Annotated in this window: 51 protein-coding genes and 4 tRNA genes; 6 read left to right on the forward strand and 49 right to left on the reverse strand. The window is 70.2% G+C overall.

The genetic code is table 11. The annotated features are described in order from the left end of the window. Positions 1-6: 6 nt before the first annotated feature. The 12 genes from AIIKEEIJ_RS14460 to AIIKEEIJ_RS14515 are packed head-to-tail and all read right to left on the reverse strand — an operon-like array spanning position 7 to position 12,868. A complete protein-coding gene (locus AIIKEEIJ_RS14460; RefSeq protein ID WP_006936213.1) occupies positions 7-558 on the reverse strand; it encodes a DUF3558 domain-containing protein in 552 nt (183 codons plus the stop codon). Continuing rightward, on the reverse strand, positions 555-1,094 hold the full coding sequence (locus tag AIIKEEIJ_RS14465; protein WP_050035583.1) for a DUF3558 domain-containing protein: 540 nt from the start codon (positions 1,092-1,094) through the stop codon (positions 555-557). The genes AIIKEEIJ_RS14460 and AIIKEEIJ_RS14465 overlap by 4 nt, the downstream gene beginning before the upstream one ends. A gap of 9 nt (positions 1,095-1,103) precedes the next feature. Then, positions 1,104-1,733, reverse strand: coding sequence for a TetR/AcrR family transcriptional regulator (locus AIIKEEIJ_RS14470; protein WP_006936211.1), 630 nt, complete (start codon positions 1,731-1,733; stop codon positions 1,104-1,106). Further along, entirely contained in the window at positions 1,730-2,386 is a 657-nt protein-coding gene (locus AIIKEEIJ_RS14475) for a TetR/AcrR family transcriptional regulator (RefSeq protein WP_006936210.1), read from the reverse strand. The genes AIIKEEIJ_RS14470 and AIIKEEIJ_RS14475 overlap by 4 nt, the downstream gene beginning before the upstream one ends. A 10-nt stretch (positions 2,387-2,396) precedes the next feature. Further along, positions 2,397-3,446, reverse strand: coding sequence for an LLM class F420-dependent oxidoreductase (locus AIIKEEIJ_RS14480; protein ID WP_161995942.1), 1,050 nt, complete (start codon positions 3,444-3,446; stop codon positions 2,397-2,399). 60 nt (positions 3,447-3,506) lie between these two features. Continuing rightward, positions 3,507-4,286 carry an enoyl-CoA hydratase family protein gene (locus AIIKEEIJ_RS14485; RefSeq protein ID WP_029545024.1) on the reverse strand — a complete coding sequence of 260 codons (780 nt, stop codon included), beginning with the start codon at positions 4,284-4,286 and terminating at the stop codon, positions 3,507-3,509. Positions 4,287-4,297: 11 nt separating this feature from the next. Next, entirely contained in the window at positions 4,298-5,458 is a 1,161-nt protein-coding gene (locus tag AIIKEEIJ_RS14490) for an acyl-CoA dehydrogenase family protein (protein ID WP_161995943.1), read from the reverse strand. A 2-nt stretch (positions 5,459-5,460) separates the two neighbouring features. Beyond that, complete coding sequence (locus AIIKEEIJ_RS14495) at positions 5,461-7,563, reverse strand: acetyl/propionyl/methylcrotonyl-CoA carboxylase subunit alpha (RefSeq protein ID WP_161995944.1); 2,103 nt, start codon at positions 7,561-7,563, stop codon at positions 5,461-5,463. Positions 7,564-7,570: 7 nt separating this feature from the next. Beyond that, positions 7,571-9,169: an acyl-CoA carboxylase subunit beta gene (locus AIIKEEIJ_RS14500; protein WP_006931255.1), complete on the reverse strand. Its 1,599-nt coding sequence runs from the start codon at positions 9,167-9,169 to the stop codon at positions 7,571-7,573. Continuing rightward, positions 9,166-10,323, reverse strand: a complete 1,158-nt coding sequence (locus AIIKEEIJ_RS14505) for an acyl-CoA dehydrogenase family protein (RefSeq protein ID WP_161995945.1) — start codon at positions 10,321-10,323, stop codon at positions 9,166-9,168. Before AIIKEEIJ_RS14505 ends, AIIKEEIJ_RS14500 begins: the two co-directional genes overlap by 4 nt. Further along, complete coding sequence (locus AIIKEEIJ_RS14510) at positions 10,320-12,080, reverse strand: acyclic terpene utilization AtuA family protein (RefSeq protein ID WP_161995946.1); 1,761 nt, start codon at positions 12,078-12,080, stop codon at positions 10,320-10,322. The genes AIIKEEIJ_RS14505 and AIIKEEIJ_RS14510 overlap by 4 nt, the downstream gene beginning before the upstream one ends. Beyond that, the gene (locus AIIKEEIJ_RS14515; protein WP_029545033.1) at positions 12,077-12,868 is read right to left on the reverse strand and encodes a TIGR03084 family metal-binding protein; all 792 of its coding nucleotides are present in this window, start codon (positions 12,866-12,868) and stop codon (positions 12,077-12,079) included. Before AIIKEEIJ_RS14515 ends, AIIKEEIJ_RS14510 begins: the two co-directional genes overlap by 4 nt. 145 nt (positions 12,869-13,013) lie before the next feature. Here AIIKEEIJ_RS14515 and AIIKEEIJ_RS14520 point away from each other — a divergent pair, with 145 nt between their 5' ends. Next, positions 13,014-13,895 carry an EamA family transporter gene (locus AIIKEEIJ_RS14520; protein WP_050035590.1) on the forward strand — a complete coding sequence of 294 codons (882 nt, stop codon included), beginning with the start codon at positions 13,014-13,016 and terminating at the stop codon, positions 13,893-13,895. Here the strand turns inward: AIIKEEIJ_RS14520 and AIIKEEIJ_RS14525 are convergent. Beyond that, the gene (locus AIIKEEIJ_RS14525; RefSeq protein ID WP_161995947.1) at positions 13,892-15,514 is read right to left on the reverse strand and encodes an MFS transporter; all 1,623 of its coding nucleotides are present in this window, start codon (positions 15,512-15,514) and stop codon (positions 13,892-13,894) included. The two genes, AIIKEEIJ_RS14520 and AIIKEEIJ_RS14525, sit on opposite strands and share 4 nt — an antisense overlap. A gap of 159 nt (positions 15,515-15,673) precedes the next feature. Beyond that, positions 15,674-16,591, reverse strand: a complete 918-nt coding sequence (locus AIIKEEIJ_RS14530; RefSeq protein WP_006931266.1) for a LysR family transcriptional regulator — start codon at positions 16,589-16,591, stop codon at positions 15,674-15,676. Positions 16,592-16,659: 68 nt separating this feature from the next. Here AIIKEEIJ_RS14530 and AIIKEEIJ_RS14535 point away from each other — a divergent pair, with 68 nt between their 5' ends. After that, a complete protein-coding gene (locus AIIKEEIJ_RS14535; RefSeq protein ID WP_043800645.1) occupies positions 16,660-17,097 on the forward strand; it encodes a PaaI family thioesterase in 438 nt (145 codons plus the stop codon). A 58-nt stretch (positions 17,098-17,155) separates the two neighbouring features. Then, entirely contained in the window at positions 17,156-17,962 is an 807-nt protein-coding gene (locus AIIKEEIJ_RS14540; protein ID WP_102799315.1) for a class I SAM-dependent methyltransferase, read from the forward strand. 48 nt (positions 17,963-18,010) lie between these two features. Here AIIKEEIJ_RS14540 and AIIKEEIJ_RS14545 read toward each other — a convergent pair whose 3' ends face one another. The 8 genes from AIIKEEIJ_RS14545 to AIIKEEIJ_RS14580 form a co-directional block, all read right to left on the reverse strand. Further along, a complete protein-coding gene (locus tag AIIKEEIJ_RS14545; RefSeq protein ID WP_006931270.1) occupies positions 18,011-18,331 on the reverse strand; it encodes a DUF202 domain-containing protein in 321 nt (106 codons plus the stop codon). Positions 18,332-18,356: 25 nt separating this feature from the next. Continuing rightward, positions 18,357-18,725 (reverse strand): YidH family protein, encoded by a 369-nt coding sequence (locus AIIKEEIJ_RS14550; RefSeq protein WP_006931271.1) that lies wholly within the window; start codon positions 18,723-18,725, stop codon positions 18,357-18,359. Positions 18,726-18,785: 60 nt separating this feature from the next. Continuing rightward, positions 18,786-19,226, reverse strand: a complete 441-nt coding sequence (locus AIIKEEIJ_RS14555; protein WP_050035592.1) for a QcrA and Rieske domain-containing protein — start codon at positions 19,224-19,226, stop codon at positions 18,786-18,788. A 59-nt stretch (positions 19,227-19,285) separates the two neighbouring features. Beyond that, a complete protein-coding gene (locus tag AIIKEEIJ_RS14560) occupies positions 19,286-19,849 on the reverse strand; it encodes a DUF6529 family protein (protein ID WP_161995948.1) in 564 nt (187 codons plus the stop codon). Positions 19,850-19,885: 36 nt separating this feature from the next. After that, the gene (locus AIIKEEIJ_RS14565) at positions 19,886-20,527 is read right to left on the reverse strand and encodes a hypothetical protein (RefSeq protein ID WP_050035593.1); all 642 of its coding nucleotides are present in this window, start codon (positions 20,525-20,527) and stop codon (positions 19,886-19,888) included. Positions 20,528-20,615: 88 nt separating this feature from the next. Next, positions 20,616-21,104 (reverse strand): QcrA and Rieske domain-containing protein, encoded by a 489-nt coding sequence (locus AIIKEEIJ_RS14570; protein ID WP_029545047.1) that lies wholly within the window; start codon positions 21,102-21,104, stop codon positions 20,616-20,618. A 102-nt stretch (positions 21,105-21,206) separates the two neighbouring features. After that, positions 21,207-22,736, reverse strand: coding sequence for a DHA2 family efflux MFS transporter permease subunit (locus AIIKEEIJ_RS14575; protein ID WP_161995949.1), 1,530 nt, complete (start codon positions 22,734-22,736; stop codon positions 21,207-21,209). Between the two features lie 260 nt (positions 22,737-22,996). Then, a complete protein-coding gene (locus AIIKEEIJ_RS14580) occupies positions 22,997-24,691 on the reverse strand; it encodes an FAD-dependent oxidoreductase (protein WP_029545051.1) in 1,695 nt (564 codons plus the stop codon). A gap of 155 nt (positions 24,692-24,846) precedes the next feature. Here AIIKEEIJ_RS14580 and AIIKEEIJ_RS14585 point away from each other — a divergent pair, with 155 nt between their 5' ends. Together AIIKEEIJ_RS14585 and AIIKEEIJ_RS14590 are read left to right on the forward strand one after the other, a co-directional pair. After that, positions 24,847-25,647, forward strand: a complete 801-nt coding sequence (locus AIIKEEIJ_RS14585) for an acyl-[acyl-carrier-protein] thioesterase (RefSeq protein ID WP_006931283.1) — start codon at positions 24,847-24,849, stop codon at positions 25,645-25,647. A gap of 23 nt (positions 25,648-25,670) precedes the next feature. After that, entirely contained in the window at positions 25,671-26,162 is a 492-nt protein-coding gene (locus AIIKEEIJ_RS14590) for a SixA phosphatase family protein (protein ID WP_006931286.1), read from the forward strand. Between the two features lie 24 nt (positions 26,163-26,186). Here AIIKEEIJ_RS14590 and AIIKEEIJ_RS14595 read toward each other — a convergent pair whose 3' ends face one another. From AIIKEEIJ_RS14595 to AIIKEEIJ_RS14725, 27 genes are all read right to left on the reverse strand, one after another. Further along, on the reverse strand, positions 26,187-27,200 hold the full coding sequence (locus tag AIIKEEIJ_RS14595; protein WP_029545055.1) for an iron-siderophore ABC transporter substrate-binding protein: 1,014 nt from the start codon (positions 27,198-27,200) through the stop codon (positions 26,187-26,189). A 175-nt stretch (positions 27,201-27,375) separates the two neighbouring features. Next, a complete protein-coding gene (locus tag AIIKEEIJ_RS14600) occupies positions 27,376-31,347 on the reverse strand; it encodes a DNA-directed RNA polymerase subunit beta' (protein ID WP_161995950.1) in 3,972 nt (1,323 codons plus the stop codon). Between the two features lie 111 nt (positions 31,348-31,458). Then, a complete protein-coding gene (rpoB, locus tag AIIKEEIJ_RS14605; protein ID WP_029545057.1) occupies positions 31,459-34,965 on the reverse strand; it encodes a DNA-directed RNA polymerase subunit beta in 3,507 nt (1,168 codons plus the stop codon). Between the two features lie 341 nt (positions 34,966-35,306). Then, entirely contained in the window at positions 35,307-36,179 is an 873-nt protein-coding gene (locus AIIKEEIJ_RS14610) for a hypothetical protein (RefSeq protein WP_161995951.1), read from the reverse strand. Positions 36,180-36,199: 20 nt separating this feature from the next. After that, positions 36,200-36,793, reverse strand: a complete 594-nt coding sequence (locus AIIKEEIJ_RS14615) for a hypothetical protein (RefSeq protein WP_006931296.1) — start codon at positions 36,791-36,793, stop codon at positions 36,200-36,202. A gap of 95 nt (positions 36,794-36,888) precedes the next feature. After that, complete coding sequence (locus tag AIIKEEIJ_RS14620) at positions 36,889-38,136, reverse strand: MCE family protein (RefSeq protein ID WP_029545063.1); 1,248 nt, start codon at positions 38,134-38,136, stop codon at positions 36,889-36,891. Continuing rightward, on the reverse strand, positions 38,136-39,416 hold the full coding sequence (locus AIIKEEIJ_RS14625; protein ID WP_006931303.1) for an MCE family protein: 1,281 nt from the start codon (positions 39,414-39,416) through the stop codon (positions 38,136-38,138). Before AIIKEEIJ_RS14625 ends, AIIKEEIJ_RS14620 begins: the two co-directional genes overlap by 1 nt. Continuing rightward, positions 39,413-40,663 (reverse strand): MCE family protein, encoded by a 1,251-nt coding sequence (locus AIIKEEIJ_RS14630; RefSeq protein ID WP_006931305.1) that lies wholly within the window; start codon positions 40,661-40,663, stop codon positions 39,413-39,415. Before AIIKEEIJ_RS14630 ends, AIIKEEIJ_RS14625 begins: the two co-directional genes overlap by 4 nt. Next, positions 40,663-41,658 carry an MCE family protein gene (locus tag AIIKEEIJ_RS14635; protein ID WP_003937627.1) on the reverse strand — a complete coding sequence of 332 codons (996 nt, stop codon included), beginning with the start codon at positions 41,656-41,658 and terminating at the stop codon, positions 40,663-40,665. Before AIIKEEIJ_RS14635 ends, AIIKEEIJ_RS14630 begins: the two co-directional genes overlap by 1 nt. Next, positions 41,655-42,734, reverse strand: coding sequence for an MCE family protein (locus AIIKEEIJ_RS14640; protein WP_006931307.1), 1,080 nt, complete (start codon positions 42,732-42,734; stop codon positions 41,655-41,657). The genes AIIKEEIJ_RS14635 and AIIKEEIJ_RS14640 overlap by 4 nt, the downstream gene beginning before the upstream one ends. Then, on the reverse strand, positions 42,731-44,098 hold the full coding sequence (locus AIIKEEIJ_RS14645; protein WP_006931309.1) for an MCE family protein: 1,368 nt from the start codon (positions 44,096-44,098) through the stop codon (positions 42,731-42,733). The genes AIIKEEIJ_RS14640 and AIIKEEIJ_RS14645 overlap by 4 nt, the downstream gene beginning before the upstream one ends. Continuing rightward, positions 44,095-44,955: an MlaE family ABC transporter permease gene (locus AIIKEEIJ_RS14650; RefSeq protein ID WP_029545068.1), complete on the reverse strand. Its 861-nt coding sequence runs from the start codon at positions 44,953-44,955 to the stop codon at positions 44,095-44,097. The genes AIIKEEIJ_RS14645 and AIIKEEIJ_RS14650 overlap by 4 nt, the downstream gene beginning before the upstream one ends. A gap of 4 nt (positions 44,956-44,959) precedes the next feature. Continuing rightward, entirely contained in the window at positions 44,960-45,760 is an 801-nt protein-coding gene (locus tag AIIKEEIJ_RS14655) for an MlaE family ABC transporter permease (RefSeq protein WP_006931311.1), read from the reverse strand. 8 nt (positions 45,761-45,768) lie between these two features. Continuing rightward, the gene (locus AIIKEEIJ_RS14660) at positions 45,769-46,866 is read right to left on the reverse strand and encodes an ABC transporter ATP-binding protein (RefSeq protein ID WP_029545069.1); all 1,098 of its coding nucleotides are present in this window, start codon (positions 46,864-46,866) and stop codon (positions 45,769-45,771) included. A 318-nt stretch (positions 46,867-47,184) separates the two neighbouring features. Further along, positions 47,185-47,571: a 50S ribosomal protein L7/L12 gene (gene rplL, locus AIIKEEIJ_RS14665; RefSeq protein ID WP_006940888.1), complete on the reverse strand. Its 387-nt coding sequence runs from the start codon at positions 47,569-47,571 to the stop codon at positions 47,185-47,187. 105 nt (positions 47,572-47,676) lie between these two features. Continuing rightward, entirely contained in the window at positions 47,677-48,210 is a 534-nt protein-coding gene (gene rplJ, locus AIIKEEIJ_RS14670; RefSeq protein WP_006940886.1) for a 50S ribosomal protein L10, read from the reverse strand. A 372-nt stretch (positions 48,211-48,582) separates the two neighbouring features. After that, the gene (rplA, locus tag AIIKEEIJ_RS14675; protein ID WP_006940876.1) at positions 48,583-49,296 is read right to left on the reverse strand and encodes a 50S ribosomal protein L1; all 714 of its coding nucleotides are present in this window, start codon (positions 49,294-49,296) and stop codon (positions 48,583-48,585) included. A 127-nt stretch (positions 49,297-49,423) separates the two neighbouring features. Continuing rightward, entirely contained in the window at positions 49,424-49,858 is a 435-nt protein-coding gene (gene rplK / locus AIIKEEIJ_RS14680) for a 50S ribosomal protein L11 (RefSeq protein WP_003937618.1), read from the reverse strand. A gap of 70 nt (positions 49,859-49,928) precedes the next feature. Beyond that, positions 49,929-50,771: a transcription termination/antitermination protein NusG gene (nusG, locus tag AIIKEEIJ_RS14685; protein WP_161995952.1), complete on the reverse strand. Its 843-nt coding sequence runs from the start codon at positions 50,769-50,771 to the stop codon at positions 49,929-49,931. Between the two features lie 46 nt (positions 50,772-50,817). Continuing rightward, positions 50,818-51,243, reverse strand: coding sequence for a preprotein translocase subunit SecE (gene secE / locus AIIKEEIJ_RS34035; RefSeq protein WP_161995953.1), 426 nt, complete (start codon positions 51,241-51,243; stop codon positions 50,818-50,820). A gap of 32 nt (positions 51,244-51,275) precedes the next feature. Next, a tRNA-Trp gene (locus AIIKEEIJ_RS14695) sits at positions 51,276-51,348 on the reverse strand. 174 nt (positions 51,349-51,522) lie between these two features. Beyond that, positions 51,523-51,948, reverse strand: coding sequence for a (3R)-hydroxyacyl-ACP dehydratase subunit HadB (gene hadB / locus AIIKEEIJ_RS14700; RefSeq protein ID WP_006940870.1), 426 nt, complete (start codon positions 51,946-51,948; stop codon positions 51,523-51,525). Then, positions 51,935-52,510 (reverse strand): (3R)-hydroxyacyl-ACP dehydratase subunit HadA, encoded by a 576-nt coding sequence (hadA, locus tag AIIKEEIJ_RS14705; protein WP_006940869.1) that lies wholly within the window; start codon positions 52,508-52,510, stop codon positions 51,935-51,937. The genes hadB and hadA overlap by 14 nt, the downstream gene beginning before the upstream one ends. A gap of 87 nt (positions 52,511-52,597) precedes the next feature. Next, positions 52,598-52,765, reverse strand: a complete 168-nt coding sequence (gene rpmG / locus AIIKEEIJ_RS14710) for a 50S ribosomal protein L33 (protein WP_003937613.1) — start codon at positions 52,763-52,765, stop codon at positions 52,598-52,600. Between the two features lie 58 nt (positions 52,766-52,823). Then, a tRNA-Met gene (locus tag AIIKEEIJ_RS14715) sits at positions 52,824-52,899 on the reverse strand. 44 nt (positions 52,900-52,943) lie between these two features. Next, positions 52,944-53,016, reverse strand: a tRNA-Thr gene (locus AIIKEEIJ_RS14720). Between the two features lie 258 nt (positions 53,017-53,274). Further along, a tRNA-Tyr gene (locus AIIKEEIJ_RS14725) sits at positions 53,275-53,360 on the reverse strand. Positions 53,361-53,507: 147 nt separating this feature from the next. On the opposite strand from AIIKEEIJ_RS14725, the gene AIIKEEIJ_RS14730 reads away from it, so the two are divergent. After that, positions 53,508-53,981 (forward strand): YajQ family cyclic di-GMP-binding protein (locus tag AIIKEEIJ_RS14730; RefSeq protein WP_161995954.1); only part of this gene is annotated, 474 nt, incomplete at its 3' end.

A 53,981-nucleotide genomic window follows, 5' to 3' on the forward strand; every position in this document is an offset into this window, starting at 1 on the left:
CGTGGCTCAACTGCTGAGGTCGAGGGTCAGTCGGGCCAGCGTGACGGCCGCCGCACACGGATCGGGAGGCGCCGAACCGGGCGCGTACTGCACCCACCAGCCGAAGATCCCCGTCGTGGACGCTCCGGCGGAGATCCCGCAGGACGCCGGGTCGTCGGGCGGGCGCATCAGCACGGCCCGCCGGCCCTCCACGGTCGTGTTCTCCACCGCGTATCCCAGCCGTTGCGCCGTCCCCCGCTCGGTGTCGAGGGACCCGGTCTCGAACCAGTTGAAGGTGACCTTCGCCGTCGCCCCCGCACCTGCGGTGTCCCACCGGCAGATCGCCCCGAAGAACCCGCGCTCGATCGCCTCGACGCCGACCGCCTCCGCGATCTGCTCGTCGGTGACGGCATCGCACTCGGTGAGCAGGCGCGTGAACTCGGCGGAGGCGCCGCCCGCTCCGGCCCCCTCCGGCACGGCCTGCCCCTCGATCGTGCTGCCGCACCCGGCGAGCACCGCGGCCAGGGCCAGCAGCGACGGCAGCGTCGCCACCCGCGTCGTCCGCGTCGTCCGCTTCACCGCTGTGCCCTTTCCGCGCTGAGCTCGGCCAGGTCGCGGGCCACCACGCACGCGTCCGCGGCCGGCGTGAAGAGCCCGTACGTGACGGACCAGTGCACGAAGTCGCCCCCGAACTGCACGCCGATCTCGCACAGCACGGTCTGCCCGAAGTCGTTCTGCGCCGAGCCCTGGAAGCCCGGGTTGCCGTCGATCTCCACGTCGATCGCGGGCCGGCCGATCAGGTCGGAACCGGCGCGTTCGCGGCCGATCGGGCTGCCGCGGTACCAGGAGAACGTCACGCTCGGGCCGCCCGCCCCGACGAGTTCCCACTCGCATCCCACCGAGTTGCGGGTGACCTGCACGAACGACCCCAGCCCGAAGGCCCGGGCCACCTCGTCGTCGGTGACCGACCCGCACGCGCCGAAGAACGGGCCCGGCTCGGTCACCTGCAGGGTGGGCGACGCGCCGGCCGGGCCCTCGGCCGGGTCCGAGCCGCACCCGGCGACGACGGCACCGACGAGTCCGAAGACCGCGACCGTGGCCAGCTTGGGAGGCATGCCACAAACCTAACCGGCCGGGTGCTGCGCCGCCGAACGCTGCCGGGCCGCGTCGAGCACCGTGTCGAGCTGCGCGGCCCAGTGCCGGACGATCTCGGCCCGGCGCCGCGAATCGTCGGTGAGGACGTCGGCGAGGCCGAGGCCACGTGCGAGGTCGAGGGTGGCCTGCACCATGCGGTGCACCGTCGCGTCGGACTCGTCCACGCCGAGCTGCTCGACGGCGACGCGGTGGGCGACGCGGCCGAAGTGTTCCTCGAGGGGGACGATGCGGGCCCGCAGTTCCGGATCGGCCGCCGCGGCCGTCCACACCTGCAGCGCCGCCTTGAACAGGGTGCCGGTGTAGTAGTCGACGAGCCGGCGCACCACGGCCTCGGTACGGGCGGCCCCCAGGGGCAGGTCCACGGTGTCGCGGCGGGCGAGATCCATACGGCTGTCGAACATGAACTCGAGCGCCGCGGTGATGAGGTCCTCCCGGGTCGGGAAGTGGTGCTGGGCCGCGCCGCGGGACACGCCCGCCCGCTCGGCGACCACCCCCACCGTGGTCGCGCCCCACCCCAGCTCCGCGAGGCAGTCGATGCTCGCCTCGAGCAGCCGGCGGCGCGTGACCCGGCTCCGATCCTGCTTGGGCTGCCGGGTCATCGCAGCGCGCCCCCGGCGGCGGAATCCCCGGGTTCGTCGTCCACCAGGACCCGTTCCATCTGGCGACGCCACACCGCCAGCTGGGGTTCGGTCAGCGGGTCGCGGGGGTCGATGGCGTAACCGAGGGCCGCCCCGCGCATCGCCTGATAGATCAGGTCGCGCACCTCGGCGAACCGGGGGCGGTTCGCGATCTCCGGACCGAAGTTCGCGGTCGTCTGCTCCTTGATCATCCGGCCCAGGAGGCGTTCGAGCGGCAGCAGCTCGGCCCGAAGTTCCTCGTGGCCGCGCGCGGCGAGCCACAGCTCCATCGACGCCCAGAAGTACGGCTGCCGGAAGTTCCACCACATCCGGTCGACCGCGGCGGCGATACGTTCGACCGGGTCGGCGGGCCAGGGATGGTCGCCGTCGAGGCCCTGGACCCCCTGGGCGGCGAGGTGGTGCACGGCGGCGACGAGCAGGGCGTCCCGCGACGGGTAGTGGTGCAGCAGCCGCCCGCGGGACACGCCGGCCGCCTCCTGGATGCGCACGGTGGTGGCGTTGGAGTAACCGTGCTCGACGAGCACGGCCACCGCCGCGTCGAGGATCCGCTTGCGGGTGGCACGGCTGCGCTCCTGCTCGCCGCGACGGCGGACATCCGGGGACGGGCTGCTCATGGCGATCAGACTAGGCAGGCCGGCGCGTCAGCTCGCGGAGGGTGACCGTCGAGGCGAGGCGCCCGGCCCGGGTGTCCTCGAGGGCCATGATGTTGATCGTGGTGACTCCGCCGGCCTCGAACGCGGCGAGGCGCTCGGCGACGTGACTGCGCGGGCCAACGAGGCACACGCCGTCGATCAACTCGTCGGGGATCGCCGCCTCGGCCTCCTTCTTCCGCCCGGCCAGGTAGAGGTCCTGAACGGTCTCGGCCTCGCGCTCGAAGCCGTAGGTGCGGGCGAGCTGGTTGTAGAAGTTCTTGCCCTTGGCGCCCATTCCGCCCAGGTACAGCGCCAGGTGGGGCCGGGCGCGGTCGCGCAGCTCGGCGACGTTGTCCCCGATCCCGACCTGGACGTTGACCACCACCTCGAGCTCCCCGAGCGCCGGGTCCCGCTTCGCCTTGCCCTCGGCGAGCGCGTCGCCCCATACCCGGTGCGCGTGCTCGGGGAAGAAGAACACCGGCTCCCAGGCCTCGGCGATCTCGGCGGCGAGGGCGACGTTCTTCGGGCCGAGCGCGGCGATCATGATCGGAATGCGTTCGCGAACCGGCTGATTGATGAGCTTGAGGGGCTTGCCGAGCCCGGTGCCGCGGTCGGTCGGCAGCGGGATCGTGTACTTGCGGCCGGCGTATTCGAGCTTCTCGCGCCGCCACACGGCCCGGCAGATGTCGACGACCTCGCGGGTCCGCTGCAGGGGCGCGTCGTACGGCACGCCGTGGAAGCCCTCCATCACCTGCGGGCCGGACGCCCCGAGGCCGAGCACGAAGCGGCCGCCGGAGACGTAGTCCATGCCGGCGGCCGTCATCGCGAGCAGCGACGGCGTGCGGGTGTAGATCGGCACGACGCCCGTGCCGAGCTGCACCGTCGAGGTGCGCGCGGCCAGGTAGCCGAGCTGGCTGAAGGCGTCGAAGCTGTACGCCTCGGCGACGAACGCGATGTCGAGCCCCACCGATTCGAGTTCGACGATCTCGTCGACGACCTGCCGGAAGTCACCCGCGTAGTCGGGCTGGATGCCGAGTTTCATGACAGCCACTGTCGTACACCCACCACTATCCAGTCAACCCTGACCGTTTTACGGACCGTGTCACGACCGGCTCCACGACGGCGGCCGCTTCTGCAGGAACGCGGTCATCCCCTCGACCGCCTCCGCGGAGCCGAACAGCCGCGCCGACTGCTCCGCCAGCTCGTCGCCGTACCGGTCGAAGTCGGCGAGCATCCGCATCGTGGTGAGCCGCTTGGATTCGCCGAGCCCCTGCGGCGAGCATTCCCGCAGCTGGGCGAGGATCTCCCCCACCGACGCCTGCGGATCGTCGGTCTCGACGGTGACCAGGCCGATCGCCGCTGCCACCTCCGGCCCGAACCGCTCACCGGTGAGGAAGTAGCGGCTCGCGGCACGGGAGGTGAGCCGCGGCAGCACCGTCAGCGAGATGATCGACGCCGCCAGCCCCAGCCGGGCCTCGGTCAACGCGAACGTCGACCGGGGCCCGGCGACGGCGAGGTCGCATGCGCCGACCAACCCCATGCCGCCGGCGCGCACGTGCCCGTCGATCCGCCCGATCACCGGCTTGGGCAGCTCCAGGATCGACCGCAGCACCGCCGTCATCTCCCGCGTCCGGGCGGCAGCCGCCGCCGCGGCGCCGCCCTCCGCGGTGCTCGCCTCGCTCAGATCGGCGCCGGCACAGAAGGTGCCGCCCTCATGGGTGAGCACGACCGCGCGGACCCCGTCGTCGGCGGCCGCGTCGGCGAGGCCCTGCCGGAGCTGCGCCACGAGCCTGGCGGAGATCGCGTTGCGGTTGTGCGGCGAGTCGAGAGTCAGGGTGGCGAATCCCTCGCTCACGTCGTACCGGACGAACGTCTCGGACACCGGCGCTCCCCTCAGTACGACCGGGGCAGGCCCAGCGAGTGCTGGGACACGAAGTTGAGGATCATCTCCCGGCTCACCGGCGCCACCCGCGCGATCCGCGCCGCGCCGAGCATCGCGGCAAGCCCGTACTCGCGGGTGAGCCCACCGCCGCCGTGCGTCTGGATCGCCTGGTCGAGCGACTTGATGCTGGCCTCGGCCGCGGCGTACTTGGCCATGTTCGCGGCCTCGGCGGCGCCGAAGTCGTCGCCGCTGTCGTACAGCACCGCAGCCTTCTGCATCATCAGCTTGGCCAGTTCGAGCTCGATCTTGCACTGCGCGAGCGGATGCGCGATGCCCTGGTGCGCCCCGATCGGCGACTTCCACACGGTCCGTTCGTTGGCGTACCGCACCGCCGCGTCCAGCGCGTAGCGGCCCATGCCCACGGCCATCGCCGCGCCGAGGATCCGCTCGGGGTTCAGGCCGGCGAACAGCTGCATCAGCGCGGCGTCCGGCTCCCCCACCAGCGCGTCCGCCGGCAGGCGCACGTCGTCGAGGAACAGGATGAACTGGCGGTCCGGTTCGACGATGTCCATCTCCATCGGCGTCTTGACGAAGTTGTCCGCGTCGGTGGGGACGATGAACAGCGCCGGCCGCAGCTTGCCGCTCTTCGCGTCCTCGGTGCGGGCCACGATGAGCACCGCGTCGGCCTGGTCCACACCGGAGATGTAGATCTTGCTGCCGCGCAGGATCCAGTCCTCCCCGTCGCGCCGCGCGACGGTGGTGATCTCGTGCGAGTTCGAGCCGGCGTCGGGCTCGGTGATGCCGAACGCCATGATCTTCGAGCCGTCGGCGAGCGCGGGCAGCCAGCGTTGCTTCTGCTCGTCGGTGCCGAACTTGGCGATGATGGTGCCGCAGATGGCCGGCGAGACCACCACCAGCAGCAGCCCGCAGCCCTGCGCGGCGAGTTCCTCCTGGACCAGGGCGAGTTCGTAGATGCCGGCCCCGCCGCCGCCGTACTCCTCGGGCAGGTTCACGCCCAGGAAGCCGAGCTGGGCGGCCTCGCGCCACAGCTCGGTCAGCGGTTCGCCCTTGCGGGCCTTCGGCAGCACGTAGTCGACGTAGTTGTAGCGCTTGGCCAGGCCCGCGACCGCGGCGCGCAGCTGCTTCTGCTCGTCGGTTTCGATGACGCTCATGGTTACTCCTCGATGTCGGCCGGGGCGGACGGTTCGCCGGACTCGGCGGGGGTGACGACGGCCAGCACGGCGCCCAGTTCGACCTGGGTGCCGACGGCGACGGGCAGCTCGGTGAGCACGCCCGCGGTGGGGGCCTTGACGATGTGTTCCATCTTCATCGCCTCGAGCCAGAGGACCGGTTGCCCGGCGGTGACCGCATCGCCGACCGCGGCCCCGATCCGGATCACCGAGCCGGGCATCGGGGCGAGCAGCGAACCCGCGGCGACGTGGGCGGAGGGTTCGACGAACCGGGGGATCGCGCGCAGCCGTACCGGGCCGAGCGACGAGTCCACATGCACCGCGTCGCCGTAGCGCGCGACGTGGAACTGCCGTTGCACGCCGTCGATCGCGAGCACCACCCGGCGCTCGGTGTGCGCGACGAGGACGACGCCGGGATGGTCGTCGGCAATCAGCCCGGACCGGGTGAGCCGGTACCGCACCTCGTGTGCACCGCGGTCGCCCTCGTACCGTTTGACCTGCGGCTGCGACGGCAGGTTGCGCCAGCCGCTCGGCAGGCCGCGGGCGACCGTCGCGGCCGCGCGGTGGGCGGCGGCGTCCGCCAGGGCCGCGGCGAGCGCGGACAGCGATTCGGCCCCGGCGTCGGCGAGCGGCGCGGCGAGCGTGTCGAGCCCGTGGGTGTCGAAGAAGGCGGTGTCGGTGTTGCCGGCGAGGAATTCGGGATGCCGCAGCACGTTCACCAGCAGGTCCCGGTTGGTGCGCAGGCCGTGCACCTCGGCGCGGGCCAGCGACGTCGCGAGCATCCGCGCCGCGCGGCCCCGGGTCGGGGCGTACGAGATCACCTTGGCGAGCATCGGGTCGTAGTGCACGCCCACCGCCGAACCGTCCTCGACGCCGGAGTCCAGGCGCAGCCCGGGCTCGCGCAGCACCTCGAACGCGGCGACGCGGCCGGGCAGCGCGAGACGGTGCACCGTGCCGGACTGCGGCCGCCAGTCCTGTGCCGGGTCCTCCGCGTAGAGCCGCACCTCGATCGAATGTCCGCTCGCCGGCGGGGGTTCGGGCTCGAGGCGGGCGCCGGCGGCGACCTGCAACTGCAGATCGACGAGGTCGAGGCCGGTGGTGCACTCGGTGACCGGGTGCTCGACCTGCAGGCGGGTGTTCATCTCGAGGAAGAAGAACTCGCCGTCCGCCGAGCTCCCCGTCGCTTCGCTCGCCCCGGTGACATTCCCCGTCGCTTCGCTCGCCCCGGTGACATTCCCCGTCGCTTCGCTCGCCCCGGTCGCGAGGAACTCGACGGTGCCCGCGCCCTCGTAGTCGATGGCCTGCGCGGCGCGCCGGGCCGCCGCGAACAGCCGCTCCCGCATCCCGGGCGTGGCCTCGACGAGCGGCGACGGCGCCTCCTCGACCACCTTCTGGTGGCGGCGCTGGATCGAGCACTCCCGCTCCCCCACCGCCCACACGGTCCCGTGCCGGTCCGCGAGGACCTGCACCTCGATGTGCCGGCCCGTTTCGAGGAAGCGCTCGCAGAACACCGTCGGATCGCCGAACGCGGACTGCGCCTCGCGCCGGGCCGCGGCGAGCTGGTCGGGCAGCTCGGCCAGGTCGCGGACCACCCGCATGCCGCGGCCGCCGCCCCCGGCGGACGCCTTGATCAGCACGGGCAGGTCGGCCTCGGTCACCGCGGCAGGGTCCAGCTCGGCCAGCACCGGCACACCGGCGTCGGCCATGATCTTCTTGGCCTCGACCTTCGAACCCATCCGGGCAATCGAGTCCGGGCCCGGCCCGATCCAGGTCAACCCCGCGTCGAGGACCGCCCGCGCGAATTCGGCGTTCTCCGAGAGGAACCCGTAACCCGGGTGGATCGCGTCGGCCCCCGCCGCGCGGGCGGCGGCGATGATCGCCTCGCCGCGCAGGTAGGTATCGGCGGGGGCGGTGCCGGGCAGGCGCACCGCGGCGTCGGCCTCGGCGATGTGGGGGCTGCCGGCGTCCGCGTCGGAGAACACCGCGACGGTGCCGAGGCCGGCGCGCCGGCAGGAGGCGAACACCCGGCGGGCGATCTCGCCGCGGTTGGCGACGAGCACGGTGGTGACGGTATCGGTGTGGTTCACTGCTGCCTCACATCCGGAAGACACCGAAGCTGTCGGTGCCCTCGATCGGCGCGTTGGCGATGGCCGACAGGCACATCCCCACCACGGTGCGGGTGTCGCGCGGGTCGATGACCCCGTCGTCGTAGAGCCGGCCGGACAGGAACATCGGCAGCGACTCCGCCTCGATCTGGTTCTCGATCGCCGCACGCATCGCCTCGTCGGCGGCCTCGTCGAAGGCCTGGCCGCGCGCCTGGGCGGCGGCGCGTCCGACGATGGAGATGACACCGGCGAGCTGGGCGCCGCCCATCACCGCGGATTTGGCGCTGGGCCAGGCGAACAGGAACCGCGGGTCGAACGCCCGGCCGCACATGCCGTAGTGGCCGGCCCCGTAGGAGGCGCCGAGCAGGATCGAGATGTGGGGCACCGTCGAGTTGGAGACGGCATTGATCATCATCGAGCCGTGCTTGATCATGCCGCGTTCCTCGTACTCGCGGCCGACCATGTAGCCGGTGGTGTTGTGCAGGAACAGCAGTGGCGTATTCGCGCGGTTGGCGAGCTGGATGAACTGGGTGGCCTTCTGGGATTCCTCGCTGAACAGCACGCCGCGGGCGTTGGCGAGGATGCCCACCGGGTAGCCGTGCAGACGGGCCCAGCCGGTGACGAGCGACGACCCGTAGAGCGGCTTGAACTCGTCGAAGTCGGAATCGTCGACGATGCGGGCGATCACCTCGCGGGGGTCGAACGGCACCTTGAGGTCGGCGGGCACGATTCCGAGCAGTTCCTCGGGGTCGTAACGCGGTTCGCGCACGTCGGGGTGGGGTTCGGGGCCCTGCTTGCGCCAGTTCAGGCGACGGACGATGCCCCGGCCGATCCGGATCGCATCGGGCTCGTCGACCGCGTAGTAGTCGGCCAGCCCGGAGGTGCGGGCGTGCATCTCCGCGCCGCCGAGGGATTCGTCGTCGGATTCCTCGCCCGTGGCCATCTTCACCAGCGGCGGTCCGGCGAGGAACACCTTCGAGCGCTTCTCGATCATCACCACGTGATCCGACATGCCGGGAATGTAGGCGCCGCCCGCGGTGGAGTTGCCGAACACCAGCGCGATGGTGGGGATGCCGGCGGCGGACAGCTGCGTCAGGTCGCGGAACATGCGTCCGCCGGGGATGAACACCTCCTTCTGGGTGGGCAGGTCGGCGCCGCCCGACTCGACGAGGGAGATCACCGGCAGCCGGTTCTGCATCGCGATGTCGTTGGCGCGGAACCCCTTCCGCAGGGTCCACGGGTTGCTGGTGCCGCCGCGGACGGTGGGGTCGTTGGCGACGATCAGGCATTCGACGCCCTCGACGACGCCGATCCCGGTGACGGTGCTGCCGCCGACCGGGAACTCGGTGCCCCACGCCGCGAGCGGGGACAGCTCGAGGAACGGGGAATCCGGGTCGAGCAGCAGTTCGATGCGTTCGCGCGGGAGCAGCTTGCCGCGTTCGTGGTGGCGCCGGACGTACTTCTCCCCGCCGCCGGCGAGGGCCTTGGCGTGCTCGGTCTCGAGTGCGGCCAGTTCGGCGGTCATCGCCGAGGCCGCGGCGGCGTACTCTGCCGAGGCCGGGTCGAGGGTCGTCTGCAGGATGCTCACGAGGTGTACCCCAATCGTTTCGCCGCGAGCTCGGTGAGAATCTCGGTGGTGCCGCCGCCGATGCCGAGGATGCGCATGTCGCGGTACTGCCGTTCGACCTCGGACTCGGCCATGTAGCCGAGTCCGCCGAACAGCTGCACGGCCTGGTTCGCGACCCATTCGCCGGCCTCGACGGCGGTGTTCTTGGCGAAGCACACCTCGGCGACGAGGTCGCCGTCGCCGACGAGGGCTCGCTCGACGACCCGCCGGCCGTACACGCGCGCGACGTCGACGCGCCGGGCCATCTCGGCGAGGGTGCGCTGCACCGACTGCCGGGAGATCAGCGGCCGGCCGAACGTCTCGCGGTCGCGGCACCACGCCACGGTGAGGTCCAGACACCGCTGTGCGCTCGAATAGGCTTGGGCCGCAAGGGCAATCCGCTCCGAGACGAAGGCCTGGGCGATCTGCGCGAAGCCGCTGTTCTCGGTGCCGACGAGATTCTCGACGGGCACGCGCACGTCGACGAACGACAGTTCGGCGGTGTCGGAGGCACGCCAGCCCATCTTGTCGAGCTTGCGCGAGACGGTGAATCCTTCGGCGCCCTTCTCGATCACCAGCAGCGAGATCCCGGCAGCGCCGGGACGTTCGCTGCCGCCGGTGCGCACGGCGGTCACCACGAAGTCCGCGCGGCAGCCGGAGGTGATGTAGGTCTTGGCGCCGTTGACGACGTAGTGGTCGCCGTCGCGGACGGCGGTGGTGGTCAGGTGCCCCACGTCGGAGCCGCCGCCGGGTTCGGTGATCGCGAGGGAGCCGATGAGCTCGCCCGCGAGGGTCGGCTCGACCCACTTCGCGATCTGCACCTCGTCGCCGGCGGCGACGAGGTGCGGCAGGGCGATGCCGCAGGTGAACAGGGAGGCGAAGGCGCCACCGGAGGCGCCGGCCTCGTGGAATGCCTCGCACACGGTGAGAGTGTCCGCCGCGTCGCCGCCGGACCCCCCGACGACCTCGGGGAATCCGGCGCCGAGAAGTCCGAGGGCGGCGGCCTTCTTGTGCAGGTCGCGGGGCAGTTCGCCGTCGCGCTCCCACGCGGCGAGGTGCGGCAGGACCTCGCGCTGGACGAAGGAGTGGACGGTCGAGCGCAGGTCGCGGCGTTCGGGGGTGTCCCAGATGCTCACTCGGGGTTCTCCATCTCGGGGTTCTCCATCTCGGGGTCCTCCAGGAGGGTCTCGGGGATGTAGAGGTATCTGCTGCGCAGCCACTCGCCGAGGCCCTTGGCCTGCGGGTCGAAGCGGGCCTGTGAGGCGACGCCGCGGCCGAGGATGCCCTCGATCACAAAGTTCACCGCCCGCAGGTTCGGCAGCACGTGACGGGTCACGATGAGGTTCTTCGACTCGGGCAGAAGGGTTTTCAGCGCGTCGACGGTGAGGGTGTGCACCAGCCAGCGCCACTGGTCGTCGGTGCGCACCCACACCCCCACGTTCGCGTCGCCGCCCTTGTCGCCGCTGCGGGCGCCGGCGACGAGCCCGAGCGGCGCGTGCCGGGTGGGCCCCGCGGGGAGCGGCGCGGGCAGCTCGGGCTCGGCGACGGGTTCGAGTGGGCGCGTCGGGGTGACGGGCGGGATCGGGACGCGGCTGCCGTCGGGCAGGACCGCCGTGTGCGGCACCTCGGCGGCGTCGACGTAGCCGGGCGTGAACACGGCGTACGGCTGGCCGTTGCCGGGCGGAGCGGTCAGCGAGAAGCCGGGGTAGCTGGCAAGCGCGTACTCGACGGCGACCGCGGAGAAGGCGCGGCCGACGACCTGCGGGTCGCGGTCGCGGACGGTGCAGCGCAGCAGGGCGCTGGCCGCCTCCTCCGTGTCGGCGTCCGGATGGTCGGTGCGGGCGAGGGTCCACTCGAGCTCGGCCGGACGCGCGGGCAGGCTCGCCTCCATCTGCCGGCGCACCAGCGCCGCCTTGGCCTCGATGTCGAGTCCGGTGAGGACGAACACCGCTTCGTTCCGGAATCCGGCGAGAGCGTTGAGGGAGACCTTCAGCGTCGGCGGGGGCGCCTCACCGCGGACCCCGGTGATGCGGACCCGGTCCGGCCCGACCTGGGTGAGCCGGACGGAGTCGAGGCGCGTCGTCACGTCGGGTCCGGCGTAGCGGCCACCGGTCACCTCGTACAGCAGCTGGGCGGTCACGGTGCCGACGGTGACCGCGCCGCCGGTGCCGGGGTGCTTGGTGATGGTGGAGCTGCCGTCGGCATCGATCTCGGCGATCGGGAAGCCGGGCCGGTCGAGGTCGGCGATCTCGGTGAAGAACGCGTAGTTGCCGCCGGTGGCCTGGGTACCGCACTCGATCACGTGTCCCGCCGCGACCGCACCGGCCAGGGCATCGAAATCGTCCCGGGCCCAGCCGAAGTGGGCGGCGGCCGGGCCGGCGATCACGGAGGCGTCGGTGACACGGCCGGTGACGACGATGTCGGCGCCGGCGGTGAGACACTCGGCGATGCCCCACGCCCCGAGGTAGGCGTTCGCGGTCAGCGGCGGCGGATCGGCGGCCAGGCCGAGTTCGGCGGCGCGGGCGATGAGGTCGTCGCCCTCGACGTACGCGACGGTGACGTCGAGTCCGAGCCGGCCGGCAAGCTCGCGCACGGCCGTCGCCAGCCCGGCGGGATTGAGCCCGCCGGCGTTGGCGACGATCCGCACGCCCTTGTCGACGGCGAGCCCGAGGCAGTCCTCGAGCTGGCGCAGGAACGTCTTGGCGTAGCCGAGCGCCGGGTCCTTCATCCGGTCCCGGCCGAGGATCAGCATGGTCAGCTCGGCGAGATAGTCACCGGTCAGGTAGTCGAGTTCCCCGCCCTCGAGCATCTCGCGCATGGCCGCGAGCCGGTCGCCGTAGAAGCCGGAGCAGTTCCCGATGCGCACCGCCCGTCCGGCCGTGGGGGCGCTCACGCGGTGGCTCCTTCCGGGGCGCGGCCGCCGCCGGGCGGTCCGGCGAACGCCTGCGCGAGGCCGAGCCACGCCTCGGCGTCGGGTCCGGTGGCGACGAGGTCGGTGTCGGCCCGGTGGATCCGCTGGGTCACCAGCCGGCAGAAGTCGAGGGCGGATCCGGTGACGGTCTGGGTGGCGGCGTCGGGCCCCCAGGTCCACTCCTGCCCGTCGGGGGCGGTGAGACGGACGCGGAACGGCTCGGCCGGCGGGGTGCGGCCGTGCACGGCGAAGGCGAAGTCGCGGGTGCGGACGCCGAGATGGGCGATGTGGCGCAGCCGGTGCGTGGGCGGGCGGGTGACGCCGAGCGCGTCGGCCACGTCGCCGCCGTGGGCCCAGGTCTCCATCAGCCGTGCCGTCGCCATGGAGGCCGCACTCATCGGCGGGCCGTACCAGACGATCTTGGTTCCGGCGGGGACGGCCGCGAGGGCGTCGGCGAGGGCGCGGCGGGCGGCACGCCAGTCGGCGAGCAACTCGGCCGGGGGGCGGCGGGCCTGTGCCCGCGCCCCGTCGTCGACGAACCCGTCCGGATCGGTGACCTCGCCGAGCCCGGCGACGAACGCCTCCGGGTCTTCGACGGCGGTGAGGGCGGCGCGATCGGTCCACAGCAGGTGTCCGATCTGGTGGGCGATGGTCCAGTCTTCGGCGGGGGTCGGGGTCGCCCAGCGCTCGTCCGGGAGGTCCGCGACGAGGGCGTCGAGGGACTCGCCCTCGGCACGCAGGTCGTCGAGAAGCGGTTGTAGCTCCGTCATGCGACCAGAGTCACACCCGGGGCGCAAAAAATCAAGCACTCGTGATTGTTTTTCTGGTTGAGGTGGCGCGTGCTGCCGATCGTGCTCCCGTGCGGCAACATTCGTCGCACGCGGGACGGCGGATCCCCCAGGCCACGGAGGACGGATGAGCGGCACAGCACCGGCGCCACGGGGCGGCAGCCGGACCGTGCCCGTCGCGGCCGTGCTCGGCTCGGTGCTCTCCCTGCAGTTCGGCGCGGCCTTCGCCAGCACCCTGTTCGACGACGTCGGTGCCCTCGGCACGGTCACGCTGCGGCTGACGCTCGCCGCGGTGATCCTGTGGGCGGTGGTGCGGCCGTCGGTGCGGCACTGGCGCCCGGCGCAGTGGCGCGGCGTGGTCGCGCTCGGGGCGAGCCTGGCCGCGATGAACGGCTTCTTCTATGTGGCGATCGCCCGGCTGCCGCTCGCGGCGGCGGTCACGATCGAGTTCCTCGGACCGCTCGCCCTCGCCGCGGTCCTCTCCCGCCGCCCGCGGGACGCGCTGTGGGTGGCACTCGCCCTGGCCGGGGTGGTGCTCCTCGGGGCACGCGGCCTCGGCGGGGACGGCGGCGCCCTCGACCCGGCCGGGGTCGGTTTCGCGCTGCTCGCCGCCGCCGGCTGGGCCTGGTACATCGTCGCGGGCTCGCACGTGGCCACCACCGTCTCCGGCGCGGCGGGCCTGACCGTCGCCACCACCGTCGCCGCGGCGCTCGTGCTGCCCCTCGGCCTCGGGACCGCCGGCGCCGGCCTGGCCGATCCCGCGATCCTGGCCGCCGGAGCGGCGGTGGCCCTGCTGTCCTCCGTGGTCCCCTACAGCCTGGAGATGCGGGCGCTGCGGGAGCTGCCGAAGAACGTGTTCGCGATCCTCATCGCTCTCGAACCGGCGGCGGCGGCCCTGGCGGGCGCGCTGGTGCTCGGCCAGTGGGTCCAGCCCGTCGCGGCGGTAGGCATCGCGCTGGTGATCGTCGCCGGCGTCGGCGCCCTGCGCGGCAGCGGCGACCAACGCTAGCCGTCCGCGTCCCCGGGCGCGGCCCCCTGCCGCTCGTCCCCCGCCGGCTCGGCGCGTTCGTCCTGCGCACGGTACGACGCGAGGAGCCGTCTTTCGGCGTCGCGCTTCGGGAAGGCGAAGAACACCAGGACCGCACCGGCGGCGACGACGAGAATGGCGGCGGCATACGCCTTCGTGTCCCCGTCCAGGAACGCCGTGCGCGCGGCGGACATGATGGCGTCGGCGTACTGCGGGTACCGCTCGGCGAGGTCGGCGGCGCTCGCGAACGACTTGGTCAGCGCGGCCTGCGTCTGGTCGCTGATCTCGTCCGCCTCCGGCGACGAGGCGATCGCCGCCGAGATCGACGAAACGTATCCGGCGGTGAGCAACGCCCCGAGGATGGACTGCATCACGGCCCCGCCCAGATCGCGTTGCAGGTCGGCCGTTGCCGACGCCATCCCGGCCCGGGTCACCGGGACCGAGCCGGTCAGCGAGCGGGAGGCGGGCGTGCCGGCGAAACCGACCCCGATCCCCACGAGGCCGTACGCGAGCGCGATCTGCCAGTAACTGGAGGTCTCGTCCCACATCGTCAGCGCGACCGCGAGCCCGAGGAGGATGAACGCGTAGCCGAGCAGCAGGGTGGTGCGCGCACCCCGGCTCTCCACCATCCGGGCCGAGTACGGAGCCACCACGAGCATGCACGCGGCGGCCGGAAGGATCGTCGACCCGGCGGCGAGCGTGGAGTAGCCCAGCACGTTCTGCAGGAACTGCTGACCGACGAACATCGTCCCCATCAGGGTGCCGAACACGATGATGCCCGCCACCGCTGCCACCCAGAACGTCGGCCGCGCGGCCACCTTCAGGTCGAACAGCGGCTCGGGCACCCGCCGCTGCCGCCACACGAATACCGCGCCCGCCACGGCGGTGACGGCGGCGCAGACGAGCGCCGCCGTGCCTCGGCCGCTCTCGGGTGCGAGGTTGACCGTCAGGACGAGCGCCGCCACGAACAGCACCGACACGACACCGCCGACATGATCGACCGGCCCGGAGGTCTCGTTGACGTGCGCGGGAATCAGCACGGCCGCCGCCACGAGGGCGACGGCGGCGAGCGGCACGGTGATCAGAAAGGCCGAGCCCCAGTAGAAGTACTCCAGGAGCAGGCCGGACAGCAGCGGTCCGAGCGCAGCGACCGCACCGCCGGTCGCCGACCACAACGCGATCGCGCGGGTCCGCGAGGCTCCCGACCACAGCGCGGTGATCAGCGCCAGCGTGGTGGGATACGCCAGCCCCGCGGCGAGACCACCGGCCAGCCGGGCCGCGAACAGCACCTCGACGCTCGGTGCGAAGGCCGCCACCAGACACGCGGGTATCGACAGCGCGACGCCGAGCACGAGCAGCTGCTTGCGCCCGTAGCGGTCGCCGATCGCCCCCAGGTACAGCACCGACGCGGCCAGGCCCAGCGAATACCCGACGGCGACCAGGTTCAGTTCCGTCTGGCTCGCGTCGAAGGCCCGGCCGATCGCCGGCAGCGCGATGTTGGCAACCGAGAGATTGAGGTTCGCGACGGCGGCGACCAGGATCAACGTCGCGAGGACGGCCCCGGATCGCCGGGGGCTGCGATCGACCTCGACGGCCGTCACGGCCGCGACCCGTCGTACCGCGATGCGTCCATGTCCCACTCCCGGTGCCGGCTCGGCGCCACGCCGCGTTCGCTCGTACCCCCGGCGAGCAGCGTCCTCGACGATCATGATGACGCACCGGGCGCCGGATTCGGGCCGATTGCGACGATCGGTACGCGATCAGGCGCCGCGGACGATCATCCGCACCAGGTCCCCGGCCGGGCCGGCGAGCTTGCGGGGTGGGCGCCACACCGCGCGCAACGTGCGGGCCAGATCCAGGCCCTCGACCTCGACGGTCCGCAATTCGCCGGACGCGAGGTGATCGGCCACGGCGAGGGTGCTGAGCACGGCCGGGCCGACGCCGCCGAGGGCCGCGGTGCGCACCGCGGCGCCGCTGCCGAGCTCGAGCAGCGGCGACGGCCGCGCGAACTCCCGGAGGGCCAGATCCAGCGTGTGCCGCGTCCCGGAGCCCTCCTCGCGCACGACGAGCGGCGTCGCCGCCAGTTCGGCGACGGTGAGTGGACGCCGGCGCCGCGCCCACGGGTGCGCCGGCGTGACGACCACCACCAGCCGGTCCCGCGCCACCGGGGTGCTGTGCAGTCCCGGTGGGACGGTGGGAGCCTCGACGAACCCGACGTGGCACCGGCCCTCCGCGACCGCGTCGCAGACCTGCCGCGAGTTGTGGACCTGCAGCTGGATCTGCACGTCGTCCCGGAGCCCGCGGAAGCGGCCCAGCCAGCGCGGGATGAGGTGTTCGGCGACCGTCATGCTGGCTGCCACGGTCAGCTCGGCCTGCCGGTCGGCACTCAACGCCGCGGCGGCGTCGAGCAGGCGACGGGCGTCGGCGAGGGTCTGCCGCGCCCAGTGCGCGACCACGGTGCCCTCCGGGGTGAGCGCGGAACCGGCCCGCCCCCGGCGCACGAGCACGGTCCCCAGCTGCTTCTCGAGGCGGCGCACCGCCCGGCTGGCATTGGGCTGCGCGACGCCGGCGGCCCGGGCGGCCGCGCCGAGGCCGCCGTGGTCGTCGATGCCGACGAGCAGCTCCAGAGCGGCGAGGTCCGGCCAGCGAACCGTCGGCGAATGAGGTGACCGCGTCATGCACGAATGATATGTCCGCCCACGACCCGGCGGTGTGGGGCAGACTGCAGGCCGTGGAACTTCGAGGGGTGGACGACGCGGCGGCGGTGCTCGCGGCCCAACCGTTCAGCGTGCTGGTCGGCGCCCGGGTCGCCGCGTACGAGCCGGGCCGCGCGGTGCTCGAGATCCCGCTGCGTCCGGAGTTGCTGCAGCAGTTCGGGTTCGTGCACGGCGGCGTGCTGGCCTACGCCGCGGACAACTCCCTGACCTTCGCGGCGGGAACCGTGCTCGGATCGTCGATCGTGACCACCGGGTTCACGATCGACTACCTGCGCCCGGGCCGCGGCACGCTGCTGCGGGCCGCGGCGACGGTCGTCGACTCGAGCCGGCGACAGGCGCTGTGCCGGTGCGAGATCGTCGCCGTGACCGAGGACGGCACCGAGACACGGGTGGCCGCGGCGCAGGGCGGGGCCCGGGTGATCGACCTCGACCGCCGTTCCGGCCGTGAGCCCGGATCCGGTTCGTAGGCAACGGCGCCGGCCCGGACAGGTCGACTGACCGGGGACCGGAGAGAGGAAGACCGCGATGACGGATCACACCGCCGACGCCTGGGAGATCGCCGCGGCGTACGAGCGCTATGTAGGTCGCTGGAGCCGCCCGGTCGCCTCGAAGTTCCTGCAATGGCTGCCCCCTGCCGGGGCGGGCGCCGCGTGGTGCGATGTGGGGTGCGGGACCGGCGCTCTCGCACACGCCGTCCTTGTCGCCGAGGAACCGTCCCGGGTCGTCGGGGTCGAACCGTCCGAGGGCTTCGCCGCGGCGGCCCGCACCACGGTCGACGATCCCCGCTTCGAGGTCCGGCCGGGTACCGCTGCGGCGATACCGGCCGTGGACGGCGAGTTCGACCGCGTCGTATCCGGATTGGTCCTCAACTTTCTTCCCGATCCGATCGAGGGTCTTGTCGAGATGCGCCGCGTCACCCGAGCGGGCGGGACGATCGGCGGCTACGTGTGGGACTACGCCGAGGGCATGGGAATGATTCGCGCCTTCTGGGATGCGGCCGTCGAACTGGACGAGGCGGCGCGGGACCGGGACGAGGGTGTCCGCTTCCCGCTCTGCCGGCCCGATCCCCTCCACGACCTGCTCGCGTCTGCAGGTCTCACCGGGGTGCGGATCCAGCCGCTCGAGGTTCCCACCGTGTTCGCCGACTTCGACGATTTCTGGGCGCCGTTCCTCGGCGGTCAGGGACCCGCCCCCGGATATTGCATGTCGCTGCCGGCACGGCGCCGAGCCGAACTGCGGACGGTACTCGATGCCCGACTGCGCCGCGACCGAGCCGGTCGGATCGCGCTGACCGCCCGGGCGTGGGCCTTCCACGGCTCCGTGCCCGATTGACACGGGAGTAGATCGTCCAGCCCGGCTGGAACGGCGACGGTGCGGCGGTCACGCCTGCGACGTGACGATGAGCGTGGCGGCGGCGAGGGCCAGAACGACGACCGTGACGGTCAGGACGATGTTGCGCCACCAGTGATGCCTCGCGCGGCCCTCGATGAAGCGCCTCACGCGCGCCCGGTGCTCGCGCCCGCTCGTCACGAGCAGCACGAGCGCCGGCACCAGGCACAGCAGGCCGATCACCACCACCACGGGCGCCGGGCCGGGCGCCAGGCGCAGGAACAGCAGGACCACCGCTCCCAGCCCGGTCGCCGTGCGCAGCCACGCGAGCGTGGTGCGCTCGGGCTGCAGGCCCGGGTCGTCGTGTCTCATCGTGGGCCCGAACGCGACGGCGCGGTCATATCAGGAGGGCCGCGGCGAGGGCCACGGCCCCGACCGCCAGCATCGCCGCGAGCAGGAAGGCGATCCGCGGCGGCGGCAGGGGACGTTCGGTGCGCATCGCGGCCTCGATCTGCAGCCAGCGCCGCAGGGCGGCGATCACCAGGAGCGCGGAGAACACCAGCAGCGTGCACGACAGCGTGGTCCGCACCACCGGCCCCACGACGTCGCCGGCGAAGGTCTCGAGCGCGACGGCCGCCGCGATGACGCCGAGCGCGGTGCGGATCCACGCGAGGAACGTGCGTTCGTTCGCGAGGGTGAAGCGGGCGTCGGGTTCGGCGCCTTCACGCAACGCCCGCGGCCGCCAGTCGCGCAGAGGTCTGGTCACGCCGTCGACCCTATCCCGGTGCCGCCCGATGAGACCGTCGAGGTGGGACGGCGAACCCGGTCAGGCGAGGGTGATCTCGCCGTTCTCGACGGTGACGGCCCTGCTCTCGAGGGGACGCGCGGCGGGCCCGTTCGCGACGGTGCCGTCGAGGTTGAACCGACTGCCGTGGCAGGGACAGTTGATCGTGCCGTCCTGCACGGCCGCGACGGTGCAGCCCTGATGGGTGCAGATCGCGCTGAACGCGAGCACCTCGCCCGCGGCCGGCTGGGTCACCACGACCTTCTGATCGGGGAAGATCCGTCCCCCGCCCACGGGAATGTCGGCGACGGCCGCGAGGGGCTGTCCCGCGGCCGCGTCGGTGCCGGCGTCCTCCGCCGCGGAGGTCTGCCCGGAGGCCGGCTCGTCGCCGTAGGTGCTGCAGGCCGCCGTGGCGGCGACGGCGGCCATCCCGGCACCCAGGAGCACCGAACGGCGGCTGACGGGAGACTGCTCGAGATCCATTTTCCGGCTCCGATCGTGGGAGGGACAGTAGGGGTGGGAAAGACAGTAGGGGTGGGCCGTCAGAACGTGAGGCCCGTCGTGCGGAAGAAGTACAGCGCCGAGGTCGACCACACGACCATGATCGCCGTGAACAGGGCGCCGCCGGCCACCGGAACCGCCCATCCCGGCAGACCTCGCCGGCTCAGCAGCAGCATCTTTGCCACGAACGCCCCGTAGAGGAGGCATCCGGCCAGCGAGTGCCACAGCACCCGCGGCTCGCCGGTGCGAAAACCGAGCGCGTACAGGCAGTGCACCGCGACGGGGACGGTGGCCAGCACCGCGAGGCGGCCCGACCACACGTGCAGGGTCCCGATCCAGCTCGGCGCCCGCAGTCCCGGCATCCGTCCGTACATCACGGCCGCCGAGGCGAGCTGAACCAGTGCAAGCACGCCGGCGAGGGTCGCCAGCCAGGCCTTGACGGCGGTCGGACTGGAGAACCCGGCGACGTTGATCGAGAAGAAGGTCGGCTCGTGCACACTGCCGTACACACCGAGCCCGACCGCGACGAGGGCACCCACCAGGAACGCGACCACGACGGGGGCCGTTCGCGGCGGTGCGACGGGATGGACCTGCGGTGTGCTCATCCGTCCTCCTCCCGGTGTCACCGCGCGGTGGCACCGTCAGAATGTGTCGCTGCCGGACACCGGGTCCGCGGTTACGACCACCCCGTCGACGACCGCCGTCCCGTCCGGCGCCAGGGCCGGGGCGGGCGCGGTGCCGCCGTCGCCGGCGCGGCGCACACCGGTGACCGTCCCGTCCTGCGTGACGATCCAGCTGGCCCGGACGTCGCCCACGTTCGCGAGGTAGAGGCCGGCCGGAGGTTCGGCCGGCGCGGCGTCGAAGGTCCAGCTCCGGTCACCGAGCCACAGGGTGCCGCGCACCGTCGTGCCGTCGAACTCGCCGTCGAGGCGGGCACCGTCTCGGCCCTCGAGCTCGAGCCTGCCGTCCTCGGCATCGCCGGACAGCCAGGACTCGACTGCGCTGCCGTCGCACGCGTACGCGACGGCGTCCTCGCCCTCGACGGCGATCGCGAGCGTGAGGGTTCCGGTGGCGACGGGGATCTGCGCGACGTAGGTGGCCTGCGCGGGAAAGGCCACGGCGGTCGAGGGCGCAGCCGTCGTGGTGGGGGCCGGCGCGGACGTGGCGGCCGGGCCAGGGGCGGGCGTGGGGCCGCCGTCCTCCTTGGAGACGTTGACCGCGAGCAGGACCGCGGCGAGCACCACCACCGCCGCCAACGTGATCAACGGCCCCCTGCGCACCATCGGGTCCCCTCGTCGGTCCGCACTTCAATGATGATGTCGCGGTCGAATCTACTCCGCCGCCGCCCGCCCGCTTAGCGAATCGCCCGCATCAGTCGACGACGACGTCCGCACCGCGGGCCGCGGCCGGACGCGCCTTGAGCGGCTTGCGGGCGGGACCCTTGCTCACGGTCCCGTCCAGACGGAACCGGCTGCCGTGACAGTCGCAGACGATCTCGTCGGCCTCGACGCCGGTGATGTTGCAGCCCGAGTGGGTGCACAGCGCGACGAACGCCCGGTAGTCCCCGGCGACGGGTTGCGTCACCACGAGACGCTTGTCGGCGAACAGGACGCCGCTGCCCACCGGGATGTCGGCCGCGGCAGCCACGACCGCGGCGTCCGGACCGGGCTCAGGCGGCGTGGTCGGTGCGGCGGAGGTGCCGTCGGCGCCACTCTGGTCGGCCTCGGCACCGCACGCGGACAGGACTGCGGCGGCCGCGACCGCACCGGCACCGCCGAAGAGGGCGCGCCGGCACAGACGCGGCTGTCCGGGTGCCTCGTCCGTCGCGGCGGGGCCTCGGTGGGTGGGTTCGATGCTCATTGGGTCGTCCGTTCGGGTCGCCGTCGTGCTGCCGGAACGAGGTTAGCCGCAGACACGGAGAGGGGGCCGCGACGTACGTCACGGCCCCCTCCGGACGGCCGGCTAGTGGACGGCCACCGGCTGCAGTCCCTCCCCGGCCGGATGCTTGACGCGCGTGCGCGGCAGGAACAGCGCCGGGATCACCGCGAGGGCCATGAGGACGGTCGCGACGAGGAACGTGGTCGCGAACGCGTCCGCGAGCGAGGTGAGGATCGATTCCTGCACCGGTGCGGGCAGCTGTTCCAGAGCTGCCGGGTCCATCTGCCCGCCGCCCTCGGGCGCCCCCGCCGGGGTCGCCAGGCGGCTGCTCAGGATCACCGACATGGTCGCGGTGCCCACGGAGCCGGCGGCCTGCTGGACGATGTTCATCAGCGTCGACCCGCGGGCCACGCTCTGATGGGTCAGCGTCTGCAGCGCGGCCGTCATCGTCGGCATCATCGTGGCACCCATGCCCATGCCCATGACGAACAGCGCACCGAGCAGCAGCACGTACGACGTGTCCGTGCCCACCTGCGTGAAGACGGCCATGCCGAGCGTGACGAGGGTCAGGCCGACGAGCACGATCTTCCCGGGTCCGATCCGGTCGACGAGCCGGCCGGCGACCGGCATGGTGAGCATGGCGCCGAGGCCCTGCGGCGCAAGCAGGATGCCCGCCGCCAGGGTCGACTCGCCCCGCACCTGGAGGAAGTAGCTGGGGAACAGCAGTCCTGCGCCGAAGAACGCGATCGCGAACACCGACATGGTGAGCACCGCGAACGTCAGTTGGCGGTTGCGGAACAGGTACAGGTCGATGAGCGGGTTCCGGGCACGCAGGGCGTGGAACACGAACGCGACGATCAGCGCGGCGCCGATCGCGCCCGGCACGAGGACCCGCGTCGCGGCGACGGTGCCGACCTCCGGGATGGACGAGACGCCGAACAGGAACAGCGCCAGGCCCGGCGACAGGAGCGCCATGCCGACGAAGTCGAAGGACTCGGACCGGCTGGGGCGGTCCTTCGGCAGGATCAGCACGGAGGCGACGAGGGCCACGGCGCCGATGGGCAGGTTGATCAGGAAGATCCAGTGCCAGCTGGCGGTGTCGATCAGCCAGCCGCCGAGGATCGGGCCCCCGATCGGGCCCAGCAGCATCGGGATGCCGAGCACCGCCATCACGCGGCCGACCCGGTGCGGTCCCGCGGCGTGGGTCATGATCGTCATGCCCAGCGGCATAAGCATGCCGCCGCCCAGGCCCTGCACCACGCGGAACCCGATGAGCGACGTGATGTCCCACGCCATGCTGCACAGCACGGACCCGGCGACGAACAGGACGAGGGCGGCGAGGTACAGCCGTTTGGTGCCGAACCGGTCCGCGGCCCAGCCCGTGAGCGGAATCACGCTGGCCAGCGCCAGCGTGTAGGCGGTCATCGTCCACGCGACGGTCGCGTAGCTGGAGTCGAAGTCCTCCATGAACGTCGGCACGGCGACGGAGACGACCGTCACGTCGAGGATCGACATGATGGCGCCGAGCACCACCACCGACGCGATCTTCAGAACTGCCGCGTCGAGCTTGTCGCTCGCCGGCGCGGCGGCCGGGCCCGCATGGGGGGCTGTCATGGGTCGGTCCTCTCGAGGCGCGATGGCAGGCAGACCTGCCAGGATGGGATCGAGGGGGCCGGGCACCACGTCGTACCGTGCGGCGACGACGATCTCGGCGCGAGCCGCGTGTCACCCTCGACGTGCCCGGCGACCAGCGCGCGCCCCGACAGCGCGGCGGATCGACATCCCGGCCTGCGCTCCCCCGGCGGACGTCGCCGCGGGCGGTGCCGGGCACCGCCGAAAGATACTAGTCCCGACGCAGGCGGAGCCCCAACCGATTATCGGCGCACCAGACGCAGCAGGCTTCGCCCCGGCCGCGGCCGCCCGGCCGCGGTCTCCGTGAGGCGGGCGCGGTCGGTCAGCTTGACGCGCGGCCGGCCGGCGGCGCGGCCGGCCGCCCGCTCGGCCCCGTCGATCTCGTGCCATCCGCTCAGGCCCACCCGGGTGGGCCGCCGCTGCCCGAGCAGGCGATCGAGTTCCCGCCGGCCACCGGCCGGACGCGCGAGCCGGCCGGCGTCGAAGTCGGCGAGCAGGGCCGCGACCGTCTCCTTGGCGCACGCCTTGTTGGTTCCGATCACGCCGCTCGGACCGCGCTTGATCCACCCGGTGACGTACACGCCGGGTCCGGCGGCGGTGACCCGCCCGCCCTCGTTGGGGACGATCCCCCGTCGCTCGTCGAACGGCACTCCCGGGAGGGGGACCCCGCGGTAGCCGATCGAGCGCAGCACCAGCTGCGCGTCGAGGTGCAGGGCCTGCCCGGCGGGCCGGGCGACGAGTGCACCGTCGTCGCCGGCGATCAGGTCGTTGCGTACCGCGCGCAGTCCGGTGACCCGTTCGGTGCCCTCGATCTCGGTGGGCGACACGAGATAGCGGAACACGATGCGCTTGTTCCCCGGCCGGGGCTCGCGGCGCGCGTACTCGCGCGCGAGCCGCATGCGCATCGCGACCGCCGGGTCGGCGGCGGCGAGCGCCGCGCTGGCGGGATCGAGCTCGAGCTCGGTCTCGTCGACGACGACGTCGACGCCGTTCAGATCGCCGAGGGCGAGGAACTCGGGGTTGCTGTAGGCCGCCTGGGCCGGACCCCGGCGGCCCAGCAGGACGACCTCGCGGATGTTGCTCCGGCGCAGCGCCTCGAGGGCGTGATCGGCGATGTCGGTGCGGGCCAGCTCGTCGACGTCCATGGTGAGGATGCGGGCGACGTCGAGGGCGACGTTGCCGTTGCCGACCACGACCGCGCGTTCGCCGGAGAGGTCGAAGACCCGGTCGGCGTAGTCGGGGTGGCCGTTGTACCAGGCGACGAACTCGGTGGCGGCGTGGCTGCCGGGAAGGTCCTCGCCGGCGATGCCGAGGTTGCGGTCGGCGGACGCCCCGGTCGCGTAGACGACGGCGTGGTGATGGGCGAGCAGCTCGGCGTGGTCGATGTCGCGGCCGACCTCGACGTCGAGGTGCAGGGCGAACGCGTCGCGGCGGAACGACCATTCGAACGACTCGGTGACGGCCTTGGTACCGGGGTGGTCGGGTGCGACACCGCTGCGGACGAGTCCCCAGGGGGTGGGGAGCCGGTCGAACATGTCCACCTCGACGTTCGAGCGCTCGAGCAGTTCCTGCGCGGCGTAACAGGCCGCCGGACCGGCACCGACGACCGCCACGCGCAGGGTGCCCTGTCCCCGCGGCGGGGCCGGGACGGGTGTCAGCGGGATCCAGTTCTCGGGCATCGGGTGCGCCGTGTAGTAGTCGGCGTTGATGTCCTTGAACCGGGCCTGAGCCTCGGTGAGCCGGTCCTCCGGGAAGATCGCCTCGACCGGGCAGGCGTCCGCGCACGCGCCGCAGTCGATGCAGGCCTGCGGGTCGATGTGCAGCATCTCGGTCTGCGCGAACTCCCGCTCCTCGGGCGTGGGATGGATGCAGTTCACCGGGCACACGGCGACGCAGCTCGCGTCGTTGCAGCACGTCTGGGTGATCACATAGGCCATGTCGTGTCCTCGAAGAGCCGGGACCGGATTTCATGTGACATCCGGTAACAGTTAACTCCACTGTAGCCTCGATGTCTCGCCCCTCGCAAGATTCGCTGCAGCCCTGCCCCGCAGCTGTCAGAATCGGCAGGGGCCGACGACGAGCAGGGGGACGAATGGGTTCGGACACGGCCGCGAAACCGGCACCGGAGAAGTCCGCGGCGGAGGACGCGCTGGCGCAGCCCCTCGGGGCCGCGCCCCCGCCCGACGACGCGTTCCGGTCCACGCGCACGGTGCGCACCGGCGACGTCGACAACCGGGAACGGCTCCGTCTCGACGGCGTGGCCCGCTACCTGCAGGACATCGGCACCGACAACCTCGACGCCGTCGACGCCACCGCCACCGACCCGCTGTGGATCGTGCGCCGCACCGTCGTCGACGTGCACCGGCCGGCCCGCTTCCGCGAACAACTCGAACTGCGCCGGTGGTGCGACGCCTTGTCCACGCGATGGGCCAACGTCCGCGTGCGGCTCGACGGCACCGGCGACGCCCTGATCGACACCTCGGCGTTCTGGATCAACATCGGGCCCACCAACGGGATGCCGGCCCGGATCAGCGACCGGCTCTGGGAGCACATGGCCCGCCATGCGGAGGACACCCGGCTGCGATGGCGGGCATGGCTGCCGCCCACGCCGTCCGACGACGCCGACGCCGGCACGGCCTTCCCGCTACGGGCCACCGACATCGACCCGTTCGACCACGTCAACAACGCCGCCTACTGGCACGGCATCGAGGAGCACCTGGCCGGCCGGCCGGAGCTGCAGACCGCGCCGTACCGTGCGGTGATCGAGCACCTTCGACCGGTCGTCGCCGGCGACGCGCTGGTCCTGCGCGCCCGTCACGAGACCGACGCGCTGACCCTGTGGTTCACGGTCGGCGACGAGGTGCGCGCGGTGGCACGCGTCGGCCGCCGGTGACCCTGACCACCTAGGGTGAACCCATGACCCGCACCCTGATCCTGTTGCGGCACGGGAAGTCCGCGTACCCGGACGGCGTCGCCGATCACGAGCGCCCCCTTGCCCCACGGGGACGACGCGAGGCCGGCCTCGCCGGACGCTGGCTGCGGGCCCACCAGCCCCCGATCGACGCCGTGCTGTGCTCGAGCGCGACGCGCGCCCGCAAGACCCTGGCGGAGGCCGCCGTCGAGGTCCCCACGGAGATCCTCGACGACCTCTACGAGGCCACGCCGGGGAAGATCGTCGACGCGATCCGCCAGGTCCCGGACGACGTGTCGACCCTGCTCGTGGTGGGCCACGAGCCCGTCCTGTCCGCGACGACGCTGCTGCTCTCGGACGACCACGACTCGGATGCCGCCCGTCAGATCATCGAGAAGTTCCCGACCTCCGCGGTGGCGGTGCTGGCGGTGCGGGGGCCGTGGCACGACCTGGGCCCGCGTGGTGCGGCCCTGGTCGACTTCCACATCCCGCGCTGACCGGGACGCCGACCGGGAATCGCCCTACTCGGCCGCGGCGGCGAGCGCCTCGAGATAGGCGTCGATGCCCCACGTCAGCGACAGCACGGTCGGCGGCGACACAGCGGCGATGAGCTCGGTGCCGTTGACCTTCGCGACCCGACCGTCGGTCACCTGCCCCATGGTCCGCGCCCACGGCTGGGCGAGCGTGCGCTCCTGGGCCGCGGCGTCGTCGGCGTAGGAGAGCAGGATGTCGCTGGTGAGCTTGCCGGCCTCCTCGAAGCTGAGGGTGAAGTAGAAGCTGGACTCGTCGGTGCTCAGCTCGGCCACGCTGGGTGCGCTCACCAGACCGAGGTCGGTGAGGAACTCCACGCGCGAGTCGGCCGGCTTGTAGACGTAGAAGGTGTCGCCGGTGTCCCACACCGCGGCGACGGTCCTGCCCCGCAGCTGCGGATAGGCTGCCGCCTTCTCCGCGATGGTGGCCTCGGTGTCGGCGATCAGCCGGGCCGCCTCGCCGGATCTGCCGAGCGCCTGCCCGACGGTGGCGACGACGTCGCGCCACGGGGTGGCCCACGGCTCGTCCGGGTACGCGACGGTCGGCGCGATCCGGCTCAGCGTCTCGTACTGCTCCCGGGTGAGCCCGGAGTAGTTGGCGAGAATGACGTCCGGCCGCGCCGCCGCGATCTGCTCCACCGGCACGTCCGTGCCGTCGTTCGGCAGGACGGCCGGTGTCTCGGCACCCAGCTCGGCGAGCCGGTCCCCGATCCACGGCAGCACCCCCTGCGCGTCGCCGCCGTAGGACTGGGCCGGGATGGCAACGGGCACGACGCCGAGCGCGAGCGCGGCATCGGTGCTGCCGAAGCCCCACGTGACCACCCGCTCGGGTTCGCCGTCGAGCGTCGTGCTGCCGAGGGCGTGTTCGATCGTGACCGGGAACGCGCCTCCGGCCGCGGACGACGACTCGCCGGCCTCGTCGCTCCCCGACGAGCACGCGGTCAGGACGAACGTGAGAGCGAGTCCGGCTGCGGCGAGCAGCCTCGGGATTCGGGTCGACGGCACAGGCGTTCCCTTCGGGTTGTTAGGAGTGCCTACCCAAACTAGCCGACGACCGGCGCGGCCGTGACGCCCACCCCGGAAACCAGGAAGGCCCCGCCCCCGAAGAGAAGAGGGCGGGACCTTCGTGGCCACGGCAGAGAGCCGGGCCGCAGCCGGTTTCCCGGCCGCGGCGACGGATCTACCGGTAGTCGCTGGAGTAACCGTAATCGTCGAGCGGAACCGCAGCGCCGGTGTTCTGGCCGAAGCCCTCCGGCGAGTAGTACTGATCCTCGTACGACGGGATCGCGTACGCGGCCGCGCGGGCCTCCTCGGTCGGCTGCACCTGGATGTTCCGGTACCGGTTGATGCCGGTGCCGGCCGGGATCAGCTTGCCGATGATCACGTTCTCCTTCAGACCGATCAGCTTGTCCGAGCGGCAGTTGATCGCCGCGTCGGTCAGCACGCGAGTGGTCTCCTGGAACGACGCCGCCGACAGCCACGAATCGGTGGCCAGCGACGCCTTGGTGATACCCATGAGCACGGGACGACCGGCAGCCGGCTCGCCGCCCTCGGCGACGACCCGCCGGTTGGAGGCCTCGAACTCGCTGCGCTCGACCAGCGAACCGGGCAGGAACTCCGTCGAACCCGAGTCGATGATCGTGACGCGACGCAGCATCTGGCGCACGATGACCTCGATGTGCTTGTCGTGGATCGACACACCCTGGCTGCGGTACACCTCCTGAACCTCGTTCACGAGGTGGACCTGCACCTGACGCGGACCCATGACACGCAGCACCTCGTGCGGATCGGCAGCACCCTCGAGGAGCTGCTGACCGACCTCCACGTGGTCGCCGTCGGCGAGGATGCCCTCGGTGCCGTTCGCCTTCCGGATCACGTGCAGACGCTGACGCTTCGACAGCTTGTCGTACACGACCTCCTCGCCGCCGTCGTCCGGGACGATGGTGATCTTGTAGAAGCGGTCGTCGTCCTCGAGGCGCACGCGGCCGGAGACGTCGGCGATGGGCGCCTTGCCCTTCGGGACGCGGGCCTCGAACAGCTCCTGCACTCGCGGCAGACCGCCGGTGATGTCCTCACCGACGCCACCCTGGTGGAACGTACGCATCGTCAGCTGCGTACCGGGCTCACCGATCGACTGCGCGGCGACGATACCGACGGCCTCGCCGATGTCGACGAGCTTGCCGGTCGCCATCGAGCGGCCGTAGCAGGTGGCGCACACGCCGGTGCCGGTGTCGCAGGTCAGCACGGAGCGGACCTTGACCTTCCGGATGCCGGCGGCCAGCAGGGCCTCGATCGCCGGGTCGCCGAGGTCGCTGCCCCGGGTGACGACGACGTTGCCGTCCGCGTCGACCGCATCGGTGGCCAGCGTACGGGCGTACGTGCTGGTCTCGATGTGGGCGTCGCGCACCAGGCGGCCGGTCTCGTTGCCCGCGCCGTCGCGCTCGGGCTCGGCGATGACCATCTCGATACCGCGCGGGGTGCCGCAGTCGGTCTCGCGGACGATGACGTCCTGCGACACGTCGACCAGACGACGGGTCAGGTAACCCGAGTCGGCGGTACGGAGCGCGGTGTCGGCCAGACCCTTACGGGCACCGTGGGTGTTGATGAAGTACTCGAGCACGGTCAGGCCCTCACGGAACGAGGACTTGATCGGGCGCGGGATGAACTCACCCTTCGGGTTCGTCACCAGACCCTTCATGCCCGCGAGCGAGCGGATCTGGGTCATGTTGCCCGCGGCGCCGGACTTCACGATCGTCGGGATCGGGTTGTCGTCCGGGTAGTGCGCTTCCATGGCCTGACCGACCTCTTCGGTCGCCTCCTGCCACAGCTTGACGAGCGAGTCGCGCCGCTCCTCCTTCGAGAGGGCACCACGAGCGAACTTGCGCTCGAGCTGATCCGCGGACGCCTCGTAGCGCTCGAGGATCTCCTTCTTCTCCGGCGGCACCAGCACGTCGGCCATCGACACGGTGACACCCGAGCGGGTGGCCCAGTAGAAGCCGGCGTCCTTGAGCTTGTCGACGGTCTGCGCGACGACGATCATCGGGTAGCGCTCGGCCAGATCGTTGATGATCGCGGCCTGACGCTTCTTCGGCATGACGTCGTTGACGAAGCCGTAGTTCACCGGCAGCAGCTCGTTGAACAGCACGCGACCGAGCGTGGTCTGCACGGTCCAGCCGTCACCGTAGTTCCAGCCGTCGGGGAACAGCTCGGCCTCGACGTCCTTCGGCGGGCGCTGCCGCGTCAGGCGCACCTTGATCGGGGCCTGCACCGAGAGCACGCCGCGGTCGACGGCCATGATGGCCTCGGCCGGGGACGAGTACACGCCCTGCTCCGGCTCGTCGTCGGTGGCCGACCGGTACGCGCCCGGCGCGTCCTCGACCAGGCGGGTCAGGTGGAACAGACCGGTCACCATGTCCAGACGCGGCATGGCGAGCGGACGACCCGACGCCGGCGACAGGATGTTGTTCGACGACAGCATCAGGACGCGGGCCTCGGCCTGCGCCTCCGCGGACAGCGGCAGGTGCACGGCCATCTGGTCGCCGTCGAAGTCGGCGTTGAACGCCTCACACACGAGCGGGTGCAGCTGGATGGCCTTGCCCTCGACGAGCTGCGGCTCGAACGCCTGGATACCGAGGCGGTGCAGCGTAGGAGCACGGTTGAGCAGCACGGGGTGCTCGTTGATGACCTCTTCGAGGACGTCCCACACCTGCGGGCGCTGCCGCTCGACCATGCGCTTCGCGGACTTGATGTTCTGCGCGTGGTTCAGGTCGACCAGGCGCTTCATCACGAACGGCTTGAACAGCTCGAGCGCCATCAGCTTCGGCAGACCGCACTGGTGCAGCTTGAGCTGCGGGCCGACGACGATGACCGAACGGCCGGAGTAGTCGACGCGCTTGCCGAGCAGGTTCTGACGGAACCGGCCCTGCTTGCCTTTGAGGAGGTCGGACAGCGACTTCAGCGGACGGTTGCCCGGGCCGGTGACCGGCCGGCCACGACGGCCGTTGTCGAACAGCGCGTCCACGGACTCCTGCAGCATCCGCTTCTCGTTGTTGACGATGATCTCGGGGGCGCCGAGGTCGATCAGTCGCTTGAGGCGGTTGTTGCGGTTGATGACGCGGCGGTACAGGTCGTTCAGGTCGGAGGTCGCGAAGCGGCCACCGTCGAGCTGCACCATCGGACGCAGCTCCGGCGGGATCACCGGCACCGCATCGAGAACCATGCCCATGGGCGAGTTACCGGACTGCTGGAACGCCGCGACGACCTTCAGTCGCTTCAGGGCGCGCAGCTTCTTCTGGCCCTTGCCGCTGCGGATGGTCTCGCGCAGCGACTCGGCCTCGGCGTCGATATCGAAGTTCTCGATGAGCTTCTGGATCGACTCGGCACCCATCGCGCCGGTGAAGTACTCGCCGTAGCGGTCCTGCAGCTCGCGGTAGAGCAGCTCGTCGACGATCAGGTCCTTCGGCTTGAGCTTGGTGAAGGTGTTCCAGATCTCCTCGAGCCGGTCCAGCTCACGCTGGGCGCGGTCGCGCAGCTGACGCATCTCGCGCTCGCCGCCGTCCTTGACCTTGCGGCGGACGTCGGACTTGGCACCCTCCGCCTCGAGCTCGGCCAGGTCGGCCTCGAGCTTCTGCGCGCGGGCCTCGAGGTCGGCGTCGCGCTGATCGGCGACGGACTTCTTCTCGACCTCCATCTCGGCCTCGAGGGTCGAGAGCTCGTTGTGGCGCAGCTCGTCGTCCACCGCCGTGATGACGTACGCGGCGAAGTAGATGATCTTCTCGAGATCCTTCGGCGCCAGGTCGAGCAGGTAGCCGAGGCGGCTCGGCACACCCTTGAAGTACCAGATGTGCGTGACCGGCGCGGCGAGCTCGATGTGGCCCATGCGCTCACGACGCACCTTGGCTCGAGTGACCTCGACGCCGCAGCGCTCACAGATGATGCCCTTGAAGCGGACACGCTTGTACTTGCCGCAGTAGCACTCCCAGTCCCGGGTGGGGCCGAAGATCTTCTCGCAGAAGAGGCCGTCCTTCTCGGGCTTGAGCGTGCGGTAGTTGATGGTCTCCGGCTTCTTGACCTCGCCGTACGACCAGTTGCGGATGTCCTCCGCAGTGGCCAGGCCGATGCGGAGTTCATCGAAGAAGTTGACGTCGAGCACGTAACTTCCTTTCCCCTTTACGGGTTTTGTTGCTGCTAGTTGTCGCTATCGCTGCCGGGGCCCGATGAGATACGCGCCGGCTGAGCGGGGCGTATCTCATCGGGTCGGCTCCTAGTTCGCGAGGTCGTCGACCGTGGCCGACTCGTTGCGGGAAAGGTTGATGCCCAGGTTGGCCGCCGCCCGCTCGAGGTCCTCGTCGTCGCCGTCGGCCATCGCGATGGCCGCGCCGTCGCTGGACAGCACCTCCACGTTCAGGCACAGCGACTGGAGCTCCTTGAGGAGCACCTTGAAGGACTCGGGGATGCCCGGCTCCGGGATGTTCTCGCCCTTCACGATGGCCTCGTAGACCTTCACGCGGCCCACCACGTCGTCCGACTTGATGGTGAGCAGCTCCTGCAGCGTGTACGCCGCACCGTAGGCCTGCATGGCCCAGCACTCCATCTCACCGAAGCGCTGGCCACCGAACTGCGCCTTACCACCGAGCGGCTGCTGGGTGATCATCGAGTACGGGCCGGTCGAACGCGCGTGGATCTTGTCGTCGACCAGGTGGTGCAGCTTGATGATGTACATGTAGCCGACCGACACCGGGTACGGGAACGGCTCGCCGGAGCGACCGTCGAACAGCGTCGCCTTGCCGTCGGGGCCGACCATGACCTCGCCGTCGCGGTTCGGCAGCGTGGAGCCCAGCAGGCCCGTCAGCTCGTCCTCGCGGGCACCGTCGAACACCGGGGTGGCGATGTTGGTGTTCGGCTCGGCGGCGAGCATGTCGTCGGACAGGTTCTTCGCCCACTCCGGACGCTCGCCGTCCCCGGCCACCTGGACGTTCCAGCCGGCCTTGCCGATCCAGCCGAGATGCGTCTCGAGGATCTGGCCGATGTTCATACGACGCGGAACACCGTGGGTGTTGAGGATGATGTCGACCGGGGTGCCGTCGGGCAGGAACGGCATGTCCTCCTGCGGGAGGATCTTGCCGATGACGCCCTTGTTGCCGTGCCGGCCGGCGAGCTTGTCGCCGTCCTGGATCTTGCGCTTCTGCGCCACGTACACGCGGACCAGCTCGTTGACACCCGGGGGCAGATCGTCGTCGTCCTCGCGCGAGAACACGCGGACGCCGATGACCTTGCCGGTCTCGCCGTGCGGCACCTTCAGCGACGTGTCGCGCACCTCGCGGGCCTTCTCGCCGAAGATCGCGCGCAGCAGCCGCTCCTCGGGGGTCAGCTCGGTCTCGCCCTTCGGGGTGACCTTGCCGACGAGGATGTCGCCGTCGCGCACCTCGGCACCGATGCGCACGATGCCGCGCTCGTCGAGGTCCGCGAGGACCTCGTCGGAGACGTTGGGGATGTCGCGGGTGATCTCCTCGGCACCGAGCTTGGTGTCGCGGGCGTCGATCTCGTGCTCCTCGATGTGGATCGAGGTGAGCACGTCCTCCTCCACAAGGCGCTGCGACAGGATGATCGCGTCCTCGTAGTTGTGGCCTTCCCACGGCATGATCGCCACGAGCAGGTTCTTGCCGAGCGCCATCTCACCGTTCTCGGTGCAGGGGCCGTCGGCGAGGACCTGGCCGGACTCGACGCGCTGGCCCTCGTCCACGATCGGCCGCTGGTTCGAGCAGGTGCCCTGGTTCGAGCGGTCGAACTTGCGCAGCCGGTAGGTGCGACGGGTGCCGTCGTCGGCCATCACGGTGATGAAGTCGGCCGAGACCTCCTCGATCACGCCCGACTTCTCGGTGACGACGACGTCGCCGGCATCGACGGCGGCACGCAGCTCCATGCCGGTACCGACGACCGGGGCCTCGTTGCGCACCAGCGGCACGGCCTGACGCTGCATGTTCGCACCCATGAGGGCACGGTTGGCGTCGTCGTGCTCGAGGAACGGGATCATGGCCGTGGCCACCGACACCATCTGCCGCGGCGAGACGTCCATGTAGTCGACCTCGGTCGCCGCGACGAACTCGACCTCGCCGCCCTTCTTGCGGACGAGGACGCGCTCCTCGGTGAAGCGGCCGTCGGCGTCGACCGGCGAGTTGGCCTGCGCCACGACGTGGCGGTCCTCCTCGTCGGCGGTCAGGTAGTCGACCTGGTCGGTGACGATGCCGCCCTCGACCTTGCGGTACGGGGTCTCGATGAAACCGAACGGGTTGACCCGCGCGTACACCGACAGAGAGCCGATCAGGCCGATGTTCGGGCCTTCCGGCGTCTCGATCGGGCACATGCGGCCGTAGTGCGAGTGGTGGACGTCGCGGACCTCGAGGCCGGCCCGCTCACGGGACAGACCACCGGGGCCGAGCGCCGAGAGGCGGCGCTTGTGGGTCAGGCCCGACAGCGGGTTGTTCTGGTCCATGAACTGCGACAGCTGGGAGGTTCCGAAGAACTCCTTGATCGCGGCCACGACGGGACGGATGTTGATCAGCGTCTGCGGCGTGATGGCCTCGACGTCCTGGGTGGTCATCCGCTCGCGGACGACGCGCTCCATGCGGGACAGGCCGACGCGGATCTGGTTCTGGATGAGCTCGCCGACGGTGCGCAGGCGACGGTTGCCGAAGTGGTCGATGTCGTCGACCTCGACGGGAACCTCGACGCCGCCGGGCGCCGTCATGGTGGTCTCGCTCGCGTGCAGGCGCACCAGGTACTCGATCGTGGCGACGATGTCTTCCTCGGTGAGGGTCGACGCCTCGATCGGCTGGCCGGCGTTCAGGCCCAGCTTCTTGTTGATCTTGTAACGTCCCACGCGCGCCAGGTCGTAGCGCTTGTCCTTGAAGAAGAGGTTCTCCAGCAGGGTCTGCGCGCTCTCCTTGGTGGGCGGCTCGCCCGGGCGCAGCTTGCGGTAGATGTCGAGCAGCGCCTCGTCGGTGCCGGCCGTGTTGTCCTTCTCGAGGGTGGACATCATGATCTCGGAGAAGCCGAAGCGCTCGACGATCTGCTCGTTGGTCCAGCCGAGGGCCTTGAGCAGCACGGTGACCGGCTGGCGGCGCTTGCGGTCGATCCGCACGCCGACGGTGTCGCGCTTGTCGACGTCGAACTCGAGCCACGCGCCGCGGCCCGGGATCACCTTGACGCTGTGCAGGTCCTTCTCGGTGCTCTTGTCGACCGCGCGGTCGAAGTACACGCCCGGGGAGCGCACCAGCTGCGAGACGACGACACGCTCGGTGCCGTTGATGATGAAGGTGCCCTTGTCGGTCATCATCGGGAAGTCACCCATGAAGACCGTCTGGCTCTTGATCTCGCCGGTGTTGTTGTTGATGAACTCGGCAGTGACGAACAGCGGCGCCGCGTACGTCATGTCCTTGTCCTTGCACTCCTCGACCGAGGCCTTGACCTCGTCGAAGCGCGGATCGGAGAAGGACAGGGACATCGACCCGGAGAAGTCCTCGATCGGAGAGAGCTCCGCCAGGATCTCCTCGAGGCCACCGACGACGGGGCCGTCACCGCGCTCGGCAGCGAGCGCGCGCCAGCGCTCCGAGCCGATCAGCCATTCGAAGGAATCTGTCTGTAGATCGAGGAGCCCAGGGACTTCGAGAGGTTCGCGAATCTTCGCGAACGACACCCTCTTCGGGGCTCCGGGGATTCCGGCAACTGCCTTGGTCTGGCTAGAGACTGCCAAGATGCGTCCTTCCAGCACCTCACGCGGGCCGCTCCAACCGGTGCGACCGCCGCTGTACCTGCTTCTTCATGTGGGGCGTTATCGCTGGTCGCAACCCGAACGACAACCCCACCACGAAGTCGGCGGAACGAGCCCCGAAGGGCAACGCTCCCGGCGATGCGGTCGAAGGATGGACAGGAGGCAGCCAGCGCAAAGTCCGAACTTACACCCAAAAGTCGCAGATGTCGAGCGACGGCACGAAAAGAAGCGCCCGACCCCGGGCGCCCAGGACGCGTATTCGTGCGTGCGTACCGATAGAGTGACCGCTCACGCCGCCCGCGTCAAGAGCAACCAGGCCGATTGTCCCGTCGGAACGTCCGTCACCGGTCCCGGATCTCGGAGACCAGCCACTTGCCGTCGATCCTCTCCATCCGCACCAGCAGCGGCGCCGACGCACTGCCCTGGGCGACCGCGTCGCCCGTCGCGCTGACGCTGATGAACGCCGCGACCTCGGCGCGGTCGTCGTCGAGCATCGACGCACCGATGTGGTCGATCCGCACCTCCGTCGCGGTGTGCGTCTGCACCGCGGCCTGCTTGGTGACCTCCGCGGTCAGGTCGAACTCCTCCCGCATCGGCGGGGTGAGGACCTCGCGGATCTCGGCGAAGTCCTGGTCGATCGTCTCGTGGTTGTAGCCGTGCATCGTCTCGATCGCATGACCGGCGGCAGCGGTGACCTCCGCCGTCGCGGCGCTGTGGACCCACGCCTCGTTGCTCACCGTCGCACCGGGACGGGCGGCAGCGACCGCGGCGAACGCACCGAGTGCGACCGCGGCACCGCCGAGGATCGCCACCGGGCGCCAGCTGCCGCGCGCGACGGTGCCGCCGGGCTGCTCCCCCGGCTCCCGCTCCGCTCCGGCGTCCTCGACCGGTGCCGGCGTGCGCAGGCCGGGAGCGCTCTTGCGGGCCGTCTCGGACCCGGAAGCTGTGGGGGCTTTCCCGGCCGGCTCCACCGGGGCCGGTGTGGGCGCCTGCGGCGCGGTGGTCGCGGTCGTCGCGGGCCCGGTCGTCGCGGGCCCGGTCACCGCGGGCCCGGTGGTCGCGGACTCGGTCGTCGCGGACTCGGTCGTCGCGGACTCGGTCGTCGCGGGGCGGGCGGCACCGCCCGGGGCCGGGGTCCGGCCCGTTCCCGCGATCTTGGGCCGCCGGCCCCTCGGGGGACCCATCGGATTGGGCTTGCGACGCTGCGGGGGCACTACACACTCTCCTTCATGGCTCACTCGCCTCCGGCGGATCCGGGATCGGCCGGTGCGGGCGCAGGAGCGCCCGGGGCGGGCGCGGGATCGGCCGGCGGCGCGGGTTGCTGCGCTCCTTCCACGGGCCCGCCGCCGAGCTGCACCGAGTCCAGCGGCTGGATCGTCTCCGCCTTCCAGATGTCGCCGTCCTTGCGCATCGCCACGTTCACGGTGACCTTGTTCTCGACGAAGTTGTCGGGCCAGGTGGTCTTCACCGCCAGGACGATCAGGGCGTTCGCCGTGTTCGCGTCCGTGTCCAGCGCCGTCAGGGAGCCGAACAGCACGTTCGCCGACATGCCCGTGCCCGTCTGTGCCACCTGCTGACGGATCTGCTGCTCCGTCGCGGCCAGGTCGTTGTTCAGGGCCTCACCGGTGATCGACGAACGCATGTTCTCGATCGACCGGTCGACGTCGGCGGCGTCGACGCTGTTGAGGTTGATCGCGGCCTGCATCGCCCCGGACAGGGCGGCGTCCCGCGCATCGGCCGTCGGGCGGTCGGCGAGCAGGGCCCGCCCCCATCCGAAGCCGAACCAGGCGGCCGCCACGAGGGCGATCACCGCCAGCACGCTCACCACTGCCAGGACGATCCTGCGTATCTTGTCGCCGCCCGCCCCCGCCGTCTGCGGGGGACGGGACGTCGTGTCTGCGGTCACTGCACCAACCTACTTACCTACTTCGGGGTGACTCCGAGCAACGGCGCGAGCTGCGTCGCGATCGGATTCAGATTGAGCTTGTCCGGATCCTGCTTCGGCGTGAAGTCCCACGGCTGGATCGTCGCCGGGTCGGCGAACACGATCCGGTTCGCGCTCCGCACGCCGGTGACGCTGCCCTGCGGGGCCTCACAGGACGCCTCCGTGTTGAACGGAAAGTCCTGTTGGGTGTCGTCGAAGTTGGGATCCCGGCGCTGCATCTCGTCGAGGATCGCCTGAGTGCCCTCGTACCCGAGGGTGCACGACGGCGGGTTGTTCGTCTCGAGCAGGATGCCCTGCCGGACCGTGCCGTCGCCGGGCGCCACCGTCCCGGCGCTGGCCGCCACGGCCGGCAGGAACGCGAGCAGCGGCTGCAACGCGACCGCCTGCGGGCCGAGCTTGTCGCCGAGCAGCGCCAGGTTCGTCAGGTTCGCCGTCAGGCCGGGGCCCGAGTCCGCGACCAGCTGCGTGAGCTCCTCGCTCGCCGCCGTCCCGGTCTCGAGGAGGCGACGGACGTCCGGGTCGCTGTCGCGCAGCTGCGCGGTCACCAGGTCCAGATCCGCGCTGAACTGCCGGATCGCCGACGCCTGCACCGACTGGGTGTCGAGCACCGTTTGGCTGTCGCGGATCAGCGACACCGTCTGCGGCAGGTACTGCACCCCGGCGTCGCTGAGCTGGGCCAGGGAGTCCACGAGGGTCTGCAGCTGGCCACCGCGGCCGTCGAACGCCGCCCCCAGCTCGGTCACCACCGTGCGCAGCGAGTCCACCGGCACCGACCGGACGAGCGCGTTCGTGCTCACCAGCAGGTCCTGCACGGGCACGGGCACGTCGGTGGCGTCCTGGCCGATGACCGATCCCGCTTCGAGGTAGGGGCCCTCGTCGGTATCCGGTTGCAGATCGACGTACTGCTCGCCGATCGCCGACCGGTTCGCCACCACGGCACGGGTGGACGCGGGGATCTGCGGCCCGCCGTTGTCGAGGAGCAGCGTGACGTCGATGCCGTCCTCGGTCAGGCCGAGCTCGCCGACCCGCCCCACCGGCACGCCCCGGTAGGTGACCTCGGCGTTGGTGAAGATGCCGCCCGAATCGGCGAACCGTGCGTGGACGGTGTACTGCCCGAACCCGAGCAGGTTGTCGAGGCGGACGTACCGCGCGCCGACGAACACCACCCCGAGCAGCGCGATCACCACGAACGCGACCAGCTGTATCCGCAGCATTCGCGATCTCATCATCGCCCTCCCCCGACTCCGAGCTGGTTCAACAGGCCCTCCAGCGGATTGGCCGGCGCCGGGTCGTCGCCGGTGTCCGCCGCCGCGGCCGGCTGACCGGGCAGCGTCACCCCCGGAGGCAGTTCGAGTCCCACGGGCAGCTTCGGCGCCGGCAGCACCGGCAGCAGCGAGACCGTCGGCCAGCCCGGCCTCGGCCCGTTGCCGTTGTAGTACGGGTTCGACGGATCCACGACGGGCTTGGGCTCGCCGAACTTCGGCTGCCGGTAGACCGGCTCGCCCTGACCGACGCCGAGCGAGGCCAGCGCGTCCCCGATCTGCAGGTCCACGGCGAGGAACAGGTTGACCGAGCCACCGAGGGCGATCTTCTCGACCCCGTCGGGGAACGGCACCGTCGGGATGAACGGCAGCGCCTTCACCAGATCGTCGCCGGAAGCGGCGAGCTGCTGCAGGGTGGGGCGCAGGGCCAGCAGGTCGGCGATGAGGTCCTCCTTGGACTGGTCGAGCACGTCGGTGCCCACCGTCCCCAGGCGGTCGAGCTGACCGAGCAGTTCGGTCAGCTGGGGCCGCTGCTGTTCGAGCACCGCGGTGGCCACCGGCAGGTCGTCGAGGATCGCCGCGATGCGGTCGTTCTGTTCCGCGACCCGGACGGTGAGCACATCGAGGCCGTCGAGGGCGCGGGTGATGTCGTCGCGCTGCTGGTTGAGACCGTCGATGAGCCGATCCGCCTGTTGCAGAAGGCTCTTCGTGGTGCCTTCCCGGCCCTCGAACGCGGTGGACAGCTCCTCGACCACCGGCTGCAGCTGGCCGACGCCGCCGCCGTTGAGCAGCAGCGAGAGGGCGCCGAGCACGGGCTCGAGTTCCGTGGCGTGCCGGGTCCGGTCCAGCGGAATGACGTCGCCGTCGGCGAGCAGTTCGCGCGACGGGTCGCTCGGCGGCGGACTGAGCTGGACGAACTTCTCGCCCAGCAGACTGGTCTGTTCCACCGCGGCATACGCGTTGGCCGGCAGCTCCACTGCCGAGTCGACCACGATCCCGACGTCGGCGGTCCACCCGTCGGGACCGACGGAGACCGTCTCCACCCGGCCGACGGGCACGCCGTCCACCTTGACGGTGGACTGCGGCACGAGGTCGAGCACGTCGTCGAACTGCACGGTCACGTGGATCGGGTCGGACCCGACGTCCGCACCACCGGGCAGGGGGAGGCTCGCGGCCCCGCCGCACCCCGACACCGCCAGGGCCGTCACGCAGGCCCCGGCACCGAGAATCGCCGAGCGTCTCACTGTCCGCCCCTCTCCAGGTCCAGGCGCGGTGACTCGACACCGGGCACCGTGCCGGGAACCACCCGGCGCTGGATGTTCTCGCCGCTCAGGACGCCGAACGGCAGGATCAGATCCGGCGTCCGGACGTCGTTGGTGATCTGCTCGGCGAGGCCGGAACACTGATCGATCAGCGGCTGCATCTGCCGGCCGAGCTGCTCGAACCTCGGGTCACCCGGCACGAGCCGACCGAGGTCGATGAGCTTGCACATCACGCCCGCCGGATCCTGCAGATCGGTCACCACCAGGCGGGAGGCGAGCGACCCGGACTCCGCGTCGTAGGAGTTGACGAGGTTGCTCACCGCCAGGGGCAGCAGGGTCAGCGAGTTCACCAGTGAATCCCGGTTGGCGGCAAGGTTGTTCGTCACCGGGACCAGAGCGTCCACGTTGTCCTTCAACGCCGCCTGATTGTCGTTGACGAACTGCGCGACCACCCCGAGCGACTCCGACAGCTGGTTCAGCGCGAGCCCGAGATTCTCCCGCTCGCCGGCCAGATAGCCCGACAGGTCCGACAACTGCGCGTTGAACTCGCGCACCTGCTGATCGTTGGCCGCCAGCGCGGACACGAAGATCTGCAGGTTCTCGATGGTGCCGAACAGGTCGCCGCGCGACTCGTTGAGCGTGCGCGACGCGGCGGAGAGCTGCTCGATGGTCTGGCCGAGCGCGGCACCGTTGCCTTCGAGATTCTCGGCGCCGGTCTCCACGAAGCGCGTCAGGGCGCCGTCCTTGTTGGCACCCTCGGGACCGAGCGCCCGCGACAGCTCGTCGACGCTGGCGTACAGCTGGTCCACCTCCACCGGGGTGGCGGTCCGTTCCCGCGGGATGACGGCGCCGTCGGCCATCGTCTCGCCGCCGGTGTACACCGGGGCGAGCTGCACGTAGCGGTCCGCGACGACCGACGGGGTGATCTGCACGGCCTTGGCGTCGGCGGGGATGTCGACGCCGCGGTCGACCCGCATGTCCACCCGCACCTGGTCCCCTTCGGGGACGACCGCGGTGACCTTGCCGACCTCGACGCCGAGGACCCGGACACCGGACCCCTCGTACACCCCGACGGCCTTGTCGAAGTAGGCCGTGATCTCGGTGGTTCCCATGCGGTTGAAGACCCACCACAGCACACCGGCGATCAGTACCACGGCCGCGGTGATCGCGGCGATCAGCAGCACCATCGGGCCGCGCCGTGAGCCGCCACCGGACTCGGCATGCGACATCAGTTCTCTCCCAACGTGCGAACCGGATCGCGGTATCCGGGGATCTCCGGCAATCCGGGCGGAATGAGGTTCACGACGACCTGGTCGAACCAGCGGCCGTTGCCGACGACATTCGAGTACAGCCGGACGAACGGCTCGTACAGCTTCATCGCGCGGTCCAGATCGTCGTTGCGGTCCTGCAGGATCTGCACCACTCCCCGGAGCTGGTCGAGCGCCGGGCCGATCGTCGCCTCGTTGTCGCGGACCAGACCGGTCAGCTCGGCAGACAGCCGCTGCGTGCCCGTCAGCAGCTGCGAGATGGCCTGCTGCCGGTTGTTGAGTTCTGCGATCAGCAGGGCGCCGTCGCTGATCAGCCGGTTGAACTCCGCGTTGCGGTCGGCGAGGATCTGCGAGGTCCGGCCGGTCGCCTCGAGCAGCCGTTTGAGCTCCTGGTCCCGGCTCGCAACGGTCTGCGAGAGCCGGGTGACTCCGTCGAGCGAGGCCCGGATGTCGTCCGGTGTCTGCGAGAACGCCTCCGAGAGCGTGTCGAAGCTCGTGGCCAGCTGTTCCGAGTCGATCTCGCCCAGGGTGGTGGCCGCGGACGAGAACGCCTCGATCACGTCGTACGGGGCTACGGTGCGCGACAACGGGATCCGATCATCCGGGTCGAGCACCTCGGTGCCCCGCGGCTCGAGGGCGAGGTACTTCTGGCCGAGGATCGTCTTGATCTGGATCGAGGCCGAGGTGTCGTTGCCGAGCCAGGCGTCCTTGACCTTGAACGACACGAGCACCCGGTCCCCGTCGAGCTCGATGTCGGTGACCTGACCGACCTTGACTCCGGCGATGCGCACCTCGTTGGTGGGCTTGAGGCCGGCCGCCTCGGTGAACTCCGCGCGGTAGGTGGCGCCGGCCCCGATGATCGGCAGCGAATCCAGGAAGAACGCCGACAGGGTGGCCAGCAGGACCACGAGAATCCCGAGGGCGCCGGACACGGCCGGACTGCGACGTCTGCTCATCGTCCCTGCAACTCCTGCATCCCGTCCTGCGTGCACCGCTTGGCGGCGTTGGTGTAGATCGGCTGGTTCACCGTGGGCAGGCCGGTCGGCAGGTTCAGGTACGGAACCGAACCCGGGCCGGCGATCACGTCGATGCCGCACAGGTAGAACTGGAACCACGACCCGTAGCTCGCGACCCGGCCCAGCTTCTCGAGCTTGACCGGAAGGGTGGCGAGGACCTCGTCGACCGCGTCGCGGTTGCTGTTCAGGTTCGCCCCGAGCTGCTGCACCGCCGTGACGGAGCCGGCGATGGCCGGCCGGGTCGGCTCGAGCAGATCGGCCGTCGCGTCCGTCAGCCCGGCCAGCGACTGCACGGCCGCACCCACCGTGTCGCGGTCGGCGGCCAGCCCGCTGACCAGCGCCTGCGTGTTGACGAGCAACGAGTCGAGCTGATCGTCCCGCTCGTTGATGTTGGTGAGCACCGAGTTCAGGTTGTCGATGACCGCACCGATGACCCGGTCCTTGTCGGCGATCGTGTTGGTCAGGCTCGCCGTCGTGCGCACCAGGTCGTCGATGGTTCCGGCCTCGCCCTGGAACACCTGGACTATCTGCGACGACAGCGTGTTGACGTCCTCGGCGCTCAGGGTCTGGAACAGGGGCCGGAACCCGTTGAACAGGGTGGTCAGGTTCACGGCCGGCTTGGTGCGCTCCAGCGGGATGGTGTCGCCGCCGGTCAGCTTCATCCCCTGCATGCCCTCGCCCTGGTCGAGGGCGATGTAGCGCTGGCCGACGAGCGTCCGGTAGCGGATCGTCGCGGTCGTCGCGGCGGGCAGCCAGTCCCGGTCGGACATCGAGAACGTCACGCGCGCCTCGCGCCGGTCGACGATCTCGATCTTCTCGACCTGGCCGACGCGGACGCCGGCGATTCGGATGTCGTCGCCCTCGTTGAGCGACGTCACGTCCGTGAAGATCGCGTGGAATTTCGTGCCTCCGCCGCCGCCGAGGCTCGCGATGGTCGCCGCGAGCATTCCGGTGGCGAGGATCGTGACCACGGCGAAGACGATCAGCTTGATCAGCGGTGCTGCCAGGCCTCTCATCGGAAGCTCACCTCCGTTCCACGCAGTGCGGGCGCGCCCAGGCGCGTCGTCCAGGTCGGCACGTCCTCGGGCGCGATGCCCGTCGCCTCCGCGTACACGACGCCGAGGGCGTCCTGCTCGGCCCGCGACCCGGTGTACGAGACCTGCGTCGTCGCCGGGGTCGTCCCGATCAGCTCGCCGACGTCGTCCGGCACCCCGGACCCCTCGGGGGCCGGGAAGTACGACATGGTCTCCGGGCCCGGGTTGCGGGACGGCACCTGGTAGGAGCCGTCGTTGATCGAACCGCCGGGGTACTGCGGGAAGAACCGGCCCGGGGCCGTGACGTTGTCGTAGCAGGTGGGGCCGCGGACGTCGAGCAGGCGCGGCTCGTCCTGGTTCGGCAGGTACCGGCCCTTCGGATTGACGAACTGGACGCTCGCCCGCACGCCGGGGAACGGGTCGTCGGCCGCGAGCACCCCCGCAGCCGCGGGTGCCGCGTCGGCGAAGCCCTTCAGCATGCACGGGTACGACGGCGAGTACCGGGCCAGCAACTGCAGGGCCTGCTTGGAGTCGGCGGCGATGCTGATGATCGACCCGGCGTTCTGCTCGAGCAGCCCGGCGGTCGCCGACGACGCCCCCGTCGCCGTGACCAGCAGAGTCTCGAGCTGGTTCTCCTGTTCCACCACGGTGTTGCCGGTGGTGCGCAGGTTGTCGAGGGCGCTGATCAGATCGGGCGCGGCGTCGGAGTAGGTCTGGGAGAAGTCCGCGAGCCCGCGCAGGTCCTCCTGCACGGCCGGGAGCTCCACGTTCACCTCGCGGAACACCTGCTCGAGCCGGTCCACGGTCTGCCCGAGGGTCTCGCCGCGGCCGCTCAGGCCCTGGGCCAGGGCGCCGAGGGTGTTCGCGAGATCCTGCGGTGGGATGGCCTCGAGCAGGGGCAGCAGCCCGTCGAGCACCTCGCCGAGTTCGACGGTCTCGGCGCTCGTGTCCTGCATCAGGGTGTCCCCCGCCTGGATCGGGCGCGCCGGCCGGTCCGGGAGGATCAGCGAGACGTAACGCTCCCCGAACAACGTCTTCGGCAGCAGCTGTGCGGTCGCGTTCGCGGGGATCAGGCCGGCCTTGTCCGGTTCGAGCGCGAGATGTGCGGTCACCGTCCCGCTCTCGGCCGACGTGCCGCGGACCTCGCCGACGATCAGTCCGCGCACCTTCACGTCCGCGTTCATCGGCAGCGCGTTGCCGACCTCGTCGGTCACGAGGTCCACCTCGACGACCTTCTTGAACGTCTTGTTGTACATCGCGATGGTGACGAACAGGAACAGACCCAGCACGACGAAGAACAGCAGGCCGAGAACCCTCCGCTTGAGGGTCGAGGGAGTCGGGTTCATCCGGCCACCCTCACGGTCGTGGTGGTGCCCCAGATGGCGAGGCTGAGGAAGAAGTCGAGCACGGCGATCGTGACGATCGCGGTGCGCACCGCACGGCCGACGGCCACGCCGACGCCCGCGGGTCCCCCGCTGGCGTTGAAGCCGTAGTAGCAGTGGATGAGGATCAGGAAGAAGGCGAAGACGAGGACCTTCCCGAAGGAGTACAGCACGTCCTCGGGCGGCAGGAACAGATTGAAGTAGTGGTCGTACGAACCCGACGACTGCCCGTTGAACAGGGTGCTGATCACGCGTGTCGCGAGGTACGCGGCGAGCAGGCCGATGATGTACAGCGGGATGACGGCGACGAAACCGGCGATCATCCGGGAGGTGACGAGGAACGGCACCGACGGCACCGCCATCACCTCGAGCGCGTCGATCTCCTCGCTGATCCGCATCGCACCGAGCTGGGCGGTGAAGCCACAGCCCACCGTCGCCGACAGCGCCAGCGCCGCGACGATCGGGGCGAGTTCACGCGTGTTGACGTACGCCGACAGGAAGCCGGTGAGCACCGAGGAGCCGAGCTGCTCGAGGGCGGCGTAGCCCTGCAGACCCACGACGACGCCGGTGAAACCGGACATCATGGCGATGACACCGATGGTGCCGCCGATGACGGCGAGCGCGCCGCTGCCGAAGGTGACCTCGGCGAGCAGCCGCAGCACCTCCTTGCGGTAGTGGACGAGGGTGCGCGGGGTCCACGCGATGGCCCGCGCGTAGAACGACATCTGGTCGCCTGCCCGATCCAGCATGTCGAGAGGAGCGCGCACGATTCTGCGCCCGCGGAGCCAGATGACGTCTCCGCGGCCCTTTGCGATTGTCATCGAGTCAGGATCCCTTCGCCGGAACGATCTGCAGGTACACCATCGTCAGGATCAGGTTCGCGAAGAACAACAGAAGGAAGGTGATGACGACGGTCTGGTTGACGGCCTCGCCGACCCCCTTCGGTCCGGCACCGGGGTGCAGGCCCTTGTAGGCCGCGACGACGCCGGCGATGACACCGAAGATCGCCGCCTTGATCTCGGCCACGTAGAGGTCGGGCAACTGGGCGAGGGCCGAGAAGGACGCCAGGTAGGCGCCCGGGGTACCGCCCTGCAGGATCACGTTGAAGAAGTAGCCGCCGGCGATGCCGACGACGGAGACGAGTCCGTTGAGCAGCAGCGCGATGAGAACCATCGCGAGCACGCGCGGGACCACCAGGCGTTGCACGGGGTTGATGCCGAGCACCTCCATGGCATCGATCTCCTCGCGGATGGTGCGCGATCCGAGATCGGCGGTGACCGCGGAGCCGGCCGCGCCGGCGATCAGCAGCGCGGTCACGATGGGACTGCCCTGCTGGATCACGGCCAGCACGCTGGCGGCGCCGGTGAACGACTCCGCGCCGAGCTGCTTGATCAGCGACCCGGTCTGCAGCGAGACCACAGCGCCGAACGGGATTGCCACGAGGGCGGTGGGCAGGATCGTGACGCTCGCGATGAACCACGCCTGCTCGATGAACTCGCGGAACTGGAACGGCCGGCGGAAGGTGTTCCGCACGACGTCGACGAACAACTCGACGATGTTTCCGGCCTGGGTGAGTGCACCGTGTATCGGACGCACGAACGAGCTGGTGCCCGATCCGACCCCCATGTGTGCTCCTAGCTTCTGTGGCGGGCGGACTCGTCGTACCCGTGACCGGGGTACGCCGGGATGACCTGCGTGTCGTCGTCGCGGAAGGAATGCTCGGGGTAGGCCGGCGCGGCGTGCGTCCCGCCGGTCTCCTCGAAGGACTCGAGGATGGCCTGCTGGGCGGCCTCGGGCAGGGTGTGCAGGATGTGCCGCACCCGCTCCTGCCGGCGGGCGACGGCCTGCCGCTCGGGCATCCCCGGGGTGGCCTTCATCTGCGGCACGATGCCCTCGACGTCCTCCACCCCACCGGCGTGGTGCCCGGCGTCGACGAGGGCCTGCTCCTGCGCCATCGTCGCCTCGTCCTTCTCCTCCGACATCCCGATCGGCCCGATCATCGTGCCGTTGAGGAACTGCTTGACCACCGGCTCGTCGCTGGTGAGCAGCACCTCGCGCGGACCGAACATCACCAGCTCCCGGCGGAACAGCATCCCGATGTTGTCCGGCACCGTCCGCGCCAGGTTGATGTTGTGCGAGACGATCAGGATCGTCGCGTCGATCTCGGCGTTGATGTCGATCAGCGTCTGGCTGATGTAGGTGGTGCGCACCGGATCCAGCCCCGAGTCCGGCTCGTCGACCAGGATGATCTGCGGATCGAGCACCAGCGCCCGCGCCAGCCCGGCCCGCTTGCGCATGCCGCCGGAGATCTCGCCCGGCAGCTTGTCCTCGGCGCCGAGCAGACCGACGAGCTCGAGCTTCTCCATCACGATCTTGCGGATCTCGGACTCGGACTTCTTGGTGTGCTCGCGCAGCGGGAACGCCACGTTGTCGTAGAGGTTCATCGACCCGAACAGCGCACCGTCCTGGAACAGCACCCCGAACAGCTTGCGGATCTCGTAGAGCTCCTTCGAGGAGCACTGCAGGATGTCGGTGCCGTCGATGACGATCGAGCCCCGCTCCGGCCGCAGCAGACCGATCAGCGACTTGAGGAACACCGACTTGCCCGTACCCGACGGGCCCAGCAGCGCCGACACCTCACCCGCCGGCAGCGTCAACGTCACGTCCTGCCAGATCCGCTGAGACCCGAAGGACTTCGTCAACCCCTCGACAGCTACTTCGACTCCCACCATTACCTCCGCACGGCTCGATGCTGTTCCCCACTGTGGATTGCGTCACTGTAGCGCATCGAAGTGTTACCTGTGACACGGGATCCTACTAGCGAGTAAGAACACAGGTCAACTCGGGCATAACCCCCTTCGATCGGGGGGATGACCTGCGCTTATGCCGTCCCCGTGCGGCACCGACGTCAACTTAGCGCGGATGGTTTCCGCGCGCTCGGCAAACCGGTCACGAATGCGCGAAAAGGCCGCTGCCCACGGACTCACGTCCGTGGGCAGCGGCCTTGCCGAAGCGCTCGACCGCGGTGCGGTCGGGCAGCCGGGTTCGTCTTACTTGACGGCGACCTTGGCGCCGGCCTCTTCGAGCTTCGCCTTGGCAGCCTCGGCGGCATCCTTGGCGACCTTCTCCAGGATCGGCTTCGGAGCACCCTCGACGAGGTCCTTGGCCTCCTTCAGGCCGAGGCCCGAGACGATCTCACGGACGACCTTGATGACCTGGATCTTCTTGTCGCCGGCACCCTCGAGGATGACGTCGAACTCGTCCTGCTCGGACTCGGCCTCGGCGGCGGCGGCCGGGGCACCGGCAGCGGCGACGGCGACCGGAGCGGCAGCGGTGACCTCGAAGGTCTCCTCGAAGGCCTTCACGAACTCCGAGAGCTCGAGGAGGGTCAGTTCCTTGAACGCGTCGAGCAGCTCTTCGGTGGTGAGCTTCGCCATGGTGGCGGTCCTTCCTTGTGGATCCCATGTCGCTGATCCGCGACCGGATGGGATGCGCGCCGGGGCGCGCGGGGTGGGTGGGTCAGTGATTCGCGATGGTGCGGATCAGCTTGCGGCAGACTCCTGGTCCGCCATCTTCTCCTGCAGAGCGGCCGCCAGACGGGCCACCTGCGAGGCAGGAGCGTTGAACAGGCCGGCGGCCTTTGCCAAGTTGCCCTTCATCGCGCCGGCGAGCTTGGCCAACAGCACCTCGCGGGACTCGAGGTCCGCGATCTGGTTGACCTGATCCACGGACAGCGCAGCGCCGTCCATGTAGCCGCCCTTGATGACGAGCGCCTTGTTGTCCTTCGCGAAGGTCTTCAGGGCCTTCGCAGCGTCGACCGGCTCGCCCTTGATGAACGCAATGGCGGTCGGTCCGACGAACAGGTCGTCAAGGCCCTCGACGCCCGCCTCTGCGGCGGCGCGCTTGACCAGGGTGTTCTTGGCGACGGAGTAGGTGGCACCCTCTCCGAGAGCGCGTCGCAGCTGCGTCAGACTGGTCACCGACAGACCACGGAACTCCGTGATCACGGCGGCCGTCGAGTCCTTGAACTGCTCGGTGATCTCCGCAACCGCAGAAACCTTCTCAGGCTTTGCCATACTTCGCCTCCTCTCAGTAACAGTCGTTTTCCCGCTCGGGAAGTTCCACTCGAAATCCGCAAAATGCAAAACGCCCCGGTGCAGGGCACACGGGGCGTACAGAGAGAAAGACGGCATCGCAACCGATGTCGTATCTCCCCTACCTCGTCCTCCTGCGTGGGCCGCCGGGCAATCCCGGACCTTCAACCGAGTCCGCGAGCGGATCCGGTGACCAACGGTCTTGGGTAGAACATGATCGGGGTGAAGATCGGCACGCGCCGAACTCCGCAGGCAAGCGTACCCGACCGGATGTGCGGACGCAAAACGGCCGGCACGGAGCAGTTCCGTGCCGGCCGTTTCGTGCGCTGACCGCGAAGACTGGAGACCAGCCTCCTACTCGGCGTCCTCCAGGAGGTTGCGAGTGCGCGACGGGTCCACCGGGATGCCCGGTCCGGTGGTGGTCGCGATCGTCACCTTCTTGACGTAACGCCCCTTCGCGGTGGACGGCTTCGCGCGCAGGACCTCGTCCAGGGCGGCACCGTAGTTCTCCACCAGCTTCGCGTCGTCGAACGACGCCTTGCCGATCACGAAGTGCAGGTTCGAGTTCTTGTCGACGCGGAAGTTGATCTTGCCGCCCTTGATGTCGGCGACAGCCTTGGCGACAGCCGGGGTGACCGTACCCGTCTTCGGGTTCGGCATCAGGCCGCGCGGACCGAGGACACGCGCGATGCGGCCGACCTTGGCCATCTGGTCCGGGGTCGCGATCGCGGCGTCGAAGTCCAGCCAACCGCCCTGGATCCGCTCGATCAGGTCCTCCGCGCCGACGGCGTCCGCACCCGCGGCCTCGGCCTCGGCGGCCTTCTCGCCGACCGCGAACACGATGACGCGGGCGGTCTTACCGGTGCCGTGCGGCAGGTTGACCGTGCCGCGGACCATCTGGTCCGCCTTGCGGGGGTCCACACCGAGGCGCATGGCGACCTCGACGGTGGCGTCGTAGTTCTTCGACGAGGTCTCCTTCGCGAGCCGAGCGGCCGCGAGGGGGCTGTAGAGCGTCGAGGCGTCGATCTTCTCAGCGGCGGCGAGGTATGCCTTGCTGCGCTTTGCCATTGTTCTGTCCTAACTTGTCACCGGAAGGTGAATGGTTCGGTCGTGGTTGTCGAGCCTGGCCGGCCCTCCCACGGGTTCCTGCTCCGGGGCTTCGTCAGCCCTGCGGTGTCACAACGCGTCGCGGCGCTCAGCCCTCGACCGTGATGCCCATCGAACGCGCGGTGCCGGCGATGATCTTCGCGGCAGCCTCGACGTCGTTGGCGTTCAGGTCTTCCTGCTTGGTCTTGGCGATCTCGCGCACCTGGTCCATGGTGACCTTGGCGACCTTGGTCTTGTGCGGCTCGCCGGAGCCCTTCTGCACGCCCGCGGCCTTCAGCAGCAGCTTGGCGGCCGGCGGGGTCTTCAGCTTGAAGTCGAACGAGCGGTCCTCGTAGACCGTGATCTCGACCGGCACGACGTTGCCGCGCTGCGACTCGGTCGCGGCGTTGTACGCCTTGCAGAACTCCATGATGTTGACGCCGTGCTGACCCAGGGCGGGGCCGACCGGCGGAGCCGGGTTGGCCTGACCTGCCTGGATCTGGAGCTTGATGAGCCCGGCAATCTTCTTCTTCTTCGGGGGCATCTCTATTCCTAGTTTCTTGCTCGGTGTGGTTCTTGCGTACTGCTATCGCAAGCTTGAGTGGGTCGGACCCTCAGATCTTCGACACCTGGTTGAAGGACAGCTCCACCGGGGTCTCACGACCGAAGATCGACACCAGGACCTTGAGCTTCTGCTGCTCGGCGTTGACCTCGCTGATCGAAGCCGGCAGCGTCGCGAACGGTCCGTCCATCACGGTGACGGACTCGCCGACCTCGAAGTCCACCTCGATGGCGGGCTTGACGGCGGTCGCGGCGCCCTCGGCGGTCGTGGCGGCGGCTGCGGCGGGCTTCTTCTTCGCCTGCTGCGGCAGCAGGAACTTCACGACCTCTTTGATCGTCAGCGGCGACGGGCGCGAGGTGGCACCCACGAACCCGGTGACGCCGGGGGTGTTGCGCACCGCGCCCCACGACTCGTCGTTCAGCTCCATGCGCACCAGGATGTAGCCCGGCAGGACCTTGCGGTTGACCTGCTTGCGCTGGCCGTTCTTGATCTCGGTGACCTCTTCGGTGGGCACCTCGACCTGGAAGATGTACTCGCTCAGGTCCAGGTTCTGCACGCGGGTCTCGAGGTTGGCCTTGACCTTGTTCTCGTAGCCGGCGTAGGAGTGCACGACGTACCAGTCGCCGGGCTCGAGCCGCAGCTGCTTCTCGAGGGCCTCCGCCGGATCGACCTCTTCGGCCGGTGCCTCTTCGGCCGGTGCCTCCTCGGCCGGTGCCTCTTCGGCCTGTGCCTCCACGGGCGCTTCGGGCTCGTCGCCGGACGTCTCGTCGGTTTCGATGCCCGCCTCTGCCGACTCGTCGGCCGCGTCCGCGGTCACGGAGTCGTCAACAAAGACCTCGTCCGAAACGCGCTCTTCGGCCGAGGGCTCGTAGGAGTCGTTCTCGGGGGTGCTCACCGGGCACTTTCCTCTCGTCGATCACATTCGCCGGCACGCTGACGCGCTAACCGAACAACCAGCTGACGCCCTTCACGAACGCCAGATCCAATCCAAAGATGAGCGCGGTCATGACCGCCACGAAGACCACGACGACGGTCGTGTACGTGACCAGCTGCTTGCGATTCGGCCAGATCACCTTGCGGAGCTCGGCGAGGACCTCACGGAAGAAGCGCCGCAGGCGCTTGAAGATGTTCTCCGTGCCCTGGGCACCGGAGCGGGAGGCGGACTTGGCTGGCGCCTTCGAATCGGGCCGCCGGGTGGCAGCCACCGCGGTCGACGCAGGAGCGGCCGAACGCCGCTGGGACCTCTTGCCGGTGGGAGCAGCGGACGCGGAGGAAGCGTCGGGGGTCGCGTCGGTCGCCGATCCGGCGTCGACAGGGTTGGAAGTCCCTGCAGTACCGCCGTCGCGCTTACCGCGCTCCTCGCTCACATCGTTCCTCTCGGTCGCTGGCCGTCCGGGGGCAGGGGCGACAGGACTTGAACCTGCAACCTGCGGTTTTGGAGACCGCTGCTCTGCCAATTGAGCTACGCCCCTTTGGTCGATGCCTCCGCCGGGAACCGGCGTCTCGATCGACCCATCTGCGACCACATGACATGCGCGCCACCCCGCGGACCGTGAAGGTCCTCGAGAGCAGCGCGCTGCGCTATGCGATCCCAGAAGTCTTAGTGTACTTCATAGCCCCGGGACAAACCCAATCCGCCCGGCCGGTCAGGCCAGACGGACCGTTGCCGTGGCCCGCCCGAAGATCTTACGCCCTTCGGACTTTGCCACGATCGCGACCACTGCTGTCTTGCTGTCCGCGTCCACCGACTTGACCTTGCCGGAGAACTCCACCTCGGCGGCCCGATGGGCCTCGACGTAGACCGGACTGGTGAACCGAACGTTGTACTCGGTCACCGCTCCTGGGTCACCGAGCCAGTCGGTGACGAAGCCGGCCGCGATGCCCATGGAGAGCATGCCGTGGCCGACCACATCGCGCAAGCCGGCGAGCTTGGCGACCTCGTCGCTCCAGTGGATCGGGTTGGGATCACCCGATACACCCGCGTAGTTCACGAGGTTGCCGCGGGTGAGCGTGACCACCCGCGCGGGCAGCTCCTCCCCGACCGAGACGTCCTCGAACCTACGGAGCGACATGCATCATCACATCCTTGACTGCGTGGGCGATGTTCTCGTCCACCTCGCCACCGGTGCGGCCCACCAGGGTGGTCCACGTGGTCATCACGACGTTGTCGTGCTGATCCGTGATGATGTTCTTGGTGGTGATGATGTCGCTGCCGGCGGCCTGACGGAAGTCGTCGAGGTACACGTCGCAGAACAGTCGATCGCCCACCTGGATGGGCCGGTGGAACACCAGCCGCTGGTCCGTCTGCATGATCTGGCTGAGGTCGTATCCGGTGACGACCTCGTCGAACAGCTTGCGCTGGGCGATCATGCCGACGATGGAGACGAAGGTCAGCGGAGCGACGAGGCCGTCGTAGCCGAGGCCCTTGGCCGCTTCCTCGTCGTGGTGCGCCGGATTGTTGTCCAGCACGGCACGCGCGTACTCGCGGACCTTCTCGCGCCCGACCTCGTAGAAGTCCTCGACACGATAGTGATGGCCGACCATCGAGGCCGCATGTGCCGCTGCATCGAACTGGATCCCGGCCTGTTCGGTGCCGTCCACGACCGATTCTTCACTCACGGATATGCCCGTCATACGCAAAACTCCCGCAAATTCGCCCGGACGCCGGCCGGCGTGGGCGAGTTTGCGGAGAGCTCACGCGTCGACGTCGACCCTGTACGACTACTTCGACTCGCGGTGGGCGCGATGAGTGCCGCAGTTGGGGCAGAACTTCTTCAGCTCCAACCGGTCGGGGTCGTTGCGACGGTTCTTCTTCGTGATGTAGTTGCGGTGCTTGCACACCTCGCAGGCCAGGGTGATCTTCGGCCGAACGTCGGTTGAGGAGGCCACGGGATGCCTTCTTTCGCGTCAATCTGATCAACGACGATCAGGGTGGTTCATTCAACTTTGGTAGCGGTGACCGGACTTGAACCGGCGACGCAACGATTATGAGTCGTTTGCTCTACCAACTGAGCTACACCGCCTCGGTGTCGAGTGTCGCGAACAACGGCGGCACCACAATCCAGCGAGCCCCCTGACGGAATCGAACCGTCGACCTTTTCCTTACCATGGAAACGCTCTGCCGACTGAGCTAAGGGGGCGCGACCACCGTGAGCATCTCTGCTCGCTGCGGCCTCCAAAAGATTACACACACTCCTCTGCAGGAACAAAATCAGCAGCTCAGGGGCCATAAATCGGCTTTCCGGCGGCTTCCGCGCGCATCCGGCGAGATGCTCCCCTGCCCCGCCCCGGCACGGGCCCTGCCCTCGAGCGCCGGCGAGACCCGGCACGGACGACGTCCCGGTACCCGAACGGCTGCAATGCAGAACGGCCCCGATCCGTTCGGATCGGGGCCGTTCTGGTGGCAGGTGTAGGATTCGAACCTACGTAGGCGTAAGCCGACGGATTTACAGTCCGCTCCCATTGGCCGCTCGGGCAACCTGCCGGGCGCGATCGGGACCGTGTCCCTGGCGCGTTTGAAACAATACAACGCACACCCCCCTGTTGTGCAAACCGGGTGGACAGCGGCACTGCGCCACCCGATAGCGTCGGGGCGGCAACCCGTACAGAACCGATCCGAAGTGGAGTGCTCGTGGCTGATTCGTCGTTCGATGTGGTGAGCAAGGTCGACCGGCAGGAGGTGGACAACGCGCTGAACCAGGCCGCCAAGGAACTCGGCACCCGCTTCGACTTCCGCAACACCGGGGCGAGCATCGAGTGGAGCGGCGAGGAGTCCGTCACCCTGACCGCCGACACGGAGGAGCGCGTCAATGCCGCCCTCGAGGTGTTCAAGGAGAAGCTGATCCGCCGCAATCTCTCCCTCAAGTCATTCGACGCCGGCGAGCCCACCCAGTCCGGCAAGGTCTACAAGATCAGCGGATCCCTGGTGCAGGGCATCAGCACCGAGAACGCCAAGAAGATCTCCAAGCTGATCCGCGACGAGGGCCCGAAGGGTGTCAAGGCGCAGATCCAGGGCGAGGAGCTGCGCGTGAGCAGCAAGAAGCGCGACGACCTGCAGGCCGTGATCGCACTGCTCAAGAACGCCGACCTCGACATCGCGCTGCAG

It is taken from the genome of Rhodococcus sp. YH1, assembly GCF_009939605.1.
In the GTDB taxonomy this organism is placed as follows: Bacteria; Actinomycetota; Actinomycetes; order Mycobacteriales; family Mycobacteriaceae; genus Rhodococcus; species Rhodococcus aetherivorans.

What these genes read in the sequence shown, in the direction of transcription:
- AIIKEEIJ_RS14570 (WP_029545047.1), bottom strand. Translation starts at nt 21,104, where the DNA reads ATGAGCATCGAACCCACCCACCGAGGCCCCGCCGCGACGGACGAGGCA.
- AIIKEEIJ_RS14645 (WP_006931309.1), bottom strand. Translation starts at nt 44,098, where the DNA reads ATGAACCCGACTCCCTCGACCCTCAAGCGGAGGGTTCTCGGCCTGCTG.
- AIIKEEIJ_RS14580 (WP_029545051.1), bottom strand. Translation starts at nt 24,691, where the DNA reads ATGGCCTATGTGATCACCCAGACGTGCTGCAACGACGCGAGCTGCGTC.
- AIIKEEIJ_RS14660 (WP_029545069.1), bottom strand. Translation starts at nt 46,866, where the DNA reads ATGGTGGGAGTCGAAGTAGCTGTCGAGGGGTTGACGAAGTCCTTCGGG.
- AIIKEEIJ_RS14640 (WP_006931307.1), bottom strand. Translation starts at nt 42,734, where the DNA reads ATGAGAGGCCTGGCAGCACCGCTGATCAAGCTGATCGTCTTCGCCGTG.
- AIIKEEIJ_RS14590 (WP_006931286.1), top strand. Translation starts at nt 25,671, where the DNA reads ATGACCCGCACCCTGATCCTGTTGCGGCACGGGAAGTCCGCGTACCCG.
- AIIKEEIJ_RS14575 (WP_161995949.1), bottom strand. Translation starts at nt 22,736, where the DNA reads ATGACAGCCCCCCATGCGGGCCCGGCCGCCGCGCCGGCGAGCGACAAG.
- AIIKEEIJ_RS14655 (WP_006931311.1), bottom strand. Translation starts at nt 45,760, where the DNA reads ATGGGGGTCGGATCGGGCACCAGCTCGTTCGTGCGTCCGATACACGGT.
- AIIKEEIJ_RS14565 (WP_050035593.1), bottom strand. Translation starts at nt 20,527, where the DNA reads ATGGTGCGCAGGGGGCCGTTGATCACGTTGGCGGCGGTGGTGGTGCTC.
- AIIKEEIJ_RS14520 (WP_050035590.1), top strand. Translation starts at nt 13,014, where the DNA reads ATGAGCGGCACAGCACCGGCGCCACGGGGCGGCAGCCGGACCGTGCCC.
- hadB (WP_006940870.1), bottom strand. Translation starts at nt 51,948, where the DNA reads ATGTCGCTCCGTAGGTTCGAGGACGTCTCGGTCGGGGAGGAGCTGCCC.
- rplK (WP_003937618.1), bottom strand. Translation starts at nt 49,858, where the DNA reads ATGCCCCCGAAGAAGAAGAAGATTGCCGGGCTCATCAAGCTCCAGATC.
- rplL (WP_006940888.1), bottom strand. Translation starts at nt 47,571, where the DNA reads ATGGCGAAGCTCACCACCGAAGAGCTGCTCGACGCGTTCAAGGAACTG.
- AIIKEEIJ_RS14530 (WP_006931266.1), bottom strand. Translation starts at nt 16,591, where the DNA reads ATGACGCGGTCACCTCATTCGCCGACGGTTCGCTGGCCGGACCTCGCC.
- rplJ (WP_006940886.1), bottom strand. Translation starts at nt 48,210, where the DNA reads ATGGCAAAGCCTGAGAAGGTTTCTGCGGTTGCGGAGATCACCGAGCAG.
- AIIKEEIJ_RS14635 (WP_003937627.1), bottom strand. Translation starts at nt 41,658, where the DNA reads ATGAGCAGACGTCGCAGTCCGGCCGTGTCCGGCGCCCTCGGGATTCTC.
- AIIKEEIJ_RS14465 (WP_050035583.1), bottom strand. Translation starts at nt 1,094, where the DNA reads ATGCCTCCCAAGCTGGCCACGGTCGCGGTCTTCGGACTCGTCGGTGCC.
- AIIKEEIJ_RS14545 (WP_006931270.1), bottom strand. Translation starts at nt 18,331, where the DNA reads ATGAGACACGACGACCCGGGCCTGCAGCCCGAGCGCACCACGCTCGCG.
- AIIKEEIJ_RS14480 (WP_161995942.1), bottom strand. Translation starts at nt 3,446, where the DNA reads ATGAAACTCGGCATCCAGCCCGACTACGCGGGTGACTTCCGGCAGGTC.
- AIIKEEIJ_RS14585 (WP_006931283.1), top strand. Translation starts at nt 24,847, where the DNA reads ATGGGTTCGGACACGGCCGCGAAACCGGCACCGGAGAAGTCCGCGGCG.
- AIIKEEIJ_RS14630 (WP_006931305.1), bottom strand. Translation starts at nt 40,663, where the DNA reads ATGTCGCATGCCGAGTCCGGTGGCGGCTCACGGCGCGGCCCGATGGTG.
- AIIKEEIJ_RS14475 (WP_006936210.1), bottom strand. Translation starts at nt 2,386, where the DNA reads ATGAGCAGCCCGTCCCCGGATGTCCGCCGTCGCGGCGAGCAGGAGCGC.
- hadA (WP_006940869.1), bottom strand. Translation starts at nt 52,510, where the DNA reads ATGACGGGCATATCCGTGAGTGAAGAATCGGTCGTGGACGGCACCGAA.
- AIIKEEIJ_RS14470 (WP_006936211.1), bottom strand. Translation starts at nt 1,733, where the DNA reads ATGACCCGGCAGCCCAAGCAGGATCGGAGCCGGGTCACGCGCCGCCGG.
- AIIKEEIJ_RS14560 (WP_161995948.1), bottom strand. Translation starts at nt 19,849, where the DNA reads ATGAGCACACCGCAGGTCCATCCCGTCGCACCGCCGCGAACGGCCCCC.
- AIIKEEIJ_RS14650 (WP_029545068.1), bottom strand. Translation starts at nt 44,955, where the DNA reads ATGACAATCGCAAAGGGCCGCGGAGACGTCATCTGGCTCCGCGGGCGC.
- AIIKEEIJ_RS14515 (WP_029545033.1), bottom strand. Translation starts at nt 12,868, where the DNA reads ATGACGGAGCTACAACCGCTTCTCGACGACCTGCGTGCCGAGGGCGAG.
- AIIKEEIJ_RS14490 (WP_161995943.1), bottom strand. Translation starts at nt 5,458, where the DNA reads ATGAGCGTCATCGAAACCGACGAGCAGAAGCAGCTGCGCGCCGCGGTC.
- AIIKEEIJ_RS14540 (WP_102799315.1), top strand. Translation starts at nt 17,156, where the DNA reads ATGACGGATCACACCGCCGACGCCTGGGAGATCGCCGCGGCGTACGAG.
- AIIKEEIJ_RS14620 (WP_029545063.1), bottom strand. Translation starts at nt 38,136, where the DNA reads ATGAGATCGCGAATGCTGCGGATACAGCTGGTCGCGTTCGTGGTGATC.
- rplA (WP_006940876.1), bottom strand. Translation starts at nt 49,296, where the DNA reads ATGGCAAAGCGCAGCAAGGCATACCTCGCCGCCGCTGAGAAGATCGAC.
- AIIKEEIJ_RS14555 (WP_050035592.1), bottom strand. Translation starts at nt 19,226, where the DNA reads ATGGATCTCGAGCAGTCTCCCGTCAGCCGCCGTTCGGTGCTCCTGGGT.